The 57671-nt window shown below is 61.5% G+C and carries 44 protein-coding genes and 7 tRNA genes (1 of these 51 running past the window's edge); 28 read left to right on the forward strand and 23 right to left on the reverse strand.

What is annotated here, in order from left to right:
• Window positions 1-316 precede the first annotated feature (316 nt).
• Window positions 317-1366, forward strand: coding sequence for a hypothetical protein (locus tag QUG01_RS08095; protein ID WP_500829683.1), 1050 nt, complete (start codon window positions 317-319; stop codon window positions 1364-1366).
• Window positions 1367-2722: 1356 nt separating this feature from the next.
• Here the strand turns inward: QUG01_RS08095 and QUG01_RS08100 are convergent.
• The 3 genes from QUG01_RS08100 to QUG01_RS08110 all read right to left on the reverse strand — a co-directional run bounded on the left by QUG01_RS08100 (window position 2723) and on the right by QUG01_RS08110 (window position 5467).
• Complete coding sequence (locus QUG01_RS08100) at window positions 2723-3283, reverse strand: hypothetical protein (RefSeq protein WP_500829684.1); 561 nt, start codon at window positions 3281-3283, stop codon at window positions 2723-2725.
• A 124-nt stretch (window positions 3284-3407) separates the two neighbouring features.
• Complete coding sequence (locus QUG01_RS08105; RefSeq protein ID WP_500829685.1) at window positions 3408-4139, reverse strand: SDR family NAD(P)-dependent oxidoreductase; 732 nt, start codon at window positions 4137-4139, stop codon at window positions 3408-3410.
• Window positions 4140-5203: 1064 nt separating this feature from the next.
• Window positions 5204-5467, reverse strand: a complete 264-nt coding sequence (locus QUG01_RS08110) for a helix-turn-helix domain-containing protein (RefSeq protein WP_046155361.1) — start codon at window positions 5465-5467, stop codon at window positions 5204-5206.
• 270 nt (window positions 5468-5737) lie between these two features.
• Here QUG01_RS08110 and QUG01_RS08115 point away from each other — a divergent pair, with 270 nt between their 5' ends.
• The 6 genes from QUG01_RS08115 to QUG01_RS08140 all read left to right on the forward strand — a co-directional run bounded on the left by QUG01_RS08115 (window position 5738) and on the right by QUG01_RS08140 (window position 10158).
• The gene (locus QUG01_RS08115) at window positions 5738-6154 is read left to right on the forward strand and encodes a DUF1484 domain-containing protein (protein ID WP_500829686.1); all 417 of its coding nucleotides are present in this window, start codon (window positions 5738-5740) and stop codon (window positions 6152-6154) included.
• A gap of 149 nt (window positions 6155-6303) precedes the next feature.
• A complete protein-coding gene (locus QUG01_RS08120) occupies window positions 6304-6618 on the forward strand; it encodes a type II toxin-antitoxin system RelE/ParE family toxin (protein ID WP_500829687.1) in 315 nt (104 codons plus the stop codon).
• A gap of 4 nt (window positions 6619-6622) precedes the next feature.
• Window positions 6623-6895 (forward strand): helix-turn-helix domain-containing protein, encoded by a 273-nt coding sequence (locus QUG01_RS08125; RefSeq protein WP_500829688.1) that lies wholly within the window; start codon window positions 6623-6625, stop codon window positions 6893-6895.
• Between the two features lie 351 nt (window positions 6896-7246).
• Complete coding sequence (locus QUG01_RS08130; RefSeq protein WP_500829689.1) at window positions 7247-8488, forward strand: ABC transporter substrate-binding protein; 1242 nt, start codon at window positions 7247-7249, stop codon at window positions 8486-8488.
• Window positions 8489-8810: 322 nt separating this feature from the next.
• The gene (locus QUG01_RS08135; protein WP_500829690.1) at window positions 8811-9338 is read left to right on the forward strand and encodes a lectin; all 528 of its coding nucleotides are present in this window, start codon (window positions 8811-8813) and stop codon (window positions 9336-9338) included.
• Between the two features lie 112 nt (window positions 9339-9450).
• Window positions 9451-10158, forward strand: a complete 708-nt coding sequence (locus QUG01_RS08140; protein WP_500829691.1) for a BPL-N domain-containing protein — start codon at window positions 9451-9453, stop codon at window positions 10156-10158.
• Between the two features lie 128 nt (window positions 10159-10286).
• On the opposite strand, the gene QUG01_RS08145 is transcribed toward QUG01_RS08140, so the two are convergent.
• From QUG01_RS08145 to QUG01_RS08170, 6 genes are all read right to left on the reverse strand, one after another.
• Window positions 10287-12293, reverse strand: a complete 2007-nt coding sequence (locus QUG01_RS08145) for a flagellar assembly protein A (RefSeq protein ID WP_500829692.1) — start codon at window positions 12291-12293, stop codon at window positions 10287-10289.
• Window positions 12294-12506: 213 nt separating this feature from the next.
• Window positions 12507-14129, reverse strand: coding sequence for a methyl-accepting chemotaxis protein (locus QUG01_RS08150; RefSeq protein WP_500829693.1), 1623 nt, complete (start codon window positions 14127-14129; stop codon window positions 12507-12509).
• Window positions 14130-14378: 249 nt separating this feature from the next.
• On the reverse strand, window positions 14379-14582 hold the full coding sequence (locus QUG01_RS08155; protein ID WP_500829694.1) for a hypothetical protein: 204 nt from the start codon (window positions 14580-14582) through the stop codon (window positions 14379-14381).
• Window positions 14583-15028: 446 nt separating this feature from the next.
• Window positions 15029-16270: an MFS transporter gene (locus tag QUG01_RS08160; RefSeq protein ID WP_500829695.1), complete on the reverse strand. Its 1242-nt coding sequence runs from the start codon at window positions 16268-16270 to the stop codon at window positions 15029-15031.
• A 45-nt stretch (window positions 16271-16315) separates the two neighbouring features.
• Window positions 16316-16531: an IclR family transcriptional regulator domain-containing protein gene (locus tag QUG01_RS08165; RefSeq protein WP_500829696.1), complete on the reverse strand. Its 216-nt coding sequence runs from the start codon at window positions 16529-16531 to the stop codon at window positions 16316-16318.
• Window positions 16532-16597: 66 nt separating this feature from the next.
• On the reverse strand, window positions 16598-19411 hold the full coding sequence (locus tag QUG01_RS08170; RefSeq protein WP_500829697.1) for an EAL domain-containing protein: 2814 nt from the start codon (window positions 19409-19411) through the stop codon (window positions 16598-16600).
• 248 nt (window positions 19412-19659) lie between these two features.
• Here QUG01_RS08170 and QUG01_RS08175 point away from each other — a divergent pair, with 248 nt between their 5' ends.
• The 3 genes from QUG01_RS08175 to QUG01_RS08185 all read left to right on the forward strand — a co-directional run bounded on the left by QUG01_RS08175 (window position 19660) and on the right by QUG01_RS08185 (window position 22683).
• Window positions 19660-20979 carry a TRZ/ATZ family hydrolase gene (locus QUG01_RS08175; RefSeq protein ID WP_500829698.1) on the forward strand — a complete coding sequence of 440 codons (1320 nt, stop codon included), beginning with the start codon at window positions 19660-19662 and terminating at the stop codon, window positions 20977-20979.
• Between the two features lie 4 nt (window positions 20980-20983).
• The gene (gene ubiG / locus QUG01_RS08180; RefSeq protein ID WP_500829699.1) at window positions 20984-21685 is read left to right on the forward strand and encodes a bifunctional 2-polyprenyl-6-hydroxyphenol methylase/3-demethylubiquinol 3-O-methyltransferase UbiG; all 702 of its coding nucleotides are present in this window, start codon (window positions 20984-20986) and stop codon (window positions 21683-21685) included.
• 329 nt (window positions 21686-22014) lie between these two features.
• Window positions 22015-22683, forward strand: a complete 669-nt coding sequence (locus tag QUG01_RS08185; RefSeq protein WP_500829700.1) for a GntR family transcriptional regulator — start codon at window positions 22015-22017, stop codon at window positions 22681-22683.
• A gap of 78 nt (window positions 22684-22761) precedes the next feature.
• On the opposite strand, the gene QUG01_RS08190 is transcribed toward QUG01_RS08185, so the two are convergent.
• The 5 genes from QUG01_RS08190 to QUG01_RS08210 all read right to left on the reverse strand — a co-directional run bounded on the left by QUG01_RS08190 (window position 22762) and on the right by QUG01_RS08210 (window position 30951).
• Window positions 22762-23949 carry a metallophosphoesterase family protein gene (locus tag QUG01_RS08190; protein WP_500829701.1) on the reverse strand — a complete coding sequence of 396 codons (1188 nt, stop codon included), beginning with the start codon at window positions 23947-23949 and terminating at the stop codon, window positions 22762-22764.
• 30 nt (window positions 23950-23979) lie between these two features.
• Window positions 23980-25866, reverse strand: coding sequence for a c-type cytochrome (locus QUG01_RS08195; protein WP_500829702.1), 1887 nt, complete (start codon window positions 25864-25866; stop codon window positions 23980-23982).
• A 56-nt stretch (window positions 25867-25922) separates the two neighbouring features.
• Window positions 25923-29375, reverse strand: a complete 3453-nt coding sequence (locus QUG01_RS08200) for an alpha/beta fold hydrolase (protein ID WP_500829703.1) — start codon at window positions 29373-29375, stop codon at window positions 25923-25925.
• A 287-nt stretch (window positions 29376-29662) separates the two neighbouring features.
• Window positions 29663-30160, reverse strand: a complete 498-nt coding sequence (locus QUG01_RS08205) for a dihydrofolate reductase (protein ID WP_500829704.1) — start codon at window positions 30158-30160, stop codon at window positions 29663-29665.
• Window positions 30157-30951 (reverse strand): thymidylate synthase, encoded by a 795-nt coding sequence (locus QUG01_RS08210; protein ID WP_500829705.1) that lies wholly within the window; start codon window positions 30949-30951, stop codon window positions 30157-30159. The genes QUG01_RS08205 and QUG01_RS08210 overlap by 4 nt, the downstream gene beginning before the upstream one ends.
• A gap of 137 nt (window positions 30952-31088) precedes the next feature.
• Here QUG01_RS08210 and flhB point away from each other — a divergent pair, with 137 nt between their 5' ends.
• Genes flhB through QUG01_RS08240 form a run of 6 tightly spaced genes read left to right on the forward strand, consistent with a single transcriptional unit; the run spans window position 31089 to window position 38261 of the window.
• Window positions 31089-32255 (forward strand): flagellar biosynthesis protein FlhB, encoded by a 1167-nt coding sequence (gene flhB, locus QUG01_RS08215; protein ID WP_500829706.1) that lies wholly within the window; start codon window positions 31089-31091, stop codon window positions 32253-32255.
• Between the two features lie 6 nt (window positions 32256-32261).
• Window positions 32262-34343: a flagellar biosynthesis protein FlhA gene (gene flhA, locus QUG01_RS08220; RefSeq protein WP_500829707.1), complete on the forward strand. Its 2082-nt coding sequence runs from the start codon at window positions 32262-32264 to the stop codon at window positions 34341-34343.
• A gap of 13 nt (window positions 34344-34356) precedes the next feature.
• Window positions 34357-35841: a flagellar biosynthesis GTPase FlhF gene (gene flhF / locus QUG01_RS08225; protein WP_500829708.1), complete on the forward strand. Its 1485-nt coding sequence runs from the start codon at window positions 34357-34359 to the stop codon at window positions 35839-35841.
• Between the two features lie 3 nt (window positions 35842-35844).
• On the forward strand, window positions 35845-36714 hold the full coding sequence (locus QUG01_RS08230; RefSeq protein WP_500829709.1) for a MinD/ParA family ATP-binding protein: 870 nt from the start codon (window positions 35845-35847) through the stop codon (window positions 36712-36714).
• Window positions 36711-37454 carry an RNA polymerase sigma factor FliA gene (locus QUG01_RS08235; protein ID WP_500829710.1) on the forward strand — a complete coding sequence of 248 codons (744 nt, stop codon included), beginning with the start codon at window positions 36711-36713 and terminating at the stop codon, window positions 37452-37454. The genes QUG01_RS08230 and QUG01_RS08235 overlap by 4 nt, the downstream gene beginning before the upstream one ends.
• 57 nt (window positions 37455-37511) lie before the next feature.
• Window positions 37512-38261, forward strand: a complete 750-nt coding sequence (locus QUG01_RS08240; RefSeq protein WP_103318240.1) for a flagellar motor protein — start codon at window positions 37512-37514, stop codon at window positions 38259-38261.
• A gap of 55 nt (window positions 38262-38316) precedes the next feature.
• Here QUG01_RS08240 and QUG01_RS08245 read toward each other — a convergent pair whose 3' ends face one another.
• Window positions 38317-39717: an exonuclease domain-containing protein gene (locus tag QUG01_RS08245; RefSeq protein WP_500829711.1), complete on the reverse strand. Its 1401-nt coding sequence runs from the start codon at window positions 39715-39717 to the stop codon at window positions 38317-38319.
• Between the two features lie 185 nt (window positions 39718-39902).
• Between QUG01_RS08245 and QUG01_RS08250 the strand changes: the two genes are divergently transcribed.
• The 4 genes from QUG01_RS08250 (at window position 39903) to QUG01_RS08265 (ending at window position 40220) form a co-directional block, all read left to right on the forward strand.
• Window positions 39903-39979, forward strand: a tRNA-Arg gene (locus QUG01_RS08250).
• Between the two features lie 5 nt (window positions 39980-39984).
• A tRNA-Glu gene (locus QUG01_RS08255) sits at window positions 39985-40059 on the forward strand.
• Between the two features lie 6 nt (window positions 40060-40065).
• Window positions 40066-40142: transfer RNA gene (locus QUG01_RS08260), tRNA-Arg, on the forward strand.
• Window positions 40143-40145: 3 nt separating this feature from the next.
• Window positions 40146-40220 (forward strand) — tRNA-Glu (locus tag QUG01_RS08265).
• 86 nt (window positions 40221-40306) lie between these two features.
• Here the strand turns inward: QUG01_RS08265 and QUG01_RS08270 are convergent.
• The 4 genes from QUG01_RS08270 to QUG01_RS08285 are packed head-to-tail and all read right to left on the reverse strand — an operon-like array spanning window position 40307 to window position 44934.
• Entirely contained in the window at window positions 40307-42754 is a 2448-nt protein-coding gene (locus QUG01_RS08270) for an ABC transporter permease (RefSeq protein ID WP_500829712.1), read from the reverse strand.
• 10 nt (window positions 42755-42764) lie between these two features.
• Window positions 42765-43442, reverse strand: coding sequence for an ABC transporter ATP-binding protein (locus QUG01_RS08275; protein WP_500829713.1), 678 nt, complete (start codon window positions 43440-43442; stop codon window positions 42765-42767).
• 17 nt (window positions 43443-43459) lie between these two features.
• Window positions 43460-44749, reverse strand: coding sequence for an efflux RND transporter periplasmic adaptor subunit (locus QUG01_RS08280; protein WP_500829714.1), 1290 nt, complete (start codon window positions 44747-44749; stop codon window positions 43460-43462).
• Window positions 44746-44934 carry a hypothetical protein gene (locus QUG01_RS08285; protein WP_500829715.1) on the reverse strand — a complete coding sequence of 63 codons (189 nt, stop codon included), beginning with the start codon at window positions 44932-44934 and terminating at the stop codon, window positions 44746-44748. The genes QUG01_RS08280 and QUG01_RS08285 overlap by 4 nt, the downstream gene beginning before the upstream one ends.
• Window positions 44935-45160: 226 nt before the next feature.
• Here QUG01_RS08285 and QUG01_RS08290 point away from each other — a divergent pair, with 226 nt between their 5' ends.
• From QUG01_RS08290 to QUG01_RS08300, 3 genes are all read left to right on the forward strand, one after another.
• Window positions 45161-46504, forward strand: coding sequence for a sigma-54-dependent transcriptional regulator (locus QUG01_RS08290; protein WP_500829716.1), 1344 nt, complete (start codon window positions 45161-45163; stop codon window positions 46502-46504).
• A complete protein-coding gene (locus tag QUG01_RS08295; protein WP_500829717.1) occupies window positions 46488-47699 on the forward strand; it encodes a sensor histidine kinase in 1212 nt (403 codons plus the stop codon). Before QUG01_RS08290 ends, QUG01_RS08295 begins: the two co-directional genes overlap by 17 nt.
• Window positions 47700-47820: 121 nt before the next feature.
• A complete protein-coding gene (locus tag QUG01_RS08300) occupies window positions 47821-50502 on the forward strand; it encodes a TonB-dependent receptor plug domain-containing protein (RefSeq protein ID WP_500829718.1) in 2682 nt (893 codons plus the stop codon).
• Window positions 50503-50636: 134 nt separating this feature from the next.
• On the opposite strand, the gene QUG01_RS08305 is transcribed toward QUG01_RS08300, so the two are convergent.
• The 4 genes from QUG01_RS08305 to QUG01_RS08320 form a co-directional block, all read right to left on the reverse strand.
• Window positions 50637-50711, reverse strand: a tRNA-Glu gene (locus tag QUG01_RS08305).
• 3 nt (window positions 50712-50714) lie between these two features.
• Window positions 50715-50791: transfer RNA gene (locus tag QUG01_RS08310), tRNA-Arg, on the reverse strand.
• A 6-nt stretch (window positions 50792-50797) separates the two neighbouring features.
• Window positions 50798-50891, reverse strand: a tRNA-Ser gene (locus QUG01_RS08315).
• A 61-nt stretch (window positions 50892-50952) separates the two neighbouring features.
• Window positions 50953-52179 carry an aspartate kinase gene (locus QUG01_RS08320; protein ID WP_500829719.1) on the reverse strand — a complete coding sequence of 409 codons (1227 nt, stop codon included), beginning with the start codon at window positions 52177-52179 and terminating at the stop codon, window positions 50953-50955.
• 219 nt (window positions 52180-52398) lie between these two features.
• On the opposite strand from QUG01_RS08320, the gene QUG01_RS08325 reads away from it, so the two are divergent.
• The 5 genes in view from QUG01_RS08325 to QUG01_RS08345 are tightly spaced (at most 31 nt apart) and all read left to right on the forward strand, a layout consistent with a single transcriptional unit that may run on beyond the window.
• Window positions 52399-53337, forward strand: coding sequence for a hypothetical protein (locus QUG01_RS08325; protein ID WP_500829720.1), 939 nt, complete (start codon window positions 52399-52401; stop codon window positions 53335-53337).
• 16 nt (window positions 53338-53353) lie between these two features.
• Complete coding sequence (locus tag QUG01_RS08330) at window positions 53354-53722, forward strand: response regulator (protein ID WP_199154950.1); 369 nt, start codon at window positions 53354-53356, stop codon at window positions 53720-53722.
• A gap of 31 nt (window positions 53723-53753) precedes the next feature.
• A complete protein-coding gene (locus tag QUG01_RS08335; RefSeq protein WP_500829721.1) occupies window positions 53754-54056 on the forward strand; it encodes an STAS domain-containing protein in 303 nt (100 codons plus the stop codon).
• Entirely contained in the window at window positions 54046-56259 is a 2214-nt protein-coding gene (locus QUG01_RS08340) for a chemotaxis protein CheA (protein ID WP_500829722.1), read from the forward strand. The genes QUG01_RS08335 and QUG01_RS08340 overlap by 11 nt, the downstream gene beginning before the upstream one ends.
• On the forward strand, window positions 56246-57671 hold the 5' portion of the coding sequence (locus QUG01_RS08345) for a methyl-accepting chemotaxis protein (RefSeq protein ID WP_500829723.1). It continues 170 nt past the right edge of the window; the window shows 1426 of its 1596 coding nt (coding positions 1-1426); its start codon is at window positions 56246-56248; its stop codon lies beyond the right edge, outside the window. The genes QUG01_RS08340 and QUG01_RS08345 overlap by 14 nt, the downstream gene beginning before the upstream one ends.

Below are 57671 nucleotides of genomic sequence, written 5' to 3' on the forward strand. Positions count from 1 at the left end.
TGGGTATCCATCATCACGCTCCTGGTGAGAGGCTTACTTCAGTGTAGTTACCAACTTGTAATTGGGACATAGCCTTTAACTTGGAGCGTCGCCCGCTCAAGGCGATGACCTCGCCGTTGTCGGGTAGCTAAGCGCCCTTAAGGCTCTTGGTTGGATCAGTAAGCATTCAGTTTGGTAGTGATCGGCCGCTTGGGCTGATCAACTACCATGCGGGAGTGTGATAAGGCGCAGCAGTCCAAAAGTGGAATTTTTTTAATAAAAGGGTGTGTTTCTCACGAATGGCACTGCTGCTTTACGGAAAAGGCAAAACAAATTCATGCACCCACTTGAAGCAATTCCTGATCTTAAACTGGTTTCAGTTGGGGAATATGGTGGCATTGAGCCACTCACCCTCAAGCAGAGGAATCGACTGCTAACCACTATTGATATCTTACTCCACCCTAGGACCTATCCCTGTCCGCTTTTTCTTTATCGAGGGGACTCAAAAAATAACTTACGAGCACAGCTCTTTAGCTCCACGTCTGACTGGAGACCGGATAACGAGCTGTATAGCCGTATTTTTTTCTTTGGCCAAAAGGCTCGCCATTTCTGGATGGATTCAACGAGAGAAACAAAGGCTCGCAATTGGCTTAGAAATCTCCATGACGACTCAATGCACACGTTTTCATGGCTATTCTCTAAGATCGGCCAAGTACTAAGTTCCAGAGAACGGCGTGTTAAAAGTTTCTGCAAAGAAAATCATTTATTTGCAGAATATTTCAAAAATCCTGCTAATGAACAAGATTTTTTGATCAAGACACAGTCGTTACCACCTCGTTTACGTCAAAGAGCTCGTGACTACTACCTTTACTGCCTCCATACGTATGGTCGTAGAGGCATACATGAACAAACTTTACTTGTCTCAACTACTAGCGATATCAATGTAGCAAGAAATTTCCGTCATCATGATGGCGAAAATGTCATTACCTACTTATTTGTCCCATCTCCTTATTCCAAATATTGCGTATCTAGCCGTCTATTACCACAGGACTATACGATGATCAGGGAGGCTGGAACTCCGAGCTATAAAAGAAACTCTGGTCTTTACCCTGAGCAAAAGGAATATGGGCTTAGGGGGGCAGTTTTCCCTCAATTGATCTTGGGAATACACGACCTTCGCTCAAATGAATTTATTGTCAATCCACATTTATTGGCCATGTATGAAAGTAGTATTTCAAACCTTCGCCAATATGGTATTTGGATAGATCAAACTAATTTTGAGCTACTGATCAAACAGACAGGCTTCCTACGTTTTGGGGAGCTTGATGAAGATGGTTTTTACCAGGGACACGATCTAACCGAAGTCAACGATACAGTACTTGGCTAGCTCACTTATCATGAGTTCCATAGAGAAATTCTATCCTCATTTAATATTCATTGAAATGGCGAATTTTGAAATTTCAAAAAAACAGCAAATACCTAACCATGATCTATTTATTTAGGTAAAAGTGATCTAGGATAACATCAAAACCGAAATAAGAAAACAAGGCAAAATGCGAGTTTCAGCCATTCACATCCCAAATGAGATACATGGTACCCTCCGTAGCTTTTTAAAAATAGAACAAGGACAATGCTACACGAACTGTGGTCTAGCGGTCCTATTAGCAACAGGTAATAATGATTTTTCAGCACTACTATGCACCCGAAACTGGAGCATATCATATGCACTTGGAATTCCAACCCCTCCTAACCACCCTCCAGAGCCACATGCCTGGCTTGAAGCGGCACATGGAAACCTAACTATCTACAGGGATCCCACTTTGCAAGAAAACTCGTACCTATGGAACATGCGCAATAAAGAGTTTTTATATGATGCCGAAGTAAAATTCTCAGCCAACGAACTCAAAAGTTGGCTATCTTGCAAATACTTCGATAGGGATTTCGACGAACTTGGAATACCTAGCGGGAGTTGTCATTTCCCAACAATAAATATAAATAGGGAGGTTTCTTGAAAAGCTCCTCCAAGTTATCTATTTAGCCGATCATACAGAATGAATCGCACCTCTGAACCACCCCAGCTTCTCTAGACACTCTTGAGCCGTTGGTGGACTGTCCCGGCTCTAGTAGGCAATCCTGCCCTATGCGCGAGGCGTGCGCTCCGTTGGCCAAAAGTTCAAGAGAATCGTCACGCGTGGTGTAGGCAGCGGCCCAAATGGAGCGACGCAATGCGGGCACCGTCCATCAAACATTACGAATCGACCGGGATGAAAGCTGACCAAGCGTCCTTCCTGGGAGAGGACTTCTGTAAACAGGGGAAAAGCGAAGAGTCGCTCTTCCTCGAGCGGATCCAAAGGAGGCAGGTCAAACCAAGTCCCGCCAACTTCTGGAGCGCTAGGGCCAGCATGATAGATCGCTCCCCATGTTGGCATGGATAGCCCCAAGGAAAGCCATACACAAACCATTGAATTTGCTAAACTTTGCGACTTATTTTTCACTAATAGCGCAAATTTTGTAGGGATTTTTCATGTTGTTTGCGCAATGCTAGGCCATCCCCATGTGTGCAGCAGTGAAAAAACCCTTAGAAATCAAGGGCCGCGTTTTTCACGATCTCTGCAAACCTACAACTGGGCTGATGAGAAAGCCGCTCACTGAAAGGTGGGCGGCTTTTTTTCAATAACAATTAATTGGCACTTCTTTGCGGGCGACCACACGTAGGACACTTTTTACTTTCCTGTATCATCGTTTATTTTAACATCATTCCAAGCAATGACTCTCTTACACATTCTGCACTTGGATCATCATTAACAAAACGTATCCAGAACTGAAATGCCTCTTCTATAGTACTGATCCAGTCATCTTTAACGGACGGATGATAAATCTTCCCACTTGGACCTTCTTCATCCCAACTGGTCTGGAACCAACCGGAATCTACAAGCTGAGTAGCTTTTCTCAATGGCTTATTCTCAGTCTTTTTACCATTGCGTTGGGCATGCTTGTATACATTCGCGATGTCAGCTAGCTTCTCGAAAATCGGGTATTCTCTCTTAGCTTTTTTTAGGAATTCGGCATCATTTACATGCCTGTCAGCTTCAAAATTCTCCCAATAGAAGTATTCTAGGGCGTTGTTCAACGATTCTGCTGCATTGACGAAGTACCTGAGCAACTTCAACTCACCCTGTCCATTTTCGTGTCGCTCTCCGCGCAAGCGCAATGCAGGAAAAAAATCATCTGAACAATTCGGCAACGCAATGTTGACTAGGTATCGGTAATGGGAACCTAATGGATTGGGGACTATTTCAAGCAATTTAACTCTCCCTGGTTACACAAAAACTCAATAACTGCAAGGATGTCCTTGCAGCCTCGTTTTTTTTGGGGAAATAGATGATCGATGTTGCAATTGATCGATACTATCTTGCTTGATGAGGCGATTAGAAGTGGACTTGAGGGGATACTCCGCCATCGACATACCAGTTTGCACCTGCTACATAACTGGCTATTGGACTTGATATAAAAACAACGATCTTAGCAATTTCTTCAGGTGTGGCGAGACGGCCCATTGGGTTCTTGTCTAGTATTTTTTGAAAAGCCGCTGGATCAGATAATTTTAACCGATGCCATCCGCCATTATTTGTTAAGGTATTGCCAGGAGAGACAACATTTACTCTAACACTCGGCAGTAATTTCAATGCCATAGATTTCATGTAGTGATTCATGGCTGCTTTAGCTGCTCCGTATGCCGGTGCCAGCGGCTCAGGAATAGAGGCTGCATTTGAGCTTATATAAGTTAACGCTCCATGTGAGGAACGCTGCAAAAATGGTATTGCCGCCTCCGTCATATTCACTGTTGCTCGTATATCTACTTCGATTGCGTCATCCCACTCACCACTCAATGCACTTACGTTTGGGATGAATAAGTCGAAGCTTCCAATCTCATCTAGCCATTTTTTAAATTCTTTCGCATTGGTAACATTCAAGATTTTATAATCTACCTTGCCTGGCAGATCTTTTGTGGATTGCATGACAGCTTTTATTTTATCAATGCTTCGAGCGCAGAAGCAAACATGACACCCTTCTGCAGCCAAAGCATACACAATTGCAGCACCTATACCAGAAGATCCTCCAGTAACAACCGCAGTTGAGTTAAATATTTCGAGGTTCATTTTATAAATCCTTAATAATTACAAGCAGATTTAATTGATTTCCCCATAAATACCATTAAGATTCTCTGCCGGGGTGTTTAGAATTTTTTCAAAATTTGGTATGGCTTTACAAGCGATTCCCATTGTAAAAATCACAATTGAAAATACTAGCAATATCGGCATAATAGCTCCATTTGATAAAAATTTCCCAGTTATTAAAAAGCCTACGGGGATGGCTGCTTGACTACAGATGTAGGACCGTAGGTTGGGCTGAGCCAAGCGAAGCCCAACGTTTACCGCGCAATACGGATTGGTTTTGTGTCCGCTTCGCGGACAGATATTTAAGTGCCGGTTCCGCCCGGCAGAACGGGTCCATTTCTTTTGCCTCGCCAAAAGAAATGGACGAAAGAAAAGGCGACCCAACAGCGCTGCGAAACCCCGCCTCCAAAGCCCTTTCCAAGGCGCCGCCGAACTCGCGGGGCGCTAACGTCGCCCCGCTCAAACAAGCGGCGGCTTAAAACCTTGGAAAGGGCTTCGGAGTCGGCTTGCGCTGATGGGATAGGGGCAAGTCGGTTCGGCTCAGCTACCGATTAAGCAAGCCACGGCAAAAGGTCATGCCCTATTCATCGCTGGCAAAACGCAAGCACGTTTGCGACGCGCCCCAATCCCTTCAAGCCTGCCGCCGGGTGGCAGGCCCGAGGTTTTAAGCGGCTGCCTGTTTGAGCCCCGCGACGTTAGCGCGGGGCGAGTTCAGCCGCGCCTCGGGCCTGGCGGGACCCGGCGGGGAGCCGCAGGCCAGGCTTGCAGGGTGGCCTTTAGGGGTGGAGGGGATATTTGGCCAAGCAAATATCCCCTCCCTGCCGCCGGGCAGCCCCGGCAATCCCAATCATCATCCGCGCAGCGGATTCAACATACGACTTCCCAGCGTTAGGGTAGGCCCGCACATTGCTGCTCATCGCTCACAAAGCGCAAACACATTTCCGACCCGCCCCATCCCCTTCAAGCCTGCCGCCGGGCAGCCCCGGCATTGAAAACCATCATCCGCGCAGCGGATTCCAAAAATCACATCACAGGCAAACCACTCGCTACTTGCTCGCCTTGTCCAGCAAGCCGCCAAACATCTCCGGGTCAACCAAGTCTCTCAGCGCCACGCCCAGGGCATCGGCCAATGCGCCCATGTTGTCGATGGAGACATTGCGCTCGCCGCGCTCGATCTCCGAAACATAGGTTCTGCTCATCCCCGCCTGCAAGGCCAATGCCTCCTGCGACACATCGTGCAGGCGTCTGGCGATCCGCAGGTTGCGGGCGAAAACCGCACGGGCGGTTAAGGGTTTCGTTGTGTTTTCCATACCCCGATAGCATCAGCGCTTGCTAGCGCTCAAGCCACGCGGTATGATTTGCAAAATGTTAACTATAAGTGACTTTTTGATTGTTATTGATATCTTCATGACACTCATTATGTGCTATGCGCTGCTTTGACAGCCACACATGGAGGTGCTTATGCAGAAAATTCCCATTCCGTAATTCACAACAGCCAAGCCTGATCATTCCGTCAAGATCGTATCCAGCGCTACGTCAGCCAATCGGCGACAGCGCTCAATCAAAATGAGGGTTTTGCCATGCCTAGCATCACCCGCAGTTCGTCGCACCTCGCGTTTTCCCTGAACAACCGTCACCCCGCCCGCAGCCGCTGGCTGCTGCACAAGCAAGTCCCCACCCATCCGCCCAGCCTGCTGGCCATGACCCGGCTGCATGAAGCCTTTGCCGCCTTGCAAGAGCAATTGGCCGGCAAGGACCAAGCCAAGGTCAGAGAACCGGCCGCGCGCGTGGCGCATTTGTGCCATGACATCGAGCAGGCGGTGGTGGAGTCCATCTGCCACCTCGCCCATGGCCAGTTGGGTTTGCAATCCGTGATCGACTTGCTCGCTTGCCTGGGCGACGACGTGCGCCTGCCATCCAGCCGCATCAAGGAATTGCTGGAACCGCTGGACAAGCGCATGGGCGAATCGCTGACCCTTCTCACCCGCGTGCTGTAAGCCCTGCTCTATATAAGCCAACAGCCAGCCCGCTTCTGCGGACTGGCTGTTTTGCCTAGTTCCCGCCACCTTAGCCGCTTTTGATGGCAGGCTGGCGCTTCCTCAGTCATGAGCATTGCCGATATACGGCAATGCCGTATAATATTTGTATGTACACCGTCATTGAGACAGCCGTCTTCAAGCGTTGCGCTGATGAAATCTGGTCCACCGCTGAACGTTTGGCTTTTATCGAATGGCTTGCAAACAATGCCCTTGCCGGAAGCGTTATCCCCGGAGCGGGTGGCTTGCGCAAGGTGCGTTGGTCCCGCTCAGGCATAGGCAAGCGCGGCGGCTTGCGGGTGATTTACTACAATTTGCTTGAAGAAGGCCGCATATATCTGCTGATAGCCTATACCAAGGCCAAGTTCGACAACTTGCCCTCGGCATTCCTCAAGCAGCTGCGTGAAGAGGTGGAGCGTGGATAAGGAAATGGAACAATTCCAGGCTGACTTGCTGCAGTCGGTCAAGGAAATGAAGGCTGGCGAGGCTGCCCGCGTCACAAAGGTGGAGATTTCGCCAATAGCCGCCACCCGCGCCAAGACAGGGTTATCACAAGCCGCATTTGCTGGCCTCCTGGGTGTGAGCACACGCACCCTGCAAGACTGGGAGCAAAATAGGCGGCAGCCCACCGGAGCGGCGAAAACGTTGTTAAAAGTCGCGGAACAACATCCAGAAATTCTGCGAAATCTGAACACCGCATAGGCCTGCAGGATTCGGGCTTACAGTCTTTGGACTGTCTGCTTGCGTGCGGAACATCGACTTCCATCACACTGCCGTATCAAGGAGGGCGAATGGGCGAATCGCTGACGCTGCACACCCGCGTTTTGTAAGCTCGGTCCCATAAAGCTCAACAGCCTGTCCGCCTTCCTGCGGCAGGCTGTTTTCGATTAGGCGGATTTTGTAGGGTGGAATCCCGGCCATGCCGAGAGTTCCACCGCCATGCGCCCCATGGCAATGGCGGATCGCCCCTGCCCTGCTGGCCTATAGTGAAGCAAACCATCCATCAGGCCGTCCCAGCTCTTGCCTGCGCGGCCGGCAATCTGAAAGCTGCCCATGCGTCTGTTTGCCCTCTGCCTTGTCCTGATCGGCCTGATTGGGCAATCCGCACAGTCGGCGGAGCTGACTGCCGTGGTGCTATCCGTCAATCCACAGCAGTATCTGGCCTTTCACAACGCCGCCCAGCAATTTGCCGCGGCCCATCCAGCCATCAAGCTCACGCTGCGCGTGGTCGAAAATGAGCAGTACAAGCGGGAACTGCCGGCCATGTTGAGCAGCGCCAGCCCGCCTGATGTGCTGTTCATGTTTGGCGGCGTGGCGCTGACCGACGCTGTGCAAAAAGGCCAGCTGGCCATGTTGGACTCTGCGGGCCAGGACAGCGACTGGCCGCGCCACATGCCGCCGGCGCTGCTGCGCTTGGTGACGGTTGACGGCAAACTGTATGGCGTGCCGCTCAGCTATTACCCTTGGGCCATCTATTACAACAAGCAGGCGCTGGCCAAGGCTGGCGCGGCGCCGCCCACAAGCTTTGCCGAGCTGCTGGCCGCTTGCGACAAGCTGCGGGCCTCCGGCGTGGCGCCCATTGCCATGGCCGCCAAGGATTTATGGCCATTGGCCGGCTGGTTTGACTATCTGGATTTGCGGATCAATGGCCTGGAGTTTCATCAGCAATTACTGCAAGGCAAGCTGTCCTGGCTGCACCCGCAGCTCGCCCAGGTATTCTCCGCCTGGCAGCAGCTGCGTGATCATCATTGCTATGACCATGACGGCGCCGCGCTGGATTGGCGCGCGTCGCTGCCCATGCTCTATAACCAGCGCGCCGGCATGATGTTGATGGGCAGCTTCTGGACCGGGCTGCTGCCCAGCCGGAAAATCAATGAAATCGGCATGATAGCCTTTCCCAAGATTGACGCCACGGAAAGCACCTATGAAGAAGCGCCCGCCGATGTGCTGGCGATGACGGCCAAGACGGCCCATCGCCAAGAGGCGGAGCAATTCCTGCGTTTTTTTGCCACGCCGGCCGTGCAGGCAGCATTGGCCAGCGCCACCGGGGTTTTGCCGGCCAGGCAGGACGCGCCGGCGGCAAACGCGCCGTTTTTACGGCAAGGACGGACGCTGCTCAATCATGCCAGCGGGTTTTCCCAATTTTTTGACCGCGACAGCCATGCCGAATTTGCCGCCCGCGCCATGCCGATCTTGCGTGAGTTTGCCTACGGCCAGATCAGCGCCATGGAGGCTCAGCGCAAGCTGGAGGCTGAGCGCAATCGCCATTACGGCCCGCTAAGCGGCAAACCATGATCCGCGGCTAACATCTTCGCACACGGTGCATGGGCGGTGATAAGCCCTGCTGCAAAGCGCCAACAGCCTGCTAGCTTGCGCAGACTGGCTGCTTTGACAATGACGCCGCCGTATCGCCCCGGCATGCTCGCTCACGATTGTAAGTCCCATTTACTCGCAGCCAAGCCGCAGCCTGATTGGCTCCGCGCAATTCATGCCTTTCCCATCGCAGCCAGTCAGTCAAACACGGTTACACAAACGCCAAACAGCGTGGCGGACGCTTGTCATGCCGGGTCTTACACTGCCGCACCTAAAAAATAAATCAATTCATATGAAAACATCCGTGATCATCATTTTGGGGGCCGCCCTGGCAAGCAGTGGCTGCAGCAACCTCACCGCCAAAGATGTCTTGATTGGCACCGCCGTAGTCGGCACCGTAGCCGCCGCCGGTTACTACGCCAACAAGCAGAACAAGAAGCAACGCGAGCAAGAACAGCAGCCGCGCATGCTGGTGGCTGCCGGCGGCCGCTGCCTGGACCTTGCCGGCGGCGCCAACGCCAACGCGCCGCTGCAACTATGGGACTGCCACGGCAGGGAGAACCAGCGCTTCCGCCTGGACAATGGCCAGCTCAAATCAGGCAATCAGTGCCTGGACGTGGCAGGCTCCGACCCGCGCCGCGGCGCGCGCGTCATCGCCTACACCTGCCACAACGGCAGAAATCAGCAATGGGAATGGGCCAACGGCCAGCTGCGCAGCAAGCTGAACAACCGCTGCCTGGACGCAGAGGGCGGCAATACCCGCAATGGCACCCGCCTGATTCTGTGGGATTGCCATGGCGGCGCCAACCAGCGCTTCAGCTGGAGGGCCTGAGCGCGGCGCAGCACGACATCGTGGATATCGCGCCGCGCAGAACCTGCAAGCGCGGTCAGGTAAGCAATCCCTTTCCCCTGTTTTCCCACTGAGGTAGGCAATGAAAAAATGGATGACGCTAGCGCTGTTGCTGCTGATCAGCCAACACACGCGGGCCCAAAATGTGGCGATTTTCAATGGCGCAGGCACCTGCAAGGGCTGCGCCGAAGCCATTGGCGCCGTCTTCGATCCCAAGCGGGACAAGGTGGTGTATCTCGACGAAAAAACACTGGATGCCCATAGCCTGCGCGGCGTTTCGCTTTACGTGCAGCCCGGCGGCTCCGACGACATAGACGAAACCCTGAATGCGCTGCGTCCGGCGCAAGTGCAGGCGATTCGGGATTTCGTAGCCCATGGCGGCGGGTACTTGGGCGTTTGCGCCGGCGCGTATCTGGCGGCGCGTTACAGCTCGAAAAAGGATAATAAGCAGGCCTATGGACTGGTGGCGCTGGATGAGCTGGATTCGGAAATCACCGATCCCAAACCCACGCTGCTGCCCATTCAATGGGGCAATAAAAGCCGCATGGCCTACTACCAGAGCGGCCCGCACATGGGCAAAGAAGCTGCGCCAGGCGTTACCGTCCTGGCCCGCTACCAGAAAACCCAGCATATCGCCGCGCAGTCCTCGCGATACCAGCAAGGCACGGTAGTGCTGATTGGCCCGCATCTGGAGGCGGATGAAAGCTGGTACCAAGCGGACAAACTCAGCTTGAAGCACGGCCTGAATCTCGACCTGTTTCGCGAAGCGCTGAACAGGTTTCCGTCGATCGCCGCGAAATAATTGTGGGGTCACGCTTGCCGACAAGCGAACCATCAATCCCTTAGCGCTGCCCCAGCCGACAGCCCGTCCGCGCCATGCGGTTGGACTGTCGGCTTGGATGCGTCATGCGCTGGCGCCTGTAGCCGGGTTCAGCCCGTTCCTAAATCGCCCGCTGCGTTCCATGCATTTTCACGGGGAAGGGTGTAGTTCCAGATAAAGCAGCCGTTCTGATCGGAAAACAAGGGTTTGGTCTGGCTGTCGGCCGTGCGCAGACGCGCCCGCAAAGCTTCCACGCTCAAGGTAGACAAGGCGGGAGCGCCGCTGGGCAGCGTCAAGGCGCGGACCACGGTTTCGCCGGTGATTTCCTCCAGTTTGCACCGTATCCCGGCAGCGGCCGCTTCGCGCGCCTTGGCAAGCTCCTCCGCCTGGGCGCGGACAAAGGATTGGGCGTCCTGCATCGTCCTCATGCCCGCATTGAGCTGGTTGATTTGTTTGATTTTTGGGGCCAGCTGTTCCGACTTGCGCTTCAAGCTGGCTTGTTGTTCCGGCGACAACTGCAGTTCGCCTTTCTTGACGCGGGCAACCACGCCAAAATAACGCTTGAGTTCGTCTTCTTGGGTCAATAGCGCCAGCGCCTTTTTCACCGTTTCAAGCTTGTGCAGCCCTTCCTGTTCTTGCTGTTGTATCGCCTCCAGGCGATGGCCAAAGCCGGACAAATCCGGCAGCAACATGCAAATCGCCGTTTCCTGATCCGCCCGCGCCCCGGCCTTGCCAATATGGACCTGTTTGGCGGCGATGGCGCAGCCGCTTGCCTGCTGGATATCCACTTCATCCGCCAGGATGGTGCAGCTCTTGGCCTCGACGATATTCACGCGCTGGCCAATCACAATCGCATTTTCCGCGCGCGCGATGGTGACCTCGCCTTGCTCGGCGCGCACTTGGGCGTTGGAAACCAGCCCCTCCACACTGATCGGCCCGGCCTCGTTGTGGGCGGCGCCGCCCACCAGATTCTGCTTCAGCAGGATGCGTCCGCCGGTGGAACGGACCGTGCCGTAAACATGGTTGAGCATGGTCAGGTTCTTGCCGGTCACAATGCGGCGTTCCTGCACCTCGCCATGCTCCTCGTATTCGTCGCCCTGCAAGGCCAGATCGCCGGTGGTACGCACGCTGACGCCTTCGCGGCCGATGATTTTGTCGACAATCGAGATCTGGTTGGTTTCGCCATCGATATTGAGGAAGCCATCGCGGATGGCAACGATCAGCTCATGGCCCTCTTTGTCTATCTGCACTTCCGTCCCGCTGCCGGCCAAAGTGCCCAGATCAAAGTCAAACGGTTCCGGCACATGGATGATGCCGCCGCTGAGCGTGCGGCCGGGACGGCCGGGACGGCATGGCGTTTTCATCAGCAGCACGGTCCGGGCCTTGATCTGCGGATAGCGGTTTTGGAATTGCGTCAGATCGACGCGGCCGCCGGCAAGCTTGCGCGGGTGATCGTCGCGGTGAATCTCCGCCGCCTGCTCTTGCACCCCGGCATCCACGCCGGGCACCGGCGCGCGCGGAGTGGCAATCAGATAGCGGCCGGTCTTGTGTTGGGCCAGGATGTCCTTGATCACCGCCTGGTTCAGGCCAAAGCGCACGCCCTGCCGCCACATGAAGGCAACGAGTTCGTCAAATTCCAGCTGGGTGACGATGGTTTGAATCTCTTCACGCCGGCCAACGACGATGGCTTGTCCTGAGGCATCCCTGCCATAGACCGGCACCTCAACGGTTTGCGTCAGATAGAGCTGCTCAAACAGATACTCGATGCCGGCCTCGGCCCGGACCAGGCCGCGGTAGAGCACTTGCCGCTCGGCAAGAAAAGGCAGGATGCATTGGGCGATATAATGCGGTTGCGTCACCGCGGGGTGCGCGGGGTCAAAGTCGTATAAGTAATGGCAGAGCAGGTCGTAATCCAGGCCGTACAGATAATAGCCGGCGCTGAACAGGTGATCGATCGCCTGGCGGAAGTCAGAGGCCGAACCCACCGCATCCGGCAAAACAAAAAAACCGTCAGACCGTATCTGCAGAAAATGCGGCAAGGTCAAAGGCTGGCTGTGGTCGGCGGCTTGGCCAGACTCAGCAGGCAGGATGGTCGAGGGCTCTGTGGTATTGGGCATGATCGCTTCTGTTTGAACGCTCGCCGAGTATCCATCGCGGCCTCGGGTGGACACTCTGCTGGCCGCAACCATTTGGGGGCTTTTCGACAGTCCCACACTTGCAAACTAGCAAACTCCCGCCCGGTTTGCTGGCTTTACGACGGCATGCGACAACGGCCGCGGCCGGTCTGGTGGCAGGCCATGGGTTTCGTGCCGATCTTGCCGCGCCCCCGCTCACAAGCGGTATTGCTTGAGCGTAGCAATCTGCTGGTTAGCCAAATCATCCAGGCGCACGGCGTTGTTGGCCGCCTCCTGCGCCGCGGCGGACGACTCCTCGGTCATCTGCGCAATATCCTCCACCCGCTTGGCGATGTTGTTGGTGGCATTGCCCTGCTCTTTGATCGCGCCGGAAATCTCGGCCACCATGTGCACGGTATCGTTCGTCGCCTGGCCTATCTGGGTGATGGCCTTGTCGGCATTGTCCGCGCGCTCCACGCCGTTGCGGACCAATTCTTCCGCGGTATTCATGTGCGCGGTGGCGGTGGCGGAACGGTCAAGCATGGAGGTAATGGTAGAAGAAATTTCCTGGGTGGACAGCGAGGTGCGCTCGGCCAGCTTTCGGACCTCATCCGCCACCACGGCAAAGCCGCGGCCCATCTCCCCGGCCCGCGCCGCCTCGATGGCGGCGTTCAGCGCCAGCAGATTGGTCTGGTCGGCAATGTCCTTGATCACGCCCACCACCGTATTGACCTGGGTGCTGAAGTTTTCCAGATCGCGGATGCTGGTGCCGGCGCTGGCCACCGCGCGCGAGATTTCGCGGATATCCTGTATCGTCTGGGTGATGGTGCTCGACCCTTGCTGCGCCAGCTCGCCGGCATTTTGCGCCAGCTTGCGCGACTCCTCCGCCCGCTCCGCCACATGATTGACGCTGACCGTCATCTGCTCGATGGTGGCCGCCATATTGGCGGCGGATTCGCTTTGCGCCTCCGCGGCGGACGATACCTGGGTGGCGGTTTGCGACAGGTTTTGCGAGGCGCCCGCCACATCGTTGGCGCCCGCCAGGATGGACTGCAGGCTGCTTTGCAGATTCTCCAGCAGGGCGTTGAAGGCGATCGAGGTTTTGGCGATCTCGTCATTGCCGCGCACCGGCGCCCGCAGCGTGAAATCATGGCTGCGGCTCACCGATTCCAGCGTGCTCTGGATATCGCTCAAACCGCGGCTGATGGTGGCGTACAGCGACCAGGACAATATCAGCATCACGGCGACCACGGCGGCTATCAACAAGCCCATCTGCACCATGACGCCATGGTAGGTTTTGTTATTGGCTTCCAGCGTGTCGAAGGAAAGCTTGATATTGTATTCGATATGGTCGGCCAGGCTTTGGCGCAAGGCGAGGGCGGTGTCCTTGACCGGACCGTTGGTGATCATTTTTGCCGCCTCCGCGCTGCCCCCGGGCGTGCGGTTCATGGCGAAGAAGCTATGCATCGCCGTCACATAGGCCGCCAGATTATTGCGATCGGCAGTCAGCATTTGCCGATCCTTGTCATCCGCCACATCATTTTTCTCATAATTGGCAAAAGCGGCCTCCACCCTTTTCACCGCTGCATCCGCTTCGGCCTCCGCCGCCTGCTTGGCGGCCAAGTCGCTTGACACCGCATGCTTGGTGACCGCGGATCGCACATCCATGAAGGCATAGGTGGCGGCATTCAGATCGCGCACGCTGGGGGCCAGATTGCTTACCACATCGTCGAAACGCTGCTTCGACTGCCCCAACTGGTATACCCCCATGGCACCCAGCGCGCCCAAAGCAATCAACGCCACCACAATCGTCAGCAGCAATTTCCGGATGATGGTCATAGTGCTCTCCACGTCATCATGCCTCCCGCCGGCCATCGCCAGGCGGGGTATGGTTACTCTCAGCTTGCGTTCAATTTATAGAGCATTGTCAATGCCAGCACTAAGCAAAGATACGAGGAGGGGGCAGGCGGCAGCGCCGAGGGAGATAGCCCTGCCGCAGATTGAAAAACACGGTATAACCGGCAGCGCCAGCGGATGGCTAGCGCGGTGCATAGACTTGGGCTGGCGGAATGGATGCGCCCTGGCAACTCAAGGCATGATTTCAACGTATTCGTAGACTTCGCAATCGCGCAGCTGCAGACGCACCGGCAAGCTGGCGCGCTCAAACCAGGCTTGTGGCTGATGACGGTCTATCTCTTGGCCGATGAAGCGCAATAGCTCGCAGATCGGCTCTACGACATTGCTCCGGTAGCGCGCATCGCACTTTTCATACCCCAGATACAGGTTCTTCATACAGTTGCCGCGGCACCCGCCATAGGCCTCGCAAGCTGGGCATGGCGGCGGAGGCGGGAGCAACGGCGGCGATGATTACAGCTCGGACGACGCTAGGGGCTGTTGACGTTTGGTGAGTGGATCGCGTTTGAGCCGATTTGGGCCGGAAGCAAGGCGCACAGTCCGACGCATAGTCATTCTATGCAAGGGCTGGGCAACGTGGCTTCCGGCCCAAAGCGGCCAAACCCGCAGGGCCGGGCGCCTTTCGCGCCGACTCTTCGTTGTTCCGCGCTGGCAGAGAATGCTATGCGGCGCGCGAAGCGCCTCGATTCGGCGCAAAACGCATCCCGGCGCGACCGCCCACCAAACGTCAACAGCCCCTAGCGTCAACGACTCCCGCTACTGACCATCCATCGCAAGCACCCGCCGCCCAGGCGGGGTTTGGTTTTGACCCGGTCCGCTTGAAACTAGAGCCTGGCCCCGATGCGGCGCAGGTAGTCGATGAAAGGCAAACGCCCCTGGCGCTGCTGCAGCGTCCATACGGCCAGCCCCAAGAGGGCGGCGGCCATGGCTGTGGATATCGCGAAATAGCCCGCGGCGCCCAGCGCGCCCATCGCCAGCGAGCACAACAGCGGCCCCAGCGTGCCGCCCAGCGCGTACAGCGTCAGCAACGCCGCGCTAGTTTCCACCCGTCGTTCCGCCGGCATGGCATCGTTGGCGACGCCGCTCAAGGTGCCGTAGAAAGTAAAAGCCACGCAGACGTACACCAGCGCCAAGGGCAGCAGCAGCACCGTGTCCAGCAGCTGGGTCAGCAGCAGCGAGGCCACCACCACGGTCAGCGCCGTGCGCGACAACAGCAGGCAACGGTCGCTGCGGTCCGCCCATTTTCCCATCGGCCACTGCAGCAGCGGCGCGGCCAGCAGCGCCAGGCCCATGAAATTGCCGATCTGGTGCGGCAGATAACTCAACTGGCTCAGCACCACCGGCAACATGCTGTAAAAGGCGCTGTTGAAACAGCCCGCGATCAACACGCCGTACAGCGCCAACGGCGCCAGACGCCGCAGCTCGCCCACGGTGCGCAATGTGCGCAGCACCACGCTGCCGGCCGGCGCGGCCACCAAGGTCAGCGGCCGCTGGCTGGTCAGCGTCACCGGGATGATGGCCAGCGCAAACAGCATGGCCACCACGATGAAGGGCCAACCTGGCTGGGTCAGCGGCAGCTTGAGCAGCCATTGGCCGGCGCTGGCGCCCAGGTAGCTGACCATCATGTACAGCGAGAACAACTGGCCGCGCTGAGCATTGCCGACGCAGCCGTTGAGCCAGCTCTCCACCACCATGAAGATGCCGACGATGGCCAGGCCGTTGACGAAGCGCACCAGCGCCCACAACAGGGGAGAATGCACCAGCGCCTGCGCCAGCACCACGATGCAGATGACGGCCGCCAACGCGGCAAAGGCGCGGTGGTGGCCATAGCGGTGCACAATGGCGCTGCAGAAGAAACCGCCGATGAAGAAGCCGGCGTAATAAGCCGACTGCACCAAGCCGGCCACCGTCACCGGCACGCCTTGCTGCAGCAAGGCGAGCGAGGTCTGGGTATTGCTCAGCGCATTGCCCACCATCAGCAAGGCATAGCCCAGCAACAGGCTCGCCACCACGCGCAGCAGGCTGCTCCACTTATGCACCTCCATCACTTCGCCATCCCCGGCCATGCCTTCCCCTCGTCCGCCCTGCTGTATGGTTACGCCATCCGGATGCTACGCAATACGGGCCGCCAGCTGGCGGGCGGCCTGGATCAACGGGCCGGAATAGGCGCGTATCTGGGCGTCGCTGAGCGACTCCGCTCCAATACAGATGCTGACGGCAGCCACGGGTTCCCCGCGCGGATCCGGCGCCGGCGCCGCCAGGCAGCAAGTCCGGCTGTCTATCTCGCCGCGGGTGACGGCATAACCGAGCCGGCGCGCGCGTTTCATTCTGACCGCGCGACAAGAAAAAGGCCCGCGTCTTCTGCGCGGGCCTTGGGCATGTCTGAACGCCTGTCACCCATCCTGCGGCAGCAGGCTGCCCTGGGTCAGCAGCGCGGCAAACTCCTCCGCCGGCAGCGGCTTGGCGATCAAATAGCCCTGGACGAAATCGCAGCCCTCTTGCTCCAGGAACTGCCATTGCTCCATCGTCTCCACCCCTTCCGCCACCACTTGCATATTCAGGTTCTTCGCCATATTGATAATGGCGCGGGCGATGGCGCTGTCGTCGGCGTCCTGCGGGATGTCGCGCACGAAGGAGCGGTCGATCTTCAGCTTGTCGGCCTTGAAGCGCTTGAGGTAGGACAGGCTGGAGTAGCCGGTGCCGAAGTCGTCGATGGACAGCCGCAGCCCCATGCTCTTCATGGTGTCTATCGCCTGGATGGTGGCCTGCGCGTCTTCCATGATGACGCTCTCGGTCACTTCGATGTCCAGGGCGTGGCCCGGCAGATCATGCGACGACAAGGCCTGCTGCACCTGTTCGGCCAAGTCGGGCTGGCGGAACTGCAGCGCCGACAGGTTGATGGCCAGCGTCACCTCCGGCAAGCCGGCCTGGCGCCACGCCACCATCTGCCGCGTGGCCTCGGCGATCACCCAATTGCCGATCTGCACGATGAAGCCGCGCTCCTCCGCCACCTGGATGAAACGCACCGGGCCCAACAGACCCAGCGACGGGTGGTTCCAGCGGATCAGCGCCTCGGCGCCGATGATGCAGCCGGTTTTCATGTCCACCTGCGGCTGGTAGTGCAGCACGAACTCGTCGCGCTCCAGCGCGAAACGCAGCTGGCTTTCGATGGCCAGGATCTCGCGGGCGCGGGCGTTCAGGTCGGCGGTGTAGAACTTGTAGCTGTTGCGGCCGGAAGATTTGGCGTGGTACATCGCCGCGTCGGCGTTGCGCACCAGGGTTTCGTAGTCGCGGCCGTCGTCCGGGTAAACGCTGATGCCGATGGAGGGCGTGATGGTGATCACGTGGTTGTGCAGCTCGATCGGGCTGGCGAACACCTCGCGCACCCGCTCCGCCGCCAACGCGGCCTCGCCCGGATCGGAAATCAGGGGCAAGAGGATGATGAATTCGTCGCCGCCCTGGCGCGCCAGCATCTCGCCGGGCGCCAGCACCGAGCGGATGCGGTCCGCCGCCACCTGCAGCAGGGTATCGCCGGCCGAGTGGCCCAGCGACTCGTTGACGGTCTTGAAGCGGTCCAGGTCCAGCAGCAGCAGGGCCAGTCGCTGGTTGTCGCGCACCGCGTTGTGGATGGCCAGCTCCACCCGGTCCTGCATGTGCACGCGGTTGGGCAGGCTGGTCAGCACGTCGAAATGCGCCAGGAACTGGATGCGGTCGTCGGCGGCCTTGCGCTCGGTCAGGTCGCTGAAAATCGCCACATAGTGGGTGATCTCGCCCAGGCTGTTGCGCACCGCGTTGATCGCCAGCCACTCCGGATAGACCTCGCCGTTTTTGCGGCGGTTCCACAGCTCGCCTTGCCAGGAGCCGTTCTCGCCGATGGCCTGCCACATCTGCTCGTAGAACGGCGCGTCGTGGCGGCCGGACGACAGGATGCTGGTCTTCTGGCCCAGCACCTCGTGCTGGGTGTAGCCGGTGATTTCGGTGAAGGCGCGGTTGACGCTGCGGATGCGCTTGTCGGCGTCGGTAATCATGATGCCTTCGACGGTGTTCTCGAACACCTTGGCGGCCAGCTGCACCCGCTCCTCCGCCGCGCGCTTTTCCGAGATGTCGCGCACCATGCGCCACACCGCGTTGATGCGGCCGAAGGCGTCGCGCATCGCCACCGTCTTGACGCTGACCGGCACCTGGTTGTCGAAGCGGTTCAGATAAGTGGCTTCGAATTCGTCGCAATAGCCGAAGCGCAGCACCTTGTTGTCCAGATTGAAACGCTCCAGCGCCTCGCTCTCTTCCGCCACCAGGCTCCAGAAATTCTGCTGTTTCAGCTGGTCCAGGCTGTAGCACATCAGGTTGAGGAAGGCCGGGTTGGCGTCGATGACCTGCCCGTCCAGCGAGCTGATGACGATGCCGTCCAGATTGGACCAGAACAGCTCGCGGTATTTGTTCTCGGAGCGGCGCAGCGCGTCTTCCACTTCGCGGCGGCGCGAGATATCGGCCTCCAGCGCCAGCGTCTTGGCGCGCAGCTCGTCCACCAGGCGCTTCAATTCCGAACGGGTCCACTCCAGGTGGGTGCCCAAGCGGCCCAGCTCGTCGCGGCGCGACCACTCAAACGGCGTGTCCAGTTTCAACTCGGCCAATAGCCGCGCCTGCTCGGTCAGCAAACGCATCGGCCGCAGAAAACGCGAGTGCAGGATGCTCATGATCAGCATGATGGACAGCACCAGCTGCGCCGCCAGAATCGTCAGGATGTTCTTGACCTGATTGCTCAGCGCGATGGCCAGGTTCTCGTTGTCGAACTCCATCGTCACCTGGCCGATGGCCTCGCCGCGGTAGATGACGGGCTTTTCGACATAGGACACGCTGCCGATGCGGCGCTCGCTGTGCACCGCCGACAGAAACACCTGGTTGGATTGGGTGTCGGTGACGCGGATGGAGATCACGCGCGGGTCTTCCATCACCGACGCGATCAAGGGATTGCCGGCCTGGCGGCTGAGGTTCCACAACGGCTCCTGCATGCCGAGGGCGACGATGTCGAGCAGACGCCGCTGGTCGGTGTCCAGCTGCGCGGTCAGATTGTCTTTCTGGATGTTGAAACTGAGATAGCTGATGATGGAGGCAGGGATCAGCAAGCCGAGTATCACGGCGATGAGAAACACGTCCCTCAGATTCAGGCCAGTGCTGGCAGTGGTTTTATCGTCTGCTTGTTGAGCCATGTCGCGCTAGTCTTTGCTTCGCCGAAGTTTCGGAGTTCGTATCCGGAGTGGGTTTTATATGTGCAATCAGCAGTATACACCGGCGTCGGCCAGCATTTCCTCTATATATCCACAAGTCATCTGCAATTGTCATTTTCACGCATGGATGCGCCGATACCGCCGGAGATAAAGGGCAGCGCATTGCCTTGCCGGGGCCGCAGGGCCTAAAATCCACGACACTTTTTGACAACGCGTTCAGGATTCACACCATGCCGCAGTCACGTTATGAAAAGATTATCTCCGCCCGCTGGATCATCACCGTGGAAACGGATGGCGAAATCCTGGAAAACCACGCGCTGGCGATCAAGGATGGCAGGATTGCCGCCATTATTCCAGCGGCCGACGCCGCCGCGCTGGAAGCCGACGAACGGCTGGAGCTGCCCGACCACGTGCTGATGCCCGGCCTCGTCAACCTGCACGGCCATTCGGCGATGACGCTGCTGCGCGGCCTGGCCGACGACAAAGCGCTGATGGACTGGCTGCAAAACCACATCTGGCCGGCCGAAGGCAAGCATGTGCGCGACGACTTCGTATTCGATGGCGCGCTGTTGGCCATGGGCGAAATGATCCGCGGCGGCACCACCACCATCAACGACATGTATTTCTACAACGCCGCGATGGCGCGCGCCGGCCTGGCCTCCGGCATGCGCACCTTCGTCGGCTGTTCCATCCTGGAATTCCCGACCAACTACGCGACCAACGCCGACGATTACATCGCCAAGGGCATGGCCGAGCGCAGCCAGTTCCTGGGCGAAGAGCTGGTGACCTTCACCCTGGCCCCGCACGCGCCCTACACCGTATCGGACGATACCTTCCGCAAGGTTGTGACGCTGGCCGAGCAGGAAGACATGCTGATCCACTGCCACATCCACGAAACCGCCGACGAGGTGAACAACAGCGTCAAGGAACACGGCCAGCGCCCGCTGGCCCGCCTGCAGCAGCTGGGCATGCTGTCGCCGCGGCTGGTGGCCGCGCACATGGTGCACCTGAACGACGCCGAAATCGAGCTGGTGGCGAAATACGGCGTGTCCACCGCCCACAATCCGGCCTCGAATATGAAGCTGGCCTCCGGCATCGCTCCCATCGGCAAGATGCTGGACGCCGGCATCGCCGTAGGCATCGGCACCGACGGCGCCGCCTCCAACAACAAGCTGGACATGCTGGCGGAGACTCGCCTGGCCGCCCTGCTGGCCAAGGTGGGCACGCTGGACCCGACCACCGTCCCCGCCGCCGCCGCCATCCGCATGGCCACGCTGAACGGCGCGCGCGCGCTGGGCATCGCCGACAAGACCGGCTCGGTCAAGGTGGGCAAGGATGCCGACCTGATCGCCATCGACCTGTCCGAACTGGAAACCGCGCCGGCCTTCGACCCGATCTCGCACGTGGTGTACGCCGCCGGCCGCGAGCAAGTCAGCCACGTCTGGGTCAAGGGCCGCGCGCTGATGGCCGGCCGCAAGCTGAAGACGCTGGACGAGGCCACCCTGAAAGCCCGCGCCGACGACTGGCGCAACCGCATCCTGGCAAAGTAAAAGCATGAGCAACGTAGACGAACTCGAAATCGACAAATTCAGCCAGCTGGCGCACAAGTGGTGGGACAAGGACAGCGAATTCAAGCCGCTGCACGAAATCAACCCGCTGCGGCTGGACTACATCGACCGCCACGCCTCCCTCGCCGGCAAGAAGGTGCTGGACGTGGGGTGCGGCGGCGGCATCCTGGCCGAGAGCATGGCGCAAAAAGGCGCCCAGGTGACCGGCATCGACCTGGCCAAGAAGTCGCTGAAGGTGGCGCAGCTGCACAGCCTGGAATCCGGGGTGCCCATCGATTACCGCTGCGTGCCGGTGGAAGAACTGGCGGCGGAGATGCCGGCCAGCTTCGACGTGGTGACCTGCATGGAAATGCTGGAACACGTGCCGGACCCGCAAAGCGTGGTGCGCGCCTGCGCCACGCTGGTCAAGCCCGGCGGCTGGGTGTTTTTCTCCACGCTGAACCGCAATGCCAAGGCCTATATGCTCGCCGTCGTCGGCGCGGAGTATGTGCTGAACATGCTGCCGCGCGGCACGCATGAATATGCCCGCTTCATCAAACCGTCCGAGCTGGGGCGCATGGCGCGGCACGCCGGCCTGGGCCTGCACGGTCTCAGCGGTATGGGTTATAACCCCATCACCCGCATCTACTCCTTGAACGACGATACCGACGTCAACTACCTGATGGCCACCCGCCGCTCGGCGGAGTAAGACCCCGCGCGCCGCTCCTGCAGTCTTGGACGGCGCGCATCCCCCTAAGCGCAAGCACTCAGCCCCTTCCGCGCCGCTGGCGACAGAAAATTCCACATCCAGCTGTCAACAGAAACACAAAACATGCGTTTTAATCGTCTGATTGATATCATGGCCGCCCTTTCTGAAGCAGATGCATGATAATGCGCCGCCGCAGGGCTGCGTCATTAGGCTCGACGCCCCGCACTGGATACAGACCGGCAAACCAACAGGATATTGCCGGACAATCTGGCATCATCATGCCTTACAATACGTACGAGAACGATAACATTCCATTCCGGAGATGACGCATGACATTCAAGGCCAACGACCTGTTGACCGAACAGATCGCCCAATATCTCGGCAGGCAGATCATCCAAGGCGAGATGAAACCGGGAGAGCGGATACAGGAACTGCGCATCGCGTCCGAGCTGGAAGTCAGCCGCGGCTCGGTGCGCGAGGCCTTGCTGATCTTGCAGCGCCGCCATCTGGTCGACATCTTCCCGCGCCGCGGCGCGGTAGTGGCCAGCATCAGCGCGCGCGACGTGCGCGACTTCTTCGATCTATGGTTTCTGCTGCTGGAACGAGTGGTGCAAAATCTGGCTGCCGGCTGGCAGAACGACGACCTGGCGCGCTTCATCGAGCTGATGGCGCAGCTGGAAGAAGCTAGACGCCGCGATGACCTGCAAGCCTTCTACGATTACGGCATCGAATTCCTGTCCGCGCTGTACCGACATGCCGACAACCGTTACCTGACCGACACCCTGAACGACATGCTGCCGCTGACCCAGCGCTGCCTGTACGCCATTCTGCGCGCCGGCCAGAGCCAGATGGAGCGCACCCACCTGTTCCTGGAAAGCCTGCTGAAAACTCTGATCGCGCGCGATACCGCGCGACTGAAGCAAATGGTGGCCGATTTCGGCCGCGATTACAGCCAGCTGGCGCAAAGCGCGGCCGAGGCCTTGGAGGGCCGCGGCTGAGCATGCCAGGCGCTGGCCGAGGCATCGAATGGCAAGGGCTGCCCCAGGCAGCCCTTTGCTTTTGCCCATCGCTGGCCATCACGGCAATGGCCAGTGGCGCTGCCCGTTTTCGTCGTACAGGGTTTCCGTCAGCGCCATGCCATTCAGTTCCAGCCGGATGAAGCCGTTCAGCACCCGCTGCGGGTACTGGCTGTCGTCAGCCGAGCGTGTTTCCGCCCATGCCACCTGCGGCTTGCCGTCCAGAATGCTGGCCGGGCCATAGGGAATGGCGCCATGGCCGACGCAGCGGCCCAGCATGCCGTTGCTCGGCTGATAGCAGATCACATTGTGCAGATGTCCCCAGTACCAGTAGTCCGGCGCCCGCCCCAAGGCCGCCGTCACTTCGTCGTACAGCGGGGTGGTCGCCGAACCGTCTATCGAATAGCCCTGATGGTGCGACAGCAGCATGATCTTGCCCGTCCAGCCGGCGGCAGTGGCTTTCAGCCATGCCGTCTGCGCGTCGCCCAAGGCGCCGTCCATATACAGCTTGTACTTGTCCGACCAATAGGCGGTATCCAGACCTAGAATCAGCCAATTGGCGTTGCGCAAGCTGAAATAACTGGTGCCTTGCTGCAGCGGGAAGCGCAGCCCCAGCTCCTGGAAATAGCCAAACGCGCCGCTGTACATCTCATGGTTGGAGTTCAGCGTGAATTGCCCGCGTCCGCCGGCCGGCCAGTTGGCGAAGTCGCGGCCTTCGTCCGGACTGGCGCCGGCGTAATAGACATCGCCCAAATGGATGGCGTAATCGGCCGGCTGCTTGGCCATCGCCGCCGCCACCTTGCCGGCGATATAGTCGCCGCTGCCCCAATCGCCGGCGATATTGAAGCTGACCTGGTCGGGCATGGTCAGCGCCGCCGGCTTGCTCGCCCACGGCGCGCGGTTCGCCAGGTGTTCGAACCAGGCTACCAGCGACTCGCCCCATCCCGGGTCCAGCAGCTCCCACTTGCGGCAGCCCAGCAGCGTGCCGTCATCCATCACTCGCGTCGGCAGCTCGGCCTCGGTGGTGGGCAGCGGCTTGCCGTGCAGCACGCCCCCGAGAATGGACAGGCCATGGGCAAACTCCCACGGAATGCCGGCCGAAGAGGTGGAGCCGCTATTGATCACCTCCCACACCTGATCATGCGCCTGCTGCAAGCGCGCCAGCATCTGCTGCTTCTGCTGCAGATTCTGTTCGGTCGCCGCCAGATCGCTCTCAATCCTGCTCTTCCAATCTGCAAACACATCCATCGCCCGCCTCCTGGTTTTATCGCCGCTGATTTACAGCGTCTTCATGTACTCAATCAGCGCCCATTTGTCGCTGTCGCTCAGATGGACGCCGTATTCATGCCCGGTGTTGTGGTTGCCCGGCAAGCGCGTGTCGAACTGGAAGTAACCGCCGCCCTTGCTGTCCGGCCCGCCGCTGAGAAAACCCACATTGCGGGTGTCGAACACGCTGGAGCCGCGATAGAACATCTTGGGCCGCTTGTCCGATGGCTGCAGCAGGTCCCACAAGGTCGGCACCGAGCCGTTGTGCAGATAGGGCGCGCGCAGCCAGACGCCATCGGTGGGCGTATTGCTGTAGCTCTGCGTCTTCCGATAGGCGCCAAAGTCGAACGGCGGTTTCTTGAACTGATGGAATTTGTCCACCAGGCCGACGGTGAAGGAGTTGACGCGGTAGGGATCGGTGCCCAGCTCATCCAGCCCCACCGTCACTTGGCCGGTGTCGGTTTTGCCAAAATCATGGCATTTGGCGCAGTTCTGCTCCCACAGCGTGCGCCCGCGCGCCACCCGCACCTGATCGAGACCGCCGAATGGCCACTTGGGCGGTTCATGCGTCAGCAGCCAGTCGGTCACGCGCTGGAATTCGGCCGGCAGCACCGACTGCGGCGTCGCGCCCACGGCCATGGCCGCGGCATAATTGCGTTCGTGGATGTCGTTGTTATTGCCGTCCCAGTGCAGGTACATTGATTCGCGCGGCTTCTGGTTCCAGATTTGCGGCAAGTCCACCGTGCCTATGGTGGAGTCGTCCGGGAAGCCGAAAATCGCCATCTTGGTGGGATTGAAGGTGTCGGTGCGTCCCGGCCCCTGCAGCGGCCGCAGCTTTTGCCAGGCGTACTGTTTCTCCTGCTTGAGAAAAGCCTGCTGGGTGGCCGGCACGATCAGGAAACGGTAGAACAGTTTTTCGATAGGCCCCAGATCGTAATGCTGGTTGATGGCGTCCATCACCTTGGACTTGAAGTCCGGATCGCCGGCGCAGTCGTAGAGGAACCACTGGAACGACTCCAGATCCAACAGCGCCGCCGGCGCGGTGGGCACCGGCACCGGCACATCATCCGCGCTCTTGCGGTACTGGCCGGTATGGCACAGGGCGCAATTGGGCTCTACCGACGGATAGCCGATCTGCCGCTTGGCCAGGCCGATGGGCAAATCATGTCCTCCTTCATAGATGAAGCCGAAAGTCTGCCAGCCCGTTCCCATTCTCGGCATGCGTTGCGCGCACACCTGGGGCAGAACCGAAAACACATACAACGGAATGCGGGCGTCCGGCCCCAGGCCGATGGCGGCATATTTGAAATGCTCGACATCGGATTGCAGCGCGGGCTGCGGCACTTCGCGGAACAGATTGGCCCAGGTTTCATAGCCGACGAAGGCCAATACCAGCACGATGACAATCGCCGCCTTGCGCCTGGCGCCGCTGAAACCATGCGCCATGCAACGCCACAGGGTGCACAGGCCCGAGCACAGCAAGGACCACGGCCGCTGCTCCGGCGGCATGCCGGCATACAGCAGGCCGCCCAGAATCAGGAACATCGCCCCGTCCGAATACAGCAAGGGCCGGAAGGCGTCTGGATAACCCGAAGTCTGGATCAGATAGACCCAGAATACCGCGGCGATCAGCCTGGACAGCACGCACAGCCAGGCATACACCGGGTAGCGCGTGGCGCAGACGCCGGCCGGCGCATAGAACAGGCTGATCCCCACCAGCAGCATGCCGGCGTTTTGCAGCCAAGGGTAAACCGCCTGGGTAGGCAGGCCGAAGCTGGCATTCAGATAGTCCGGCCAGAACAGCGCCGGCACCGCGAATACCATATTGATGACGATCCCGATCCAGATGAAACGCTGAAACCACCGGATCCAGGGGTTGGCGGAGCATGCGTTTTCCATGACTTGTCCTCGTGGCGGCAGAGAACCCGCGCCGCAAGGCGCGGGTACTGCAAGAGTCAAACCTGAGCGGTCTTGTCCAGATGGGCGGCGATGGCCGGATACACATCTGCGGCGGCATCCTTGCCGAAGATGCAGTCGATATGGCCATACCCCGGCACCACCACGCGGCTGTAACGTTCCGGCCCATAGCGTTCCACCAATTTGTCGTAGGTGCGCAGGGTACTCTCGGGCAGGTAACACTCGTTGTCCGCGCCGCTGATGAACAAAATGGGCAGCTGCAAACGATCGAAATGCGGCATGTAGACATCGGCGCCGTCGAACGCCACCAGCCTGCCTTCGCGGCACATGCGCGCCAGATGTTCCATCGTGCGCATATTGGCGATGCCGAACAGCTCGTGCAGATTGTCGTGCAGGGTTTCGTTCAGCGTGGCGTGGCGGTACAGGGACGCGTACATGAAGGTGATGCGGTGGCACACCGGGTTGTCGCAATAGCCCTGCGCCTCCACCAACGCATAGTCCTTCAATGCGGCGTCGTACAGCTTCTCGAACCAGCTCGAGTCAGAAGCGGTGTAGGCCGTCAGCGAATGCACGCCCAGCTTGTCCAGCACGCTGGGCAGGTGCAGCCCGGTTTTAACCTGGGTGGCCGGCGGCACCACGATGTCTGCGGCGATCTGCGAGCACACGACCGAACGCACGCCCTCCAAACCGGCCAGCAGCGACATGAAGAAAGTCGTGGCGCCGTAGCAATGCACCACGCATTGCACATCGAGTGCGCCGGTCCGCTCCCGGATCTGCCGGATCGCCGCCGGGAAGTCGTAGCGCGCCACCTGGTCGCCGTCCCACTGCTGTTTGCTGGCATCCAGCAGGATGCTGACGCGGAAGTCCAGCAGCCACACATCGTAGCCGCGCTGGTACAGGTACTCCACAAGATTGGTGGGGATGGTGTCGGTGGAAAAGATGTTGGAGCCCACGCCCAGGCCATGCACCAGCATGACCGGCCCCTTGCCGCCGCCCTGGTAACGCGTCAGGCGCAGATGGACGCCGTCTTCGGTCGCAAAGAATACCACCTCAGGCGCGCCGACATTCAACGGCCGTTTCTTGCGCGGCGGCGCGTCCGGGTTGAAATAGATATTGGGCGCCAGCACTCCGCCGTAGCTGTCCCACAGCACGCCGGCAAAGTATTCCCCGAAGCGCGCCAGCTGCTTGAGCCGCTCGGCTTCGCTCTCCACATTGAGCACCTTCATCGTAGTCATCTGCCGCGCAAAATCGGCCGGCTCGATATGCAGCACGCCGCTGCCCACCACTGCTCCGCCCTCATCCACGCCCCGATACACGGTGACGTACAAGGTGCTGGTGTCGGACCACGCCTGCAGCACGCTGTGGTTGCTCGGCACGGATTTGAAGGCGCTGAAGAAGTATTCCGCGCCATCCTCCGCCGTCAGCCGCATCTTGTAGTTCATGTGCCGCACGCCCACCTGATCGGGAAACGTCTCGAACAGATTGAATACGCCATGGGTGACGGTCAACGGCCGCGACGACAGCGCCGGCGCGTCCAGGGTGCCGACGATGGTCGCCGGGTGCTGCGGGTTCGATATCAATTGATCCAGATCGTCCGAGCGCACGGTGACCGTGAAGCCCATGCTCGATCCCGCATCCTTGCCAGCCTGATACGCCGCCTGGTAGGCCGCCAGATCGGTGCCGGCCGGCTGGCGGTGGGCGGTGGAGAAGAAGCCCTTCATCGTCTCGGTGAATTCGATGCCGGGTTTGGCGGGCGACTGGCGCCGGCGCGGCGCCGACGGCAAGGCATAGTCTATGGTCCAGCCGCGATCGGCCGCCAGCAAGGCCATCGCGCGCTCGCTGACCGCGGAGATGGTGAGCAAGGGATTGACCGCCAATGAGGTGGGGATCACGGAGCCATCGGTGACGTACAGTCCGGGATACACTGCGTCGCCGGCGGCGCCGCTGAACACCTGGCCCTTGTGGTTGACCACGCCCTGGGCCGCGTCCTCGCCCATCACGCAGCCGCCCAGCGGATGCACGGTGATCAGGCTGTGGCGGAACAGGTCGGTCCAGATCGGGTTGCGCACGTAGATGCCGCCCAGCGCGCGGGTAGCTTCCAGCAGCCGCGCGTTGCCGATCTCGAAATTGGGCTGCTCGCCCACGCCCGGCCATTCCAGCTTCAGCTGGCCATGCTGGTCCAGCGCCATCACGCCGGCGCCGTCGTCGTGGCTCATGATCAGATACGTCTGCAGCCGATTCATCGCGCCGTGATAGGGCCCGCGCAAGGCGCTTTCCGCCTCTCGCGCAAGGTATTTGAGCTTGGCCAGCGGCCCGCTCTCCGCCGCTTGCCCCAGCTCCGCCGATGCCGCCGCCATCGCCGGCACCATGGCCCCGCCTATCGCGCCCGGAATGGAGCCCTCCTCTATCACCATGCGCTTGCGCCAGTCGGTCTCGTCGCGCATGTCGATGATGGAGGTGATACAGGGCCCCACCGGACCGATATCCTTGCCCGAATGGCTGCCGAAGCCGATGCCGTTGATTTTGTCGTCGTTGTTGTAGCCGAAGCCGAGGATGTCGCCGTTGCCGCTCATGTGCTTGCCGAGCTCGCCGGACAGCGCGAGGCCTTGATCGCGCGAACGCAGCAGGATCTCGGTGGAGCCCAGCGTGCCGGCGGACAGGATGACGATGTCGGCCTTGACGAACAGCGTCGGCGCGTCGAATTGCTCTCGGCCAGTGCCCACGTACTGGTAATGCACGATCCAGCCGTCGCCGTCGCGCTGCAGATAGCGCACCGAGGCCTGACAGAAGATTTCCGCGCCATGATTGCAGGCGTCGGGCAGATAGTTCATCAGCGTGGTGTTCTTGGCCTTGTTGTTGCAGCCGGAAACGCAGTCGCCGCAGTAATTGCACGGCTGTTGCTCCACGCCGACGTGATTGAGATTGTCCGGCAGCGGCTCGAAGGTGACATTGATCGGCGGCCGATAAAAACTGTGCTTGTCCTTGAGCCGTTCCGAGGATTTCTGATTGGCCTGCAGCTTGGGCAAGGGCGGAGCCGTGTCCGGATAGGGATTGGGCCGCAGCATCTCCTGCGCCCGCGCGAAGCCGTCTTTCAGCAAGGTGTCGGCGTGCTCCCGCACCCGGCGCGGCCAACGCGGATCTTCGAATACCTGCGGCTCCGGCTGCAGCGAGACGTTGGCGTTGATCAGCGAGGTGCCGCCCAGACCGCATCCCACCATGACGTTCTGCTGCGGATTGACATGCAGATCATACAGGCCGGTGCGCGAACCGAGATGGCCGTCCGGGTGGTGCACCTGGAATTCCGGCGTGGCTTCGGCCAGCGTGGCCGGGTATTCCCCGGGAACGATCTCGCGCCCGCGCTCCAGCAGGCAGACGCTGCGGCCCGCCCGCGCCATGCGGGAAGCGGCAATGCCGCCGCCGTAGCCGGAACCGATCACCACGACTTCGTAATGCTCTTTGATCTCGCTGATGGGGGTGGAGATGCGCGCCATCTTCGTGCTCCTGTATCGGATGGGATTTCAGGCCACGAATACCATGCACAAGGCGCGGCGCGGCGAGGCTGCGACGCGAAGCCGGCCAGGCCGGCGTTGTTATTGATTTGAGCGTTTGAACAAGCGCTAAACGCTTTTCATCAGGTCTAGATCAAAAAAATAACGTTATCAATGATAAATGACTTGGACTGTTCATTCAGCCATTCCATTGCCGCAAATGACAAAGCCGGAAGCAAACGCTTCCGGCCAGATAGTCGAAACGGACGGGGTCTCGCCAATACGCTTCGTCAGCGGCGCAGGTACTCGACAAAGGCGTAAGCCAGCCCGTTGGCGCCCACCGCCTGCTCGCGCCCGGTCTCGCGCCAATCAGCGGCGGAAAATGCCGGGAAATGCGCGTCGCCATCAAAAGCCTGGCCGATTTCGGTCAGGCACAGCTTGTCGGCGATGGCCAGCGCCTGGCGGTACAACTGAGCGCCGCCGATCAGGCAGGCCTCGTCCACCGCGCCGGCCAAGGCCAGCGCCTCCTCCAGGGAATGGGCCACTTCCGCGCCTTCCGCGCGCCAGTCCGCCTGCCGCGTCACCACGATATTGCGGCGCCCCGGCAGCGGCCGGCCTATCGAATCCCAGGTCTTGCGGCCCATGATCACCGGCTTGCCCAAGGTCACCGCCTTGAAATGCTTCAGGTCTTCCGGCAGATGCCAGGGCAGCGTGTTGTTGATGCCTATGGTGCGGTTGGCGGCCATCGCGGCCACCAGCGTCAGCATCGGTTTGCTCGCCCCGCTCATACCGCCACCGGCGCCTTGATGTGCGGATGCGGATCATAGCCTTCCAGCGCGAAATCCTCGAACGTGAAGGCGAACAGGTCTTTGACTGCCGGGTTCAGCTTCATGGTCGGCAGCGGGCGCGGCTCGCGCGTCAATTGCAGGCTGGCCTGCTCCAGATGGTTGCTGTACAGATGGGCGTCGCCCAGGGTGTGGACAAAATCTCCGGGCTGCAAGCCGCAAACCTGCGCCACCATCATGGTCAGCAAGGCATAGCTGGCGATGTTGAACGGCACGCCGAGGAAAATATCGGCCGAGCGCTGATACAGCTGGCAGGACAGCTTGCCGTCGGCGACGTAAAACTGAAACAGGCTGTGGCACGGCGGCAGCGCCATCTGGTCCACCAGCGCCGGATTCCACGCCGATACGATCAGCCGGCGCGAGTCCGGATTCTTCTTGATCATGTCCAGCAGCTGGCTGATCTGATCTATGCTGCGGCCATCCGGCGCCGGCCAGCTGCGCCATTGATAGCCGTACACCGGGCCAAGGTCGCCGTTCTCGTCAGCCCACTCGTCCCAGATCGATACGCCGTTTTCTTTCAGATAGCGGATATTGGTGTCGCCGGACAGGAACCACAGCAGCTCATGGATGATCGATTTCAGATGCAGCTTCTTGGTAGTGACCAGCGGAAAGCCGTCCTGCAGATTGAAACGCATCTGGTAGCCGAACACCGAACGGGTGCCGGTGCCGGTGCGGTCGGCCTTGTCATGGCCGTGTTCCAGCACATGGCGCATCAGGTCGAGGTACTGTTGCATGTCGATTTTCCCCACTCCGCCAAGGCGGCAAAACCAAAGGCCCAGATTGTAACACTGGCCGGAGCGGCCCGGCATACGCTAACATTCATTTTAAAATCAAGACAAAAGCATTATTAAAGCAAAACTGAAACGAGCCCATGGCAGAAGACTCAGACCTCGAACGCACCGAACCCGCGTCAGCCAAACGGCTGTCTACGGCTCGAGAAGACGGCAATATTCCCCGATCGCGGGAATTGTCGACGTTCGCCATCACCATGGCCGGCGTTTCCCTGCTGATGGTGCTGGGCGGCAAGATGGCCGTTTTCCTGCGCGAAACCATGCGGCAGCTGCTCACCTTCAATCAAAGCACCGTGCAGAACACCGAGCCGGCGCTGCGCCAATTCAAGGAAGCGATTTTCGGCGCGCTGTGGCAATTGGCGCCGTTTTTCGGCGGGCTGGTGCTGGTAGCCCTGTTCATACCCACCCTGGTGGGCGGCTGGAACCTCACCACCAAGGCGTTGGAGCCGAATTTCGGCAAGCTCAATCCCCTGCCCGGCATCAAGCGCCTCTTTTCGCTGAATGCCGCCACCGAGGGCCTGAAAGCCATTCTGAAAAGCCTGCTGATCGGCGGCATCGCCACCTGGTACATCTGGAAAGAGCGGGATGAGATCATCGGTCTGATCGCCATGCCGCTGGAAGCCGCCATCCTGAAGATGACCGACATGATCATCCACACCTTCTTCATCGTCACCGCGGCGATGATACTGCTGGTGGCGATCGACGTTCCCTATCAACTGTGGAGCTACTACAAGAAACTCAGGATGACCAAGGAAGAGGTCAAGCAGGAATACAAGGAGGCGGAAGGCTCGCCGGAAGTGAAGGGCCGCATCCGCCAGATGCAGCGCGAAGCCGCGCGCAAGCGCATGATGCAGGAAGTGCCCAAGGCCAACGTGATCGTCACCAACCCGACCCACTTCGCGGTGGCGCTGAAGTACGAAGACGGCATGCGCGCGCCGCAGGTGGTGGCCAAGGGCTCGCTGAAGCTGGCGGAAAAGATCATAGACACCGGCAAGGACAGCCAGGTGCCGGTGATGCGCTCGCCGCGTTTCGCCCGGGCGCTGTATTTCAACGCCGAACTGGGCGAAGACATCCCGGCCGCGCTGTACGCGGCGGCGGCCCAGGTGCTGGCCTATGTGTTCCAGCTGCAGCAATACCAGTCGGTTGGCGGCGCGGCTCCGGTGTTCCCTGACCAGTTGGATGTGCCCGAGGAGCTTGACCCGTACAGCAAACGTCCGCAAGATTCGGCGCCAGAAGAAAGCCGATAAGCCAGCATGGACGCCATCCTCCAAATACTGCGAAACATGAAGATCGCCCAGCTTGCCGGGCCGCTGCTGATCATCCTCATCCTGACGATGATGATCCTGCCGCTGCCGCCGGTGCTGCTCGACATCTTCTTTACCTTCAACATCGCGGTGTCGGTAATCGTGCTGCTGGTGGGCATCAATGTCCGCAAGCCGCTGGACTTCTCGTCCTTTCCGTCGGTGCTGCTGATCACCACCATGCTGCGGCTGTCGCTGAACGTGGCCTCCAGCCGCGTGGTGCTGCTGGAGGGCCATACCGGCCCGGACGCCGCCGGCAAGGTGATCGAATCGTTTTCCCACTTCCTGGTGGGCGGCAATGTCGCCATCGGCATCGTGGTATTCATCATCATCACCATCATCAACTTCGTGGTGATCACCAAGGGCGCCGGCCGGATCGCCGAAGTCTCGGCCCGCTTCACCCTGGACGCCATGCCCGGCAAGCAGATGGCCATCGACGCCGACCTCAACGCCGGCCTGATCGGCGAGGACGATGCGCGCAAGCGCCGCGCCACCATCGCAGAGGAAGCCAACTTCTTCGGCGCCATGGACGGTGCCTCCAAATATGTGCGCGGCGATGCCATGGCCGGCATCCTGATCATCCTGATCAACGTCATCGGCGGTTTGATCGTCGGGGTGGTGCAGCACGACCTGCCGGTGGGCCAGGCAGCGGAAACCTACACCCTGCTGAGCATAGGCGACGGCCTGGTGGCGCAGATCCCGGCGCTGATCATCTCCACCGCCGCCGGTATCGTGGTGACGCGCGTCGGCACCGATCAGGACATGTCGGAGCAGTTCCTGACTCAGCTGTTCACCAAGCCGCAGGTGCTGTACATCACCTCGGCGGTGATCGGCATGATAGGCCTGGTTCCCAATATGCCCCACCTGTCCTTCCTGCTGATCGCCGGCTGTCTGCTGGCGCTGGCGCGGACGATGGAGAACCGCAACAAACAGCAACTGGCCAGGGAACTGCAGGCCGCCCAGCCGGCGCCGGCGCCGGAGCAACAAGCGGCGGAGGTCGGTTGGAACGATGTGCAGCATGTCGACCAATTGGGCATGGAAGTCGGTTACCGGCTGATCCCGCTGGTGGACCGCTCGCAGGATGGCGAGTTGCTGCGCCGCATCCGCGGCATCCGCAAGAAGATCGCCCAGGACCTGGGCTTCCTGGTGCCGCCGGTCCACATCCGCGACAACCTCGAAATCAAGCCCAGCGCCTACCGCATCCTGCTCAAGGGCGTGGAAGTCGGCCAGGGCGAGGCCTTCATCGGACAGTTCCTGGCGATCAATCCCGGCCGCGTCACCAGCGAGATCGGCGGCACGCCGACCACCGATCCCGCCTTTGGCCTGCCGGCAGTGTGGATAGACGCCGGCAAACGCGAGGAAGCGCAAAGCCTGGGCTACACCGTGGTCGACGCCAGCACCGTGGTGGCCACCCACATCTCCAACCTGCTGCAGACCCATGCCGCGGAATTGCTCGGCCGCGAAGAAGTGCAGGCGCTGATCGACCATCAGGCCAAGGAATCGCCGAAGCTGATTGAAGACCTGGTGCCCAAGGTGGTGCCGGTGGGCACCTTGCAGAAAGTGCTGCAGCAATTGCTGACCGACGGCATCCACATCCGCGACTTCCGCACCATCATTGAAACGCTGGCCGACCATATCCCGCAGAATCAGGACATAGACGAGCTGACCAGCGCGGTGCGAACCGCGCTGTCACGCGTCATCGTGCAGCAGCTGTTCCCCGGCGAATCGGAACTGCCACTGATGACGCTGGAACCGCAGCTGGAAAACGTGCTGATGCAGGCGGTTCAGTCCAAGGCCGGCGGCGGACTGGAGCCGGGCTTGGCAGAAAATCTGCTGTCCAGCGCCGCACAACAGACCGAGCAAGTGGAGATTCAAGGGTACAATCCGGTATTGCTGACGGCGCCGGGCTTGCGGCCGCTACTGGCCCGCTTCTTGCGTCGGGCATTGCCGCAGCTGCGTGTGATTTCGCATAATGAGATTCCAGACAATAAATCCATTCGTATAATTGCGGTAATAGGCGGCAGCAAGGGCTAGGGGCTAATCGACAATGGTGGTGAAAAAGTTCTTCGGGAAGACCACTCGAGACGCACTCAGGCAAGTTCGCGAAGAACTGGGGGCGGACGCCCTCATTTTGTCCAATCGCCCCACCATGGGCGGCGGCGTGGAAATCATGGCGGTGGCCGATTCCGACGTCGCCAACCTCGCCAGCACCCTGTCCACGTCCAGCAGCAAGCATCCGCCGCGCAACGCCCCGCCGACGGTCAACCGGCCGCAGCAACCGGCCCCCATTCCCCCCGCCGTCAACGGCAACGCCATGAACCGGGCCATCGCCCGCACTTACGCCATGCCGGTGGAGCCGCTGGAAAGCCCGGCCCCGCCGCGCGTAGACGCAGTCCAGCCGCGGCTGGAGCCGGTTTATGCGCCGCCGCAGCCGGCCCCCGCCATGGCGCCGCAATATCAAGCCCCGGCCATGCCCGCGCAGCCGGCGCCGGCCGTGGCCCAAGCGCCGCGCGCCGCGCCCGCCTCGCCGCCGCCTCGGCTGGACATCGCGCCGCCAACGCATGCCAATGGCGAGGAGCCGGAGCAGATGGCGCAGGAACTGAAACTGATCGGCGACGAGATCAAGCTGCTCCGCAGCCTGCTGCAAAGCCAGCTGGCCAGCTTCGCCTGGTCCGATATGGAAGGCAAGGCGCCCAACCGCATCGAATTGTTCAAGCACCTGCTGGCGATGGGCTTCTCCGCCCAGTTGATCCGACAGCTGATCGAAAAGATGCCGGCGCAGTATCAAGGCGAAGTGGCGGTGAAATGGGCGCGCTCCGCCCTGGTGCATAACCTGAAGTGCGCCGACGCCGACCGCGAGGTGATGGATCGCGGCGGCATCTTCGCGCTGGTCGGCCCCACCGGCGTCGGCAAGACCACCACGGTGGCCAAACTGGCGGCGCGGGCGACGATGCGCTTCGGCGCCCAGCACGTGGCGCTGATCACCACCGACAGCTACCGGATCGGCGCGCAGGACCAGCTGCGCATCTACGGCAAGATCCTCGGCGTGCCGGTGTTTTCCATCCAGAACGAGGGCGATCTGCAGCTGACGCTGGCCGACCTGTCCAATCGCCACATCGTCTTCATCGACACCGTGGGCATGGGGCAGCGCGACGCCCGGGTGCTGGCGCAGATCGACATGCTACGCACCGCCGGCCGGCCCATCGAACGGCTGCTGCTGTTGGCCGCCAATACCGATGGCCACACGCTGGAAGACGTGGTGCGGCGTTACCGCGGCGAGGGCCTGACCGGCTGCATCCTGTCCAAGATAGACGAAGCGGTGGCGCAAGGCCCCAGCCTGGACGTGATCATCCGCAATCGCCTGAAGCTGTTTTACATCACCAACGGCCAGCGCGTGCCGGAGGACTTGCACTCCGCCAATGCCGCCTTCCTGGTGGACCGCGCGATGCGGGCGCAACAGATCGGCTCGCCGTTCTCGCTGCAGGCGGACGAGCTGCCCATCATGAACGCCGCCCAGTCAGGTTGGTTGTAAGAGATGCAGGACCAAGCCGCCAGTCTCCGCTTGCTCGCCGCTCAACAGAAGCGCGCCCCCAGCTTCGCCTTCATCGGCTCGCCGCACGCCGGCACCACCACGGTGGTGACCGAGCTGTCGCTGGGACTCGCCTACGCCGGGCTGCGGCCGCTGGTGGTAGACTGCTGCCTGGGCCAGGTGCAGACGCGCCGGCTGGGCGTCCCCGCCACCGCCACCCTGGAAAGCCAGGTCACCAGCGTGGGCGGGCTGGACGAAATGATGATTCTGTCGCGCCAGGGCGTGCAGCTGATCAATCTGTACGCGCGGCCGGAACAGCGCGCGCTGTTTTCCGCCCAATTGTGGCTGAGGCTGGGCAGCGAGTTCGGCGCGCTGGAACGCGACGCGTCGGCGCTGCTGGTGGATGCGCCGAACCCAAGCCAGGACGCGATCCCGGCCAGCGTGGCCGACAATCTGATTTTGGTATTAACACCGGATGCCGATTCGCTGACCACCGCCTACGCTAATATCAAGCGGCTGGCCAGCCTTTATGGCCGCCAGCGCTTCAATGTGCTGATCAACCGCGCGCGCCATCTGGACGAGGCGCGCGAGCTGTTCACCCGGCTGTCGGCGGTGGCCAGCGAGTTTCTGACCGTCTCGCTACGCTGGGTGGGCTTCGTGCCGCACGACAATGCGGTGCGGCGCAGCCAGACGCTGCACCGGCCGCTGATGGAGGCGTTTCCGGACAGCGAGGCCGCCGCCGCGTTCTCGCAGCTGGCCGCGGTCCTGCTGCAATGGGACGCGCCGGAAACCGTGCGCGACAGCACCGGATACATGGACTTGCTGATTGCCGCCTCGCGCGATTGGGCCGAGGCGGATGGAGCCAAACTGTTATGAACCCGTCCTTCCGCCGATCGGGCTACGTCGCAGCCGCCCCCAGCGTCGAGATCGACGTGGAGGCCTACGCGCCGCTGGTGCGCAAGCTGGCGAGCATCATGATCGCCCGGCTGCCTGCCTCGGTGGAGTTGGGCGACCTCATCCAGGTGGGCATGATCGGGCTGATCGAGGCTTCGCGCCAATTCGACCCGGCCCAGGGCGTGATGTTCGAAACTTTCGCCAGCCAGCGCATCCGCGGCGCCATGCTGGATGAGCTGCGCCGCGAAGACTGGTTGCCGCGCCAGGCGCGGCGCAACTCGCGGCAGATCGAGGAAGCCATCTGCAAGCTGGAACAGCAGCAGGGACGCGCGCCGCTGGAATCGGAAATCGCCGCCGAACTGGGCATGGAGCTGGAGCAATACCAGGAGATGCTGGGCGAATGCAAAGGCACCACGCTGCTGCATTTCGAGGATTTCAACAGCGGCGACGACGAACACGGCCACAATCCTGTAGCCAATGTCGCCGATGATGACTCGCCGGACCCGCTGGCCGCGCTATCGGACGACAGCTTTCGCCGGCAGCTGATCTCCGCCATCAAGCTGCTGCCGGAACGCGACCAACTGGTGATGGCGCTGTATTACGAGCAGGAACTGAACCTGAAGGAAATCGGCGCGGTGCTCGGCGTCACCGAGTCCCGCGTCTGCCAATTGCACAGCCAGGCCATCGCCCGGCTGCGCGCCAAACTGAAAGACTGGCTGTAAGGGAGAGTTCGGTGATTAAGGCGCCGGATTTCAGACCAGATCAATAACGGAAAACTTGTGGACAAGATCAGTTTAATCGCAGTGGTGATGGGCTTGACGGCCATTATTGCGGGGCAAGCCATCGAAGGGGGCAGCATCGGCTCGCTGATGCAGCTGACGGCTTTCATGATCGTCATCGGCGGCACCACCAGCGCGGTGATGCTGCAAAGCACGCCCAAGCAATTCATGGCCGGCCTGCGCATGCTGCGCTGGGTATTCCGCCCGCCCAACTTCGATCATGAGCGAATGATCCGCGAAGTGGTCAGCTGGAGCCAGGGCTCGCGCAAGGGGGGCCTGCTTTCACTGGAAGGCATGATCGCCCAGCAGCGCGATCCCTTCACCAAGAAGGCGCTGCAGATGCTGGTGGACGGCACCGAGCCGGAAACGCTGCGCGCGGTGATGGAAGTGGAAATCAGCATGTTCGAGCATGCCCGCAAGCAGGCCGCGCGCATCTGGGAATCTGCCGGCGGCTATGCGCCGACCATGGGCATTCTGGGCGCCGTACTGGGCCTGATCCACGTGATGGAAAACCTGTCCGATCCGTCCAAGCTCGGCGGCGGCATCGCGGTGGCCTTCGTCGCCACCGTATACGGCGTCGGCTCGGCCAACCTGTTTTTCCTGCCGATGGGCAACAAGCTCAAGCACCTGGTGGCCGCAGAGGTCGCCATGAAGGAGCTGGTGGTGGAAGGCGTGGTCGCCATCGCCAACGGCGAAAATCCGCGCATCATTGAAAGCCGGCTGCGCGGCTACTTGGCGATGCACGAATAAACCTCGGCCATCGGACATCATCAAAAAGGCAAGCTGCGCAGCTTGCCTTTTCTGTTTACAGCATGCGCAGCTCTCGGTCCGGCTTGCGCAGCTCGCTCTCCAGCAGCTTGTAGTAATCGAGATCGAATGCCGGCTCCCCTTCCAGCGCCCCGCCATTGCGGCGGCTGCCCAGGTAGCACCAGCGGTCGAATAGATGTTCCACCACGTCGCCGCACACAATGTCGCGCTCTTGCACCGCGATGGCGCCTGCGAACGGCCACGGCTTGACCTTCAGCCGCTGCAGCGCAGACAACAGGCGAGCATTGTGGCTGTCCGCCGCCTCCTGGCCCACGCAGCCGCCGCGGCAGCGGCCGATCTGGTAGGCCGCGCAGGGCACGCCTTTGCGGCTGGTCACCTGCTCCACGCCCAGCACGGACTGGCACAAGCCCTGCGCCAAGGCGATCTGCGCCAGCGCCTTGCGGCCCTCGCGCGCATTGCGGAACAGGCCGTACAAATCCGCCGTGCGGCTGAAATCGATATCGCGCGCCGACACCGTCAATGGGCGGACAAAGCCATCGGTTCCAGTCTGCAGCTGCAAGGTGCACACCTCGCCCATCATCCTGGCCCGCGGATTGTGCGCCGGCTGCAAACGCCCCAGCCACTGCAGCTCCAGCAACTGCGCGCCAAACTCGCTCAAACACTCGCGCCATTCCACCCGGGCAACCGGCTCGTCTATCCGCACTTCGTGGCGGCTGGGCTTGCGCTCGGCGAAATGCCCCAGCGTCTTGCGGTACAGATTGGGCGCGCGGCCCACATACAAGGCCCGGCCATCCTCGCCGAACAAGGCATACACCCCGGCGGAATCCGGCATGTCTTCAATCTGTCGCTGCAGTTCCGCCGGCAGGCTGGAGACTTCGGCCGGTTGCGACAACAATTGCGCCGCCTCATGCGCCACTTTGTCTGCGCCAAGCTCCTGGCTGGCGATGCCGATGAAGCGGTATACCGCCTCGGCGTCGGCCAGGGCGCGGTGGCGTTCGGGCATGTCTATGCCGTGGCGGGCGATCAGGCTGTCCAGGCTATGTTTGAAATGCTGCGGATACAGCCGGCGCGACAGCTTGACCGTGCACAGCGCGCGCGCCTGAAAACGGCGGCCCAGGCGGCGGAATTCGTTGCGCAGGAAGCCGTAGTCGAAGCGGGCATTGTGCGCCAGCAGCAGCCGCCCCTGCAGGCGGGCCAGCAATTCGTCGGCCAATTCGGCAAACGGCGGCGCGGCGGCCACCATTTCATTGCTGATGCCGGTCATGTTTTCGATGAAGGGCGGAATCGGTTGGCCAGGATTGACCAGCCAGGACAGGCGCTCGACGCGCTCGCCATCCACCAGCACCAGACCGACTTCGGTAATGCGGTCGCGGGCGATGTCGCCGCCGGTGGTTTCCAGATCGACAATGGCGCAGGGCTGTTCAAACAGGGTATTCAATCTCGCTTCGCTTTCCTTGGCGCAGCCATGACTCATGACGTTTAGTTCAAAATGTTGGCCTGCCGCGACAGGAACAGGCGGCCAGTTTACCGGCTTTATAAAAAAAATCCTACGCTGTGTTGACACCCATATTTCACCTCTGTATTATCCGGTCTCTCGCAAGACACAACGTCTCGCGACACAGCGCACCCGTAGCTCAGTTGGATAGAGTATCTGGCTACGAACCAGAGGGTCGGGCGTTCGAATCGCTCCGGGTGCGCCAGGCATGTCCCTATAGTTTAGCGGTTAGAACACCGCCCTTTCACGGCGGTAGCCGGGGTTCGATTCCCCGTGGGGACGCCACAATACGCACCCGTAGCTCAGTTGGATAGAGTATCTGGCTACGAACCAGAGGGTCGGGCGTTCGAATCGCTCCGGGTGCGCCAGCTGTCCCTATAGTTTAGCGGTTAGAACACCGCCCTTTCACGGCGGTAGCCGGGGTTCGATTCCCCGTGGGGACGCCAGGATTCAGAAAAAGCCCAGCATTGCAAGATGCTGGGCTTTTTCGCATTTCACGCCGGAACCCAGGCGGCTGACGCCGCCCCGCCGCCTAACTGCGCAATGCCAGCGTCGGCCGCAGCCGCATGGCGCCCAGCAGATGACGGCACACCGCCAGCGCGGCCACCGCCAGGCACAGCAGCAAGGACAATAACAGCGTCCAGCCGCCTATCGGCGCCCTGACGACAAAACCAGCCAGATAGTGGCGGATGAACAGCCAGGCCGGCGGCAGCGACAGCGCGGCGCTGACCGCCAACACCAGCAGGAACTCGCGGCTGACCAATCCGGCAATCGCCAAGCCGCCGGCGCCGTACAGCTTGCGCAGCGCCACCTCCCGCGCCATGCGCTGCACCGAGTATGCCGACAGCACATAAATGCCGAAGGCGGCGATCAGCATGGCGACGACAGAGGCAATCGCCAGCAACTGCGCCGTGCGGATGTCCTGGCCGTAACGCTTGTCCAGTTGCTGGCCGGCGCTGACCGGCAGCAAGGGATAATCCGGGAAGTAGCGCGGCCACAGCGCGGCCAAAGTCTGCCGCATGGCGGACTCGCTGCCGCGGTAGCGTATCGCCAGCGTGCTGGCATAGGGGTTCTGCGGCCCGATGGCGAAATACACCATCGGTATCGCCCGTTCCCGCGAAGTTTGCTCGGCGATGTCCGCCACCACGGCGCTGATCGGCTTCTTGCCGTCGGCGAAAGTATCGGACTCGACCATGCGGCCGATAGCTTGCTGCGGCGCGGCAAAACCCAGGCGGCGCGCGGCGGATTCGGACACGACCAGTCCCGCACCGGGCAGCGCCGCGCCATTGGCGTCGCATGCCGCAGCGCTTCTCCCGGCCAACAGCGGCAGACGATAGGTCTGCAGAAAGCCGCAATCGACCATGCGATAGCGCATGTTCTGGTAGGTTCCGCCGGCCAGGCGGAAATTGTTCGAATTACTGCTGTCGCCCGCCGGCGGTCCATCGACATAGCTCAGCGCCGCCACGCCAGGCTGGCGCGACAGCTCGGCGCGCAGCGCTCTGCGCTGCGCAAGGTCCTTGGCATTGGCATCCCCCGCCGCCACAAACAACAGCCCATCTCGCTCAAACCCGGCCGGCAAGCGCGCGCCATGCCAGGTTTGCCAGGCCACGGCCAGCGTCACGCCCGCCAGGCCCATGGCGATGCCGAACTGCGCCACCGTCAGCCCGCGCCGCAGCCAGACACCTTGGCGGGTTTCCTGCTGATCGCGGCCCGACAAAGCCTGGGTCGCGCGCACGCGGGCGGCAATCCAGGCCGGATAGAGGCCGCTGAGCACGCCGACCACGACCGCGCATAGCAAGGTCAAAACCATACCCTGCCAGCCCAAGATTCCGGCCAGGTCGCGCCGCAGCAGCTGGCCGAATACCGGCAACAGCAACCAGGCCAGCAGCAGGCCGATCAGGGCCGCCACCAGCGCGATCAGCACCGATTCGGCGATGAACTGTCCAGCCACCCGCCCCACCCCGGCGCCCAATACCTTGCGCACGCCGATCTCGCGCTGGCGACGGATAGTGCGGACGGTCGCCAGATTGATGTAATTGATGGCTGCCAGCAGCAGGATCAGCAGGCCGATGGCGGCGCAGCCCAGCAGCATGGCGCGGTTGCCGTGGCGCGCCGGATCGGCGCTCTGATCGAGTTCCGGGTCCAGGTAGACATCCGCCAGCTTCACCGCGGAGAAATCGATCAGATTGCGCCCCGACAGCTTGGCCTCAATCGCTTGCAAGCTGGGATCGCGATAGCTTGGGGATTGCTTCAAGGCTTGCGCCAGCAGAGGCCCCACCTCAGCCGCCCCATGTCCCGGCTTGAGGCGGAAGTACAAGGACGCGCCCCAGCTGAACCAATGGCTGTAGAAGTTGGAATACATGCCATCGCTGGCCATTCTGCTCATCCTCCCGCCGAGAATGGCGTAGCGCTGGGTGGCGGTGGCCGGCGGGGTGGCGACAATCGCGGCCACGGTCTGCGGCTTGCCCGCCACGGAAAACGTCTTGCCCAGCGCCGCGGCGGTGCCGAACATCCGCATCGCTTCTTCTTCGGTCAAAGCGGCGCTATCAGGCCGAGTCAAGGCTTGACGCAGGTCTCCCGCCAGTGTTTTCAGCTCGAACAATTCGGCGAAATCCGGATCGACCAGCGTCACCCAGCGATTGCTGACCGCGCTGCCCACCCGCACCGGCGCGAAGTTGCCCATCGCCATGCTGACGCGCTCCACTACGCCGCTATCGCGCAACACCTGTCCAGCGATCACCGGGACTTCCTGCTGCCAGTCATTGCGCACGCCATTCATATTCGGCCTAGCCTTCAGCATGTAAACGCGCTCGCGCCCCTCGATGTGCCGGTCAAACTGCGCCGAGTAGGCGACATAAGCCAGCAGCAGCGCGCAGCAGGCAAAGCCGATGGCCAAACCGCCGATCACCAGCGCGGACCAGCCCGGCTCCTTGATCAGCCAACGCCAGCCGACGCGGAAGTCCTTCAGTATCTCGTTCATGGAGGTTTCCTCAGAGCTGAGTCGCATCTACCACTACGCGGCCATCCAGCATATTGATGGTGCGCGAGGCCAGCGCGGCGTGGGACGGCGAGTGGGTGACCATGACCACGGTGGTGCCGTCGGCGTTGATTTCGCGCAGCATTTTCATCACCTCGTCGCCATGGGCGCTATCCAGGTTGCCGGTCGGTTCGTCCGCCAGCAGCAGGGCCGGCCGCGACACCAGCGCGCGGGCGATGGCCACCCGTTGCTGCTGGCCGCCCGACAGCTGCGACGGATAGTGGCCGGCGCGATGGGCCACGCCCAGCCGCGCCAGCGCCGCGTCCACGCGCTGCTTGCGTTCGACCGACGGCACGTCTGAATACTCCAGCGCCAGCGCCACGTTTTCGCGCACCGTCAGCTCCTCGATCAGGTTGAAGCTCTGGAAAATGAAGCCGATGCGGCCGCGGCGCAGCTGATTCAGGCGAGATTCGCTCCAGCCGGCGACGTTTTGGCCGTCGAACCAGTATTCGCCGCCGTTGGGCACGTCCAAGAGACCCAGCAGCGACAGCAGCGTGGACTTGCCGCAGCCGGACGGGCCGGTCACCGCCACGTACTCGCCGGCCTCGATTTCCAGATCCACGCCATTGAGCGCGCGGGTTTGCACTTCGCCGCCGATGTGCAGCTTGCTGATGTTCTTCAGCTTGATCATTGTTTTCTTCTCCCTTGTCATTGCAGCGTCAGCTGCGTGTATTTGCCGAAGGCGGCGTAGGACGAGACGATGACCCGTTCGCCGGCCTTCAATCCATCCACTATTTCCAGCTGGGTCTGGCTGCGGCGGCCCAGGCGGATGGCGCGGCGCTCGGCGCGGCTGCCGTCGGCATTCAGCACCATGGCCCACGTGCCGCCGGTATCGTTGACGAACGCGCCGTTGGGCAACACCAAGCCCGACGCCGCCTGCCCCAGCGTCAGCCTGCCGTCCAGTCCCTGGCCCGCGTTCAGCGCGCCGGCCGGCTGCGCGTCGAACAGCAGCTCAAGCTGGAAATGGCCATCCTGCACCTGCGGATTGATATTGCCGACTCTGGCGGTCGCCGTCGCGCCGCCGTCCAATTCGATGGCGGCCTGCTGGCCGCGCTTCACCCGCGCCAGATAGAACTCGTCCACTTGCGCCGTCAGCTTGTAACGGCCCTGCCCATCAACCCGGCCCACGCGGTCGCCCGGCTTCAGCGAGCTGCCGACCTGAGCGGTGAAATTGGTCAGCTGGCCATCCATGGGCGCGCGCAGCGACAACGCCGCCAGGCTGTCCGATGCCATCTTTGTGCCGCGGCTCAGCTCATCCTGCGCCTGCTGCATCTGCCGCAACGCATTTGCCTTGATGCCCAGCTCGCGCGCCTGGCTCTGCTGCTCGTCGCGGTAGTCTTCGCGATACTGCTGCAGCCGGTCGCGCGAATCCTCCAGCGCGGCGGTGGAGATAAAACCCTGTGCCGCCAGCGCGGCATCGCGCCGGTATTGGCGCTCCTGCTGCTTCAGCTTCAGGGCCAGGTCGCTGAGCCGGCGGCGGTAGTCGCTGCGCGTCGCCTCCAGTTGTTCGCGGGTGGATGACAGATTGGCGTACTGCTGCGCCAGATCGGACTTGCGCGCCAATAGGTCCAGCTGGCGCTGCGGATTGGACAGCCGCAACAGCACCTGGCCAGCCTTGACCTTGTCTCCATCGTGAACCAACACCTCGTCCACCCGGCCGCCCTCTACCAGATCCAGCAGCACCGACTGCGCCGGCTGCACCGTGGCCCGCAGGATCACTTCGTCGCTGAAACGGCCCTGGACGACGGTGGCGATCTGCAGCTCGCTCGCCGCCACGCGCAATCCGGACGGCTGCCAAGCCCACCATGCCGCAGCCCCGCCCAAGGCCAACAGCAGCGCGGCCAGGCCAGCCTGCCGGCCGCGGCTCCAGCGTTTGCGCGCCACCACCTCATCCATGGCCGCGCCGCTGACCGGCGCCTCCGCATGCGCCTCGCTCACGCCACGCCTCCCGCCAGCCAAGACAATTGCAGCTTCAGACTGAATACGCCCAGATTGGCCGCCACGCGCATGCCGCCCGTTCCCAGGTGGCAGGCGAAAGACAGCGACGCATCCTCCAGGACGATGCCCATCACGACCAAAATGACAAACAGGGCCAACACTATCCAGGGAAATTTGCGGTTCATGACATCACCTCGCTTCGACTATGCCCTTGTCGCAGCAAGCTCCGTGCCAGAATTCAACCCACTGAATATGAATGAAAAATTTACTCAACCTCCCAAAACTGTCCGGAACCGGACAGCCAGCGGCGTCCGATAGCGGACACTGTCCGCCCGGCGGACAGCGCCGTACTTGCCAAGCCGTCGGCGACGCCGCAACATCATGACTTTGTGCTAATTAAAAGGTGGGCCGATGAGCCGCCCCGTGATCTTGCTGATAGAAGACGACGAAGACGTCGCGCTGGCCGCGCGCATGCTGCTGCGCAAACTCGATGCCGACTTCGTCCACCTGCCGCATCCGCAGCTGTTCGACGCCTGGCAACGCCAGCGTCAGGCCGATATCGTGCTGCTGGATCTGAACTACTCCCCCGGCGCGATAGACGGAGCGGAAGGCTTGGCCATGCTGGCCAGGCTGCGCGCGCTGCCGCGGCCGCCGCAGGTCTTCGCCTTGACCGCCTATGCCGACGTGCCGCTGGCGGTGGCCGCGCTGAAGCAAGGCGCCAGCGACTTCATCACCAAGCCCTGGCAAAACGACAAGCTGCTGCACACGGTGGCCAGCGCGCTGCGCGCATTGCAAGCCGCGTCACCGTCCAGCCACGCGGCGGACGACGAACTGCTAGGGGAATCGCCAGCGATGCAGACTTTGCGCGCGCTGATCGCCAGCGTGGCGCCCACCGATGCCAATGTGCTGATTCTGGGCGAAAACGGCGTTGGCAAGGAGCTGGTGGCGCGGGCGATCCATCGCGCCTCGCAGCGTCGCCATGGCCCCTTCCAAAGCGTGGACATGGGCGCGGTGCCGGAATCGACATTCGATAGCGAACTGTTCGGCCACCGCAAAGGCGCGTTCACCGACGCCCGCGCCGACCGCGCAGGCCGCTTCCAGAGCGCGGCTGGCGGCACGCTGTTTCTGGACGAGATAGGCAATCTGCCCTTGGCCAACCAGGCCAGGCTGCTGACGGCGCTGGAGCGCCGCCAGATCACGCCCTTGGGCGCGGATCGGCCGGAAGCGCTGGACGTTCGCGTGGTCTGCGCCACCAATCTGCCGGAAATCCAGCTGCACGATCCGCAATGCTTCCGCCGCGACCTGCTGTTCCGCCTCAATACCATCGTGTTGCGCGTGCCGCCGCTGCGCGAACGGCGCGAGGATATCCCGCTGCTGGCGCGGCACTACCTGCGCCATTACGCCGAGCAATACCGCAAGCCCTTGCGCGAGCTGTCCGAAGCCGCGCAGCAAAGCTTGCAGGCGCATGACTGGCTAGGCAATGTGCGTGCCCTGCGCCACGCCTGCGAACGCGCGGTCATTCTGGCCCAGGGCGAGCGTTACCAGGCGATGGATTTCGACTTGGCCGGCGTCCCGGCGATGGAAACGCCTTTGGCGTCGCCAGCCCGCGGGCTGAAACTGGAGGAACAGGAAAGGAAGACCATACGCCAGGCGCTGGAGCAATCCGCCGGCAACATCAGTCATGCCGCCAAACTATTGGGCCTGTCGCGCGCCGCGCTGTATCGCAGGATGGAGAAACATGGCCTTCAAGCTTGAGCGCCTGCGCGGCCTGATCCTGTCGCAAAGCGCCGGCCTGGCCGCCATCGCCGCCACGGCCATGGCCTGCCGCGATGCCCCGCGCGTGCTGGTGCTCTGCCTGTTGGCCGCGCTGTTGCTGGCCGCCTGGCAATGGCGCAGCAGCGCCTTGCTGGGCAAGCTGTCGGTCCAGGCGGCTGCCGAAGCCGAACCGGAACCGCTCAGACCATCTGCGCTGGCCGTCCATCCGCCGGAAATCCGCCTGGAACACGCGCCGGTGGCCTTGTTCCGGCTCAGCGCCGACCATGTCGAACCGCTGAATGCCCGCGCCCGCAAATTGACCGCGCCAGGCAACAGCCGCGATCCCGCTGCCTTGTATCAGGCGCTGCAGGCGCAAAGCAGCGACCGCCGCTGGATACGCTTTGAAACCGAGCGCGGCGTGGAGCGGGCGCTGGCCTCGGCCAGCAGCCTGGTGATAGAAGGCCGCCCCGAGCGGCTGCTGGCGGTGCTGCCGCTGGAAAGCGAACTGGAGGCGGAAACGCTGCGGGCCTGGCAGCAACTGGTGCATGTGCTGACGCATGAGATCATGAATTCGCTGACGCCGGTGGCCTCGCTCTCGCGCAGCGCCGCCGGCATGCTGGAAGACACGCCGGCGCTGCCCGACGATTTGCGCCAGGAACTGGAGCTGGCCTTCTCCGCCATCAGCCGCCGCGCCGACAGCCTGGCCGATTTCGTCACCAGCTACCGCAACCTGTCCGCGGTGCCGGACCCCTGCCCGGAAATCGTCGACATCAACGAATTGTTCGAACGCCTGCAGGCGCTGACCGCGCCCGCCTGGCGCGCCCGCGGCGGCCAGGCCGTCTTCCAGGTGGAATCAACCGCCATGGAGTTGAAAGCCGACGGCGGGCAGCTGGAGCAGGCCTTGATCAACCTGATCAAGAACGCCTACGAGGCCACCGCCCACCTGGCCGAAGCCAGGCTGACAGTCAGCGCCAGCCTGGGACGCGGCGGCCGGCTGAAACTGGAAGTCAGCGACAATGGCCCCGGCGTGGCGGACGACAAGATCGAACAGATCTTCACCCCGTTTTACTCCACCAAGGCCAAAGGCCGCGGCATCGGCCTGGCGCTGGTGCGCCAGCTGGTCAACAACAACGGCGGCACCGTGCGCTATGCCTGCAGCCTGGGCGGCGGCGCGCGGCTGATCCTGACATTCTGAACTAAGCGATATATTCCTAAGTCATTAGTTTTGCACTAATTAATAGCTAAACAAAAATGACATAGTGTTAAATTGTGTTTTCCGAAATTTGCATAGGACCAGCCAAGCCTGGTTAGATTCCGTGAAAACACAGTTTAATTTTCATTTTACTGTCATTGCAGCAGCCCTGCTGTCTTACACCGGCTTGGCGCATGCAGACGACTCCCAGCCCAACGCGCTGGACAAAATCACCGTCACCGGATCGCGCATCGCGCGCTCTGCCAAGGAAGGCCCAACCAGCGTCACCGTCCTCACCGGCGCCGACATCGAAAAACAGGGTTACACCAATGTCTACGACGCGCTGAACAATCTGACGCAGAACACCGGCTTCACCCAGGGCGCGGACTTCGGCAATACCTTCACCCCGGCCGCCAACGCGATCAGCCTGCGCGGACTCGGCCCCAACCATACGCTGACGCTGATCAACGGCCGCCGCATGGCCGACTATCCCACCGCTTATGAAGGCCAGGTCAACTTCGTCAATCTGGCAGATATCCCGTCGGTGCTGATCGACCGCATCGAAATCCTCAACGGCGGCGCATCGGCCATCTACGGCTCGGACGCCATCGCCGGCGTGGTCAACATCATCCTGAAAAAGCACCTCGATGGCGTCAACCTCAACCTCAAGGTCGGCGGGGCGGAGCATCATGGCGGCGAGAATGCCCGCCTGCAGCTGACCGGCGGCAAAAGCTGGGACCAGCTGAACGTGATTTACGGCCTGGAACTGAGCCAGCGCAATCCGATCTGGTCGCGCCAGCGCGGCTTCATGTCGGACGCCACCGCGCTGGGCGAGGCGCCGTCTCCCATCCTGGCGCGGCGCATCGCGGGGGGCAGCTATCTGGACGCGGGCAGCGCCTGCGGCAACTTCGCCGGCATGTTTGCAGGCAGCGTGCAAACCGTAGGCAATGCCCAAAAAGGCTATTGCGCCAGCGGGCTGCTGAAGCCGTCCTACTGGACGATCCAGACCGGCCAAGCCACACAGAACGGCTTCTTCAGCGCCAACTATCAGCTCAATCCGCACGCCGAATTCTTTAGCGATGCCATGCTCGGCTTCAAGCGCACCGAGAACAATACCCGCGGCCCCAGCTGGACGGCGGCGGCCGGCCAGGGCAATTATTTCCTGAACCAGAACACCGGCAATTATGAAAGCTGGGCCAAGCGCTTCGCGCCGGAGGAACTGGGCGGCGCCAGCAATTACAACCGCAAGTGGGATGATCTGGCCGCCAACCTGACCCTGGGCGTGCGCGGGGATCTGATTGGCAGCTGGAATTACGAGGCGGCCTACAACGCCTCGCTCTACACCAGCCAGACCACCACACCCATGCTGTTGAGCAGCGTGAACAGCTATTTCCTGGGGCCGCAACTGGGCACCGACAACAAGGGCGTGCCGATTTACGCGCCCAACCTCGGCCGTTTCTACCAGCCGCTGACGCCGGCCCAGGCCTCCAGCCTGATAGACAACAGCGTCAGCCACAATAAATCCTGGCTGCAGGTGCTGAGCCTCAGCGCCAGCGGCGAGGCCTTCCAGCTGCCGGCCGGTCCGGCCAAATTGGCCGGCCTGCTGGAATGGGGCAGCCAGGGCTTCAGCAACGAACCGGACCAAAGGCTGAACCAGGGCGTGTTCTACAACGCCTCGCCGGCCATCAATGCCAGCGGTTCCCGCTCGCGCCAGGCGCTCGGCGCCGAGCTGCTGCTGCCGCTGGCCAAACCGGTCAACCTCACGCTGTCCGGCCGCTATGACCGCTATGAGATCACCGGCAACAGCGAAGGGAAGTTCACCTATGGCGCCGGGCTGGAATACCGCCCCACCAGCAGCCTGCTGCTGCGCAGCAACTATGCCACCAGCTTCCGCGCGCCGGACATGAGCTATCTATTCCAGACCCAGACCCGCGGCTATTACTCCTCCACCACCGACTACTGGCGCTGCGCCCAGTCCGGCCAGCCGCTCGCCAATTGCCAGTACGCCGGCATGTCCCCCGGCTCCAACTACGTCAGCAACGGCAACCCCGGCCTGAAGCCGGAAAACGGCAAGTCCTATGGACTCGGCTTCGTCTGGTCGCCCAGCAAGGACGCCGACCTGTCACTGGATTACTGGAACATCACCATCAACGATCTGGTCACCACGCTGAGCGCCGACAAGCTGCTGCGCGACGAAGCCGCATGCCGCGGCGGAAATCTAGACATCCATTCATCGGCATGCCAAGACGCGCTCAATCGCGTGCAGCGCAATCCGGCCAATGCGCTGGTGGATCCGGGCGCCATCAACACCATCGTGGTCAATCCTATCAATGCTGCCAGCGAGCGCACCAGCGGCATCGACCTGAGCGGCAAGTACCGTTTGCGCACGGCAAAACTCGGCGACTTCCTGTTCAAAGCGACTTATACCAAGGTGCTGACGCATACCTACCAGCAGTTTGCCAACGATCCGGTGCAGGACGAGCTTGCCGACTTGACCAACACCGACTGGCCGGACAAGCTCAGCCTGACTACCGACTGGAACATCGGCGACTGGTCCAGCACGCTGCAGCTGACGCGCTACGGCAAGATTCCCAACGGCGCGGGCACCGGCTACCTGACACCCACCGTGCTGGCCAACCTGAGCGTCACCTATCAGGTCAACAAGAAAACCTCGGTCGGACTGATCGTCAACAATCTGCAGGACTTCATCAAGAAAGACTACACCGGCGGCTGGCCTTACTACCCGGTGGGCAGCTACACGCCTTACGGCCGCCAGGCCTGGCTCGAACTGAATCACAAGTTTTAAAGAAGGGATATGAAGAGACGGGATGCCTGGCGGCATCCCGTTTTTGTTTGCGCGCGGGAAACCGCAAATCGATTGCCGATGGCGCACACGCAAAAAAGCCCAGCATTTTTCAATGCTGGGCTTTTTCTGAATCCTGGCGTCCCCACGGGGAATCGAACCCCGGCTACCGCCGTGAAAGGGCGGTGTTCTAACCGCTAAACTATAGGGACAGCTGGCGCACCCGGAGCGATTCGAACGCCCGACCCTCTGGTTCGTAGCCAGATACTCTATCCAACTGAGCTACGGGTGCGTTATCTGGCGGAGAAAGAGGGATTCGAACCCTCGATACAGGTTTAAGCCCGTATGCTTCCTTAGCAGGGAAGTGCCTTCGACCACTCGGCCATTTCTCCGTTCAGAGAGCGCCATATTAAATATCGACGCTCCTGGTGTCAAGCATCAATCCGAAATTATTTACGCCGGCTGGTCCAGTCCGAAAACCTTATGCAATACGCGAACCGCCAGTTCCAGGTACTTTTCGTCTACCAGCACCGACACCTTGATCTCGGAGGTGGAGATCATCTGGATGTTGATGCCCTCTTCCGCCAGCGTGCGGAACATGGTGGAGGCGATGCCGCAGTGCGAGCGCATGCCCACGCCGACGATGGAAATCTTGGCCACCTTGTCGTCGGCGTCGATCTTGGCGGCGCCGATATGGGTCTGCACTTCGCGCAGGATGGACAGCGCGCGCTGGAATTCGCCGCGCGGCACGGTGAACGAGAAATCCGTGGTGCCGTTCTCGCCGACATTCTGGATGATCATATCCACTTCGATGTTGGCATCGGCGATCGGCCCGAGGATCTGGTAGGCGATGCCCGGCTTGTCCGGCACGCCCTTGACATTGATGCGGGCTTCGTTGCGATCGAACGCGATGCCTGCCACTACCGCCTTTTCCATGCTCTCATCTTCCTCAAACGTAATCAGGGTGCCCTCGCCTTCTTCCTCGAAGCTGGAGAGCACGCGCAAGCGTACCTTGTATTTGCCGGCGAACTCCACCGAACGGATCTGCAAAACCTTGGAACCGAGCGACGCCATCTCGATCATTTCTTCGAAGGTGACCGTCTTCAGGCGGCGCGCCTCCGGCACCACGCGCGGATCAGTGGTATAGACGCCGTCGACGTCGGTGTAGATCTGGCACTCGTCGGCCTTCAGCGCCGCGGCCAGCGCCACCGCCGAAGTATCCGAACCGCCGCGGCCCAGCGTGGTGATATTGCCTTCCTCATCCACGCCCTGGAAGCCGGCGACGATCACCACGCGGCCTTCTTTCAAATCGCCGCGCATCACATCCTCGTCTATCGACTGAATGCGCGCCTTGGTATGCGCCTGGTCGGTAACCAGCTTGACCTGCCAGCCGCAATAGCTCTTGGCCGGCACGCCGATTTCCTTCAATGCCATCGCCAACAGGCCGATGGTGACTTGCTCGCCAGTGGACACCACCACGTCCAGCTCGCGCGGATCGGGATAGTCCTGAATGTCCTTGGCCAGGGCGATCAGGCGGTTGGTTTCGCCGCTCATCGCGGAAACCACCACCACCACATCATGCCCCTGGGCCTTCCACTTGGCGACGCGGCGGGCCACATTCTTGATGCGCTCGGTTGTCCCAACCGATGTGCCGCCGTACTTCTGTACGATGAGTGCCATACGTGCTTCTTAATTGAAAAAAGTTGAATATCGAACTTCGATTCTGACCATAGAATGTCCAGAATTGCAAGACGGAAATGCCCGGTGCCTATCCCCTGGCGAAATATCCGTCTATTCCCGGCGTGGGTTCTCCAGCACATCCGGCAGGCTGTTTGCATCCCCACAGCGCAACGGCTACAAACAGTATGAAGACTATGTATCCGAAGACGGGACCGATGCATGATTGCCCCTGTTCAACCCTGGCGCTGGATCCGGCTGGAAATAGGCTTGGCCATCAACGGGGCAATACAGTATGCCTTGTTCATAGATCATCCCCTGTTCTGGCCCGCCGTCGGCCTGAGCACACTGCTGATCACGCTGCTGGTCATGTGGCCGTCGCCGGCGCCCGCCATCGCGGCGCAGGACAGCGACCAATCCGCGTATTGGCGCAGCGTGGCTGCCCATGTCTACGCGCTGCTGCCCTTGTGGGCCGGCCATGTCGCGCTGGGGCGGGAGCAGATAGACGAAGCGGCCCTGCAGTTGACCGCCCGCTTCGACCACATGCTGCGCCAATTGGGCAGGCCATCCCCGCCAGCGGATGATTCGCCCCACCCGCTGACCGCGGCGCAGAACAAGCTGACCGATACGCTGGAAGCGCTGCAACTGCCGGCGCCGCTGCAGAAGCAACTGCTGCCGCAACTGCAGCAATTGAAGCAATCCGGCCAGCAACTGGCGCTCCTGACTAAAAGCCTGCCCGCAGGCGAACCGTCGCCGACAGCCGCGCTTGAGCAGATCGGCGAGCAGGTCCGCTTATTGCTGCGGCAACTGGAGTCCATCGATGCCGATGTCCACGACAGTTGCCGCGCCTGCCAGATGAAACTGGACGACCCAGCCGCCAGCCTGGACTTGCAGGCCACGATAGAAGAGGTGTTGACCCATCTGCAGTTCCAGGATCGGGTCAATCAGATTTTGTCCCATGTGCAAAACGATATCTGGCAACTGGAAGCAATGCTGCACGAGGCCTTGAACAGTCGAGATGACGCGCTGCCGGAGCCGCCGGATACCGAGGCCTGGCTAATCGCCCTGAAAAACAGCTACACCACCCATGAACAACGCGCGCTGCATAACCGGGATCATAACGACAAGACGCCCGGCGCCAGCGACATCACTTTTTTCTGAATGACGGGGAAGGCGGATGACCAAAACGATATTGATCGTCGACGACTCCACCACGCTGCGCCAGGTGGTGAGGATGACCCTGGTCGGCGCCGGCTATGAGGTGCTGGAGGCCGGCAACGGCAAGGAAGCGCTGGACATCCTGGACGGCCGCAAGATTCATCTGATCATTTCCGACGTCAACATGCCGCTGCTGGATGGCATTGAACTGCTCAAAAACATCAAGCAACTGCCTCATTACAAATTCACTCCGGTCATCATGCTGACCACCGAATCCGCCGAGGACAAAAAACGCGAGGGAAAAGAAGCCGGCGCCAAGGCCTGGGTGGTCAAGCCATTCCAGCCGCCGGCGCTACTGACGGCCGTTTCCAAACTGATCCTGCCCTGAACGGCAGCCGACACCTGACGCAGGAGCGGACATGACGCTTTCCCTTGTCGCCGGGCATGAGCAAACCATCTACCAGGCCGCGCAATGGCGCGCCGATCTGGAACAGGCGCTGCGCAGCGAAGAGGACATCCTGCTCGACTTGTCCACCATAGAAGAAATCGACTGCGCCGGCGCCCAGGTACTGATCTGGCTGCGCCGCGAGGCCGAACGGCGGGGCCGCAAGGTTGACCTGCGCGATCCCAGCCGCTGCGTGCGCGAGTTCGCCTTGCTGATGGGCCTGCAGCGCGAGCTGCTCCCCGCCACAGAGAACGAGGAGACCGGCGATGGATCTTGAGCTGGCCATGCAGACCTTCCTGGAGGAGGCGCGCGAACTGCTCGGCGACATGGAAGGCATTCTGCTGGACATCGATCCGGCGCGCGCCGACGCCGAACAGCTGAACGCGCTGTTCCGCGCCATGCACACCATCAAGGGTTCGGCCGGCCTGTTCGGCCTCGATGACATCGTCGGCTTCACCCATCAGGCGGAAAATCTGCTGGATCAGCTGCGCGACGGCCAATTGCGGCTGGACGATGAGCTGGTGGGGCTGCTGCTGCGCTGCCACGACCACGTCAAGCTGATGATACAGGCGCTGGACGACAAGGCCGATCTCGCGTCTCTGCACGACGCGGCCTTGCTGCAGTCGCTGCAGGCTTATCTGGCCGCGCCGCACCCGGCGCCCGCGCCTGCCCCCCCCTCGGCCATGGCGGCGCAAGAAGAACAAGAGGCGCAAGACGCGTCCGATGCCCTGCCGCCGCAAGAACCCTGGCTGCTGTCGCTGCGCTTCGGCCCGGACGTGCTGCGCAACGGCCTCGACCCGTCTTCCTTCCTCCGTTATCTGGCCACGCTGGGCAGCATCGAACAGATCGAAGCGGTCAGCTGCAATCTGCCCATCGGCGAGGACTTCGACGCCGAGACCAATTACCTGCGCCTGGAAGTGCTGTACCGCAGCGACATCGACGAACAGACGCTGAACGAGGTATTCGAATTCGTCCGCGAGGACAGCGAGCTGCATATCTGGCCGCGGGGCCGCGCAGGCGCCCATCTGGCGGAGGCCTGCGCCAATGCGACGCCGGCAGAGGCCGAGGCGGTGAGACTGGCCTGGCAGCGGTTCGGCGCGCTGGACGAGGACGAAACCGAAGCCCACGCAGTCGAGCCTGCGCGGCCTCCCGCCGCCGAACCCGAGCCGCCGCGCGAGGCCGCCGAAGCGATTCACGAACCGCCCCCCCAGGCGGCGGAAACCATGCCGGCCGCCGGCGAAAGCCGCCGCCAGCACGAGAGCAAATTTCTCAAGGTGGAAGCCGGCAAGCTGGACAGCCTGATCAATTTGATCGGCGAACTGGTCATCGCCGGCGCGGCGGCCAATCTGCTGGCCCGCCGCTCGCAACAACCGCAGTTGGTGGAATCGACGCTGGCGATCGCCAACCTGATCGAACAGATTCGCGCCGGCACCCTGTCGATGCGCATGGTGCAGATAGGCGAAATCTTCCAGCGTTTCCCGCGTGTGGTGCGCGACGTCTCGCGCGAGCTGGGCAAGGACATCCAGCTGCACATCGTCGGCGCGGAAACCGAACTGGACAAATCGATGGTGGAAAAGCTGGGCGACCCGCTGCTGCACATCGTGCGCAACGCCATCGACCATGGCATAGAATCGCCGCCCATCCGGCAAGCGCACGGCAAGCCGGCCACCGGCAATCTATGGCTGAATGCCTATCACGAATCCGGCAGCATCGTCATCGAAGTGGCGGACGACGGCGGCGGCCTGGACCGCCAACGCATCCTGGCCAAGGCGCGCGAACGCGGCCTGCTGGGCGATGAGGATGAGCCGCCGGACAGCGTGGTGTTCCAGCAGATATTCGAAGCCGGCTTCTCCACTGCCGACCATGTGACCAATCTGTCCGGCCGCGGCGTGGGCATGGACGTGGTCAAACGCGGCATAGAACAACTGCACGGCACGATAGAGATCGACAGCGAAACCGGCCGCGGCACCACCTTCCGCCTGCGGCTGCCGCTGACGCTGGCCATCATCGACGGTTTCCTGGTCGATGTCGGCCATTCCACTTTCGTGCTGCCGCTGGAAGCCGTGGTGGAGTGCATAGAGCTGCCGGCCGATCTGCCGGAAAACGGCGTGCACGACTGCATCAACCTGCGCGGCGAACTGCTGCCGCTGCTGCATCTGGGCCGCTTCTTCGAACTGCCGCCCATCGCCGCCGCCCGCCGCAACATCGTGGTCGCGCAATATGGCGAGCGCAAGGCCGGCCTGGTGGTGGACGCGCTGCAAGGCGAGTTCCAAACCGTGATCAAACCGCTGGGCACGCTGTTCAGCGCGCTGAAAGCCATCAGCGGCTCCACCATACTCGGCACTGGCGAAGTGGCGCTGATTCTGGACGTGCCGGCGCTGATCCAGCACGCCTGCCGCAAGGAGCTGGAGCGCCTCGCCCACACCATGCCCTCCACCGCCGATATCCTAGCCAACGGAGCACGCCATGACGGCCCTTAAAGACATGCGCATCGCCACCCAGCAAGCACTCGGCTACGGCGCCATCATCGCGCTGCTGCTGGCATGCATCGCGCTCGCCATGCTCGGCCTCCAGGAGCTGGGCGAAGTGATCCATGGCATCACGATCAACAATCAGGAAAACCGGCTGGCGCACCAGCTGCTGGAGCAGAACCAGGAAATCCGCATCGATATCCGCGCCGCCCTGCTGGCGGACCAGCCGGGAGAAACCTCGCAGGCCAGCCAGGCGTTTCAGGATTCGCTGCGCCGTTATCAGGACATCGAACAACAGCTGGCGCAGCTGTTCCAGCGCGAGTCAGACACCCGAGCGCGCGAGCGCGAGCTGATGGGCGCGATCCAGACCGCCAGCCGAGACGCGCACCAGGCTTATCAACATGCGTTGGAACTGGCGATGCAGCAGAGGGCCGCCGAAGCCCGCGCGCTGGTCAATGCGGGCAAAGGCGCGGTATTGAATCAGAACATCGCCGCGCTGGCCGAATATGAAGACCAGCTGAACAATGGCCTGGTGCAGCAAAGCGATCACGCCACCGCCTCCAGCCGCAATCGCCTGTTGCTCTTGGCCGGATTGGCCATCGTCGCCAGCGTGCTGATCGCGCTGTTCACCCGCAATGAACTGCTGCGCACGCTGGGCGGCGAGCCGCAGCAGGTGGCGGCCATGATGCACGAAGTGGCCAAGGGCAATCTGCAGTGCCGGGTCAGGCTGCGCGAAGGCGACCGCGGCAGCCTGGCAGCCTCCATCATGCAAACCGTGCAGACGCTGGCCACCATCATCGCCGAGGTCAAGAGCGGTTCGGAAAGCCTGTCGGTGGCCGCGCAGCACATCCACGCCACCTCGCAGCTGCTGGCGCAATCGGCCAGCGAGCAGGCGTCGGGCCTGGAGGAAACCTCCAGCTCGGTGCAGCAGATGTCGGCCTCGATCAACCAGACCAGCGACAACGCCAGGATGACGGAAGGCATCGCCGAAAAAGCCTCCAGCGAAGCCGCCGCCGGCGGCCAGGCGGTGCAGGAAACGATACGGGCGATGCGCCAGATCGCCGACAAGATCAGCATCGTCGACGACATCGCCTACCAGACCAATCTGTTGGCGCTGAACGCCGCCATCGAGGCGGCGCGCGCAGGCGAGCACGGCAAGGGCTTCGCCGTGGTCGCGGCCGAAGTGCGCAAGCTGGCGGAGCGCAGCCAGGTGGCGGCGCAGGAAATCAGCACATTGGCGCGGGGCAGCGTCGGACTGGTGGATCAGGCCGGGGGCCTCTTGGAGGAGATCGTCCGCTCCAGCCGCCGCACTTCCGACCTGGTGCAGGAGATCGCCGCCGCCTCCGGCGAGCAATCCGGCGGCGTCGGCCAGATCAGCCTGGCGATACAGCAGCTGAGCCACACCACGCAGCAGAACGCCA

This window comes from Chromobacterium sp. CCUG 76385, from assembly GCF_059916625.1.

What these genes read in the sequence shown, in the direction of transcription:
- QUG01_RS08235 (WP_500829710.1), top strand. Translation starts at nt 36,711, where the DNA reads ATGAACCCGTCCTTCCGCCGATCGGGCTACGTCGCAGCCGCCCCCAGC.
- QUG01_RS08230 (WP_500829709.1), top strand. Translation starts at nt 35,845, where the DNA reads ATGCAGGACCAAGCCGCCAGTCTCCGCTTGCTCGCCGCTCAACAGAAG.
- QUG01_RS08165 (WP_500829696.1), bottom strand. Translation starts at nt 16,531, where the DNA reads ATGAAACGCGCGCGCCGGCTCGGTTATGCCGTCACCCGCGGCGAGATA.
- QUG01_RS08150 (WP_500829693.1), bottom strand. Translation starts at nt 14,129, where the DNA reads ATGACCATCATCCGGAAATTGCTGCTGACGATTGTGGTGGCGTTGATT.
- QUG01_RS08110 (WP_046155361.1), bottom strand. Translation starts at nt 5,467, where the DNA reads ATGGAAAACACAACGAAACCCTTAACCGCCCGTGCGGTTTTCGCCCGC.
- QUG01_RS08145 (WP_500829692.1), bottom strand. Translation starts at nt 12,293, where the DNA reads ATGCCCAATACCACAGAGCCCTCGACCATCCTGCCTGCTGAGTCTGGC.
- QUG01_RS08175 (WP_500829698.1), top strand. Translation starts at nt 19,660, where the DNA reads ATGCCGCAGTCACGTTATGAAAAGATTATCTCCGCCCGCTGGATCATC.
- QUG01_RS08140 (WP_500829691.1), top strand. Translation starts at nt 9,451, where the DNA reads ATGACGCTAGCGCTGTTGCTGCTGATCAGCCAACACACGCGGGCCCAA.
- flhF (WP_500829708.1), top strand. Translation starts at nt 34,357, where the DNA reads ATGGTGGTGAAAAAGTTCTTCGGGAAGACCACTCGAGACGCACTCAGG.
- QUG01_RS08285 (WP_500829715.1), bottom strand. Translation starts at nt 44,934, where the DNA reads ATGAACCGCAAATTTCCCTGGATAGTGTTGGCCCTGTTTGTCATTTTG.
- QUG01_RS08320 (WP_500829719.1), bottom strand. Translation starts at nt 52,179, where the DNA reads ATGGCACTCATCGTACAGAAGTACGGCGGCACATCGGTTGGGACAACC.
- QUG01_RS08270 (WP_500829712.1), bottom strand. Translation starts at nt 42,754, where the DNA reads ATGAACGAGATACTGAAGGACTTCCGCGTCGGCTGGCGTTGGCTGATC.
- QUG01_RS08185 (WP_500829700.1), top strand. Translation starts at nt 22,015, where the DNA reads ATGACATTCAAGGCCAACGACCTGTTGACCGAACAGATCGCCCAATAT.
- QUG01_RS08160 (WP_500829695.1), bottom strand. Translation starts at nt 16,270, where the DNA reads ATGGCCGGGGATGGCGAAGTGATGGAGGTGCATAAGTGGAGCAGCCTG.
- QUG01_RS08130 (WP_500829689.1), top strand. Translation starts at nt 7,247, where the DNA reads ATGCGTCTGTTTGCCCTCTGCCTTGTCCTGATCGGCCTGATTGGGCAA.
- QUG01_RS08295 (WP_500829717.1), top strand. Translation starts at nt 46,488, where the DNA reads ATGGCCTTCAAGCTTGAGCGCCTGCGCGGCCTGATCCTGTCGCAAAGC.
- QUG01_RS08155 (WP_500829694.1), bottom strand. Translation starts at nt 14,582, where the DNA reads ATGAAGAACCTGTATCTGGGGTATGAAAAGTGCGATGCGCGCTACCGG.
- QUG01_RS08290 (WP_500829716.1), top strand. Translation starts at nt 45,161, where the DNA reads ATGAGCCGCCCCGTGATCTTGCTGATAGAAGACGACGAAGACGTCGCG.
- QUG01_RS08275 (WP_500829713.1), bottom strand. Translation starts at nt 43,442, where the DNA reads ATGATCAAGCTGAAGAACATCAGCAAGCTGCACATCGGCGGCGAAGTG.
- QUG01_RS08095 (WP_500829683.1), top strand. Translation starts at nt 317, where the DNA reads ATGCACCCACTTGAAGCAATTCCTGATCTTAAACTGGTTTCAGTTGGG.
- QUG01_RS08205 (WP_500829704.1), bottom strand. Translation starts at nt 30,160, where the DNA reads ATGAGCGGGGCGAGCAAACCGATGCTGACGCTGGTGGCCGCGATGGCC.
- QUG01_RS08190 (WP_500829701.1), bottom strand. Translation starts at nt 23,949, where the DNA reads ATGGATGTGTTTGCAGATTGGAAGAGCAGGATTGAGAGCGATCTGGCG.
- ubiG (WP_500829699.1), top strand. Translation starts at nt 20,984, where the DNA reads ATGAGCAACGTAGACGAACTCGAAATCGACAAATTCAGCCAGCTGGCG.
- QUG01_RS08200 (WP_500829703.1), bottom strand. Translation starts at nt 29,375, where the DNA reads ATGGCGCGCATCTCCACCCCCATCAGCGAGATCAAAGAGCATTACGAA.
- QUG01_RS08120 (WP_500829687.1), top strand. Translation starts at nt 6,304, where the DNA reads ATGTACACCGTCATTGAGACAGCCGTCTTCAAGCGTTGCGCTGATGAA.
- QUG01_RS08210 (WP_500829705.1), bottom strand. Translation starts at nt 30,951, where the DNA reads ATGCAACAGTACCTCGACCTGATGCGCCATGTGCTGGAACACGGCCAT.
- QUG01_RS08125 (WP_500829688.1), top strand. Translation starts at nt 6,623, where the DNA reads ATGGAACAATTCCAGGCTGACTTGCTGCAGTCGGTCAAGGAAATGAAG.
- QUG01_RS08105 (WP_500829685.1), bottom strand. Translation starts at nt 4,139, where the DNA reads ATGAACCTCGAAATATTTAACTCAACTGCGGTTGTTACTGGAGGATCT.
- QUG01_RS08340 (WP_500829722.1), top strand. Translation starts at nt 54,046, where the DNA reads ATGGATCTTGAGCTGGCCATGCAGACCTTCCTGGAGGAGGCGCGCGAA.
- QUG01_RS08115 (WP_500829686.1), top strand. Translation starts at nt 5,738, where the DNA reads ATGCCTAGCATCACCCGCAGTTCGTCGCACCTCGCGTTTTCCCTGAAC.
- QUG01_RS08330 (WP_199154950.1), top strand. Translation starts at nt 53,354, where the DNA reads ATGACCAAAACGATATTGATCGTCGACGACTCCACCACGCTGCGCCAG.
- flhB (WP_500829706.1), top strand. Translation starts at nt 31,089, where the DNA reads ATGGCAGAAGACTCAGACCTCGAACGCACCGAACCCGCGTCAGCCAAA.
- QUG01_RS08195 (WP_500829702.1), bottom strand. Translation starts at nt 25,866, where the DNA reads ATGGAAAACGCATGCTCCGCCAACCCCTGGATCCGGTGGTTTCAGCGT.
- QUG01_RS08325 (WP_500829720.1), top strand. Translation starts at nt 52,399, where the DNA reads ATGATTGCCCCTGTTCAACCCTGGCGCTGGATCCGGCTGGAAATAGGC.
- flhA (WP_500829707.1), top strand. Translation starts at nt 32,262, where the DNA reads ATGGACGCCATCCTCCAAATACTGCGAAACATGAAGATCGCCCAGCTT.
- QUG01_RS08335 (WP_500829721.1), top strand. Translation starts at nt 53,754, where the DNA reads ATGACGCTTTCCCTTGTCGCCGGGCATGAGCAAACCATCTACCAGGCC.
- QUG01_RS08170 (WP_500829697.1), bottom strand. Translation starts at nt 19,411, where the DNA reads ATGGCTCAACAAGCAGACGATAAAACCACTGCCAGCACTGGCCTGAAT.